Origin of the sequence: uncultured Plantibacter sp., from assembly GCF_963518075.1 — a bacterium.
Classification (GTDB): Bacteria; Actinomycetota; Actinomycetes; order Actinomycetales; family Microbacteriaceae; genus Plantibacter; species Plantibacter flavus_A.
The window spans coordinates 57,672-114,033 of the sequence record NZ_CAUQHZ010000006.1 but is presented as its reverse complement, the minus strand read 5'-3'; the positions used below and the strand labels follow the sequence as shown (position 1 = coordinate 114,033).

53 protein-coding genes, 7 tRNA genes and 1 pseudogene (2 of these 61 only partly in view) are annotated in these 56,362 nt (G+C 69.0%); 13 read left to right on the top strand and 48 right to left on the bottom strand.

Going from position 1 to position 56,362, the window contains the following annotated elements; genetic code table 11:
- The 19 genes and pseudogenes from metK to mltG all read right to left on the bottom strand — a co-directional run.
- On the bottom strand, positions 1-438 hold the 5' portion of the coding sequence (metK, locus tag RWN05_RS09400) for a methionine adenosyltransferase (RefSeq protein WP_064293843.1). The gene continues 756 nt to the left of window position 1, outside the view; 438 of the gene's 1,194 nt are visible here — the first part of the coding sequence; the start codon lies at positions 436-438; the stop codon falls past the left edge of the window.
- A gap of 201 nt (positions 439-639) precedes the next feature.
- Complete coding sequence (gene rpoZ, locus RWN05_RS09395) at positions 640-897, bottom strand: DNA-directed RNA polymerase subunit omega (protein ID WP_056005756.1); 258 nt, start codon at positions 895-897, stop codon at positions 640-642.
- 68 nt (positions 898-965) lie between these two features.
- Positions 966-1,844: a guanylate kinase gene (gmk, locus tag RWN05_RS09390; protein WP_064293842.1), complete on the bottom strand. Its 879-nt coding sequence runs from the start codon at positions 1,842-1,844 to the stop codon at positions 966-968.
- Positions 1,845-1,872: 28 nt separating this feature from the next.
- On the bottom strand, positions 1,873-2,718 hold the full coding sequence (pyrF, locus tag RWN05_RS09385) for an orotidine-5'-phosphate decarboxylase (protein ID WP_314139357.1): 846 nt from the start codon (positions 2,716-2,718) through the stop codon (positions 1,873-1,875).
- Entirely contained in the window at positions 2,715-6,005 is a 3,291-nt protein-coding gene (gene carB, locus RWN05_RS09380) for a carbamoyl-phosphate synthase large subunit (RefSeq protein ID WP_175115845.1), read from the bottom strand. Before carB ends, pyrF begins: the two co-directional genes overlap by 4 nt.
- Entirely contained in the window at positions 6,005-7,171 is a 1,167-nt protein-coding gene (gene carA / locus RWN05_RS09375; RefSeq protein ID WP_064293840.1) for a glutamine-hydrolyzing carbamoyl-phosphate synthase small subunit, read from the bottom strand. The genes carB and carA overlap by 1 nt, the downstream gene beginning before the upstream one ends.
- 2 nt (positions 7,172-7,173) lie before the next feature.
- On the bottom strand, positions 7,174-7,761 hold the full coding sequence (locus RWN05_RS09370) for a hypothetical protein (RefSeq protein WP_314139356.1): 588 nt from the start codon (positions 7,759-7,761) through the stop codon (positions 7,174-7,176).
- Entirely contained in the window at positions 7,761-9,128 is a 1,368-nt protein-coding gene (locus RWN05_RS09365) for a dihydroorotase (RefSeq protein ID WP_399542908.1), read from the bottom strand. Before RWN05_RS09365 ends, RWN05_RS09370 begins: the two co-directional genes overlap by 1 nt.
- The gene (locus RWN05_RS09360; protein WP_071260160.1) at positions 9,121-10,080 is read right to left on the bottom strand and encodes an aspartate carbamoyltransferase catalytic subunit; all 960 of its coding nucleotides are present in this window, start codon (positions 10,078-10,080) and stop codon (positions 9,121-9,123) included. Before RWN05_RS09360 ends, RWN05_RS09365 begins: the two co-directional genes overlap by 8 nt.
- Positions 10,077-10,622 (bottom strand): annotated as a pseudogene (gene pyrR / locus RWN05_RS09355) (bifunctional pyr operon transcriptional regulator/uracil phosphoribosyltransferase PyrR); the annotation flags it as partial. The pseudogene pyrR and the gene RWN05_RS09360, both read right to left, overlap by 4 nt.
- Positions 10,623-10,690: 68 nt before the next feature.
- Complete coding sequence (locus RWN05_RS09350; RefSeq protein WP_314139402.1) at positions 10,691-11,101, bottom strand: VOC family protein; 411 nt, start codon at positions 11,099-11,101, stop codon at positions 10,691-10,693.
- Between the two features lie 2 nt (positions 11,102-11,103).
- Positions 11,104-11,520 carry a transcription antitermination factor NusB gene (nusB, locus tag RWN05_RS09345; protein WP_064293834.1) on the bottom strand — a complete coding sequence of 139 codons (417 nt, stop codon included), beginning with the start codon at positions 11,518-11,520 and terminating at the stop codon, positions 11,104-11,106.
- Positions 11,517-12,080: an elongation factor P gene (gene efp / locus RWN05_RS09340; protein WP_056005785.1), complete on the bottom strand. Its 564-nt coding sequence runs from the start codon at positions 12,078-12,080 to the stop codon at positions 11,517-11,519. Before efp ends, nusB begins: the two co-directional genes overlap by 4 nt.
- 116 nt (positions 12,081-12,196) lie before the next feature.
- Complete coding sequence (locus RWN05_RS09335) at positions 12,197-12,640, bottom strand: type II 3-dehydroquinate dehydratase (RefSeq protein ID WP_314139354.1); 444 nt, start codon at positions 12,638-12,640, stop codon at positions 12,197-12,199.
- A 52-nt stretch (positions 12,641-12,692) separates the two neighbouring features.
- Positions 12,693-13,790: a 3-dehydroquinate synthase gene (gene aroB, locus RWN05_RS09330; protein WP_079002502.1), complete on the bottom strand. Its 1,098-nt coding sequence runs from the start codon at positions 13,788-13,790 to the stop codon at positions 12,693-12,695.
- Positions 13,787-14,305: a shikimate kinase gene (locus RWN05_RS09325; RefSeq protein WP_064293831.1), complete on the bottom strand. Its 519-nt coding sequence runs from the start codon at positions 14,303-14,305 to the stop codon at positions 13,787-13,789. Before RWN05_RS09325 ends, aroB begins: the two co-directional genes overlap by 4 nt.
- Positions 14,298-15,512 carry a chorismate synthase gene (gene aroC / locus RWN05_RS09320; protein WP_064293830.1) on the bottom strand — a complete coding sequence of 405 codons (1,215 nt, stop codon included), beginning with the start codon at positions 15,510-15,512 and terminating at the stop codon, positions 14,298-14,300. The genes RWN05_RS09325 and aroC overlap by 8 nt, the downstream gene beginning before the upstream one ends.
- Positions 15,513-15,606: 94 nt before the next feature.
- A complete protein-coding gene (locus tag RWN05_RS09315; protein WP_314139353.1) occupies positions 15,607-16,506 on the bottom strand; it encodes a shikimate dehydrogenase in 900 nt (299 codons plus the stop codon).
- Between the two features lie 16 nt (positions 16,507-16,522).
- Positions 16,523-17,719 (bottom strand): endolytic transglycosylase MltG, encoded by a 1,197-nt coding sequence (mltG, locus tag RWN05_RS09310; RefSeq protein WP_314139352.1) that lies wholly within the window; start codon positions 17,717-17,719, stop codon positions 16,523-16,525.
- Between mltG and RWN05_RS09305 the strand changes: the two genes are divergently transcribed.
- The gene (locus tag RWN05_RS09305; RefSeq protein ID WP_314139350.1) at positions 17,712-17,978 is read left to right on the top strand and encodes a hypothetical protein; all 267 of its coding nucleotides are present in this window, start codon (positions 17,712-17,714) and stop codon (positions 17,976-17,978) included. The genes mltG and RWN05_RS09305 overlap by 8 nt on opposite strands.
- A gap of 129 nt (positions 17,979-18,107) precedes the next feature.
- On the opposite strand, the gene ruvX is transcribed toward RWN05_RS09305, so the two are convergent.
- From ruvX to RWN05_RS09280, 5 genes are all read right to left on the bottom strand, one after another.
- Positions 18,108-18,578: a Holliday junction resolvase RuvX gene (ruvX, locus tag RWN05_RS09300; protein ID WP_314139349.1), complete on the bottom strand. Its 471-nt coding sequence runs from the start codon at positions 18,576-18,578 to the stop codon at positions 18,108-18,110.
- Position 18,579: 1 nt separating this feature from the next.
- Positions 18,580-21,234, bottom strand: a complete 2,655-nt coding sequence (gene alaS / locus RWN05_RS09295; RefSeq protein WP_314139348.1) for an alanine--tRNA ligase — start codon at positions 21,232-21,234, stop codon at positions 18,580-18,582.
- A gap of 69 nt (positions 21,235-21,303) precedes the next feature.
- Complete coding sequence (locus RWN05_RS09290) at positions 21,304-21,537, bottom strand: hypothetical protein (RefSeq protein WP_064293826.1); 234 nt, start codon at positions 21,535-21,537, stop codon at positions 21,304-21,306.
- Between the two features lie 160 nt (positions 21,538-21,697).
- Positions 21,698-22,327, bottom strand: coding sequence for a 30S ribosomal protein S4 (gene rpsD / locus RWN05_RS09285; protein ID WP_064293825.1), 630 nt, complete (start codon positions 22,325-22,327; stop codon positions 21,698-21,700).
- 222 nt (positions 22,328-22,549) lie between these two features.
- A complete protein-coding gene (locus RWN05_RS09280) occupies positions 22,550-24,001 on the bottom strand; it encodes a replication-associated recombination protein A (RefSeq protein ID WP_314139346.1) in 1,452 nt (483 codons plus the stop codon).
- 184 nt (positions 24,002-24,185) lie between these two features.
- Between RWN05_RS09280 and RWN05_RS09275 the strand changes: the two genes are divergently transcribed.
- From RWN05_RS09275 to RWN05_RS09265, 3 genes are all read left to right on the top strand, one after another.
- Positions 24,186-24,992: a peptidylprolyl isomerase gene (locus tag RWN05_RS09275; protein WP_064293824.1), complete on the top strand. Its 807-nt coding sequence runs from the start codon at positions 24,186-24,188 to the stop codon at positions 24,990-24,992.
- A gap of 133 nt (positions 24,993-25,125) precedes the next feature.
- On the top strand, positions 25,126-26,355 hold the full coding sequence (locus RWN05_RS09270) for a DUF349 domain-containing protein (protein WP_399542907.1): 1,230 nt from the start codon (positions 25,126-25,128) through the stop codon (positions 26,353-26,355).
- A gap of 94 nt (positions 26,356-26,449) precedes the next feature.
- Positions 26,450-27,127, top strand: coding sequence for a hypothetical protein (locus RWN05_RS09265; RefSeq protein ID WP_314139343.1), 678 nt, complete (start codon positions 26,450-26,452; stop codon positions 27,125-27,127).
- Here the strand turns inward: RWN05_RS09265 and RWN05_RS09260 are convergent.
- From RWN05_RS09260 to thrS, 12 genes are all read right to left on the bottom strand, one after another.
- Positions 27,114-29,369 (bottom strand): bifunctional (p)ppGpp synthetase/guanosine-3',5'-bis(diphosphate) 3'-pyrophosphohydrolase, encoded by a 2,256-nt coding sequence (locus RWN05_RS09260; RefSeq protein WP_314139342.1) that lies wholly within the window; start codon positions 29,367-29,369, stop codon positions 27,114-27,116. The two genes, RWN05_RS09265 and RWN05_RS09260, sit on opposite strands and share 14 nt — an antisense overlap.
- 48 nt (positions 29,370-29,417) lie before the next feature.
- Positions 29,418-30,458: a protein translocase subunit SecF gene (gene secF, locus RWN05_RS09255; RefSeq protein WP_064293820.1), complete on the bottom strand. Its 1,041-nt coding sequence runs from the start codon at positions 30,456-30,458 to the stop codon at positions 29,418-29,420.
- Complete coding sequence (secD, locus tag RWN05_RS09250; RefSeq protein ID WP_064293819.1) at positions 30,458-32,209, bottom strand: protein translocase subunit SecD; 1,752 nt, start codon at positions 32,207-32,209, stop codon at positions 30,458-30,460. Before secD ends, secF begins: the two co-directional genes overlap by 1 nt.
- Positions 32,210-32,273: 64 nt before the next feature.
- On the bottom strand, positions 32,274-32,657 hold the full coding sequence (gene yajC, locus RWN05_RS09245; protein ID WP_064293818.1) for a preprotein translocase subunit YajC: 384 nt from the start codon (positions 32,655-32,657) through the stop codon (positions 32,274-32,276).
- Positions 32,658-32,729: 72 nt separating this feature from the next.
- Complete coding sequence (gene ruvB / locus RWN05_RS09240) at positions 32,730-33,761, bottom strand: Holliday junction branch migration DNA helicase RuvB (protein WP_071260128.1); 1,032 nt, start codon at positions 33,759-33,761, stop codon at positions 32,730-32,732.
- Positions 33,758-34,384, bottom strand: a complete 627-nt coding sequence (gene ruvA / locus RWN05_RS09235) for a Holliday junction branch migration protein RuvA (RefSeq protein ID WP_064293816.1) — start codon at positions 34,382-34,384, stop codon at positions 33,758-33,760. The genes ruvB and ruvA overlap by 4 nt, the downstream gene beginning before the upstream one ends.
- Positions 34,381-35,013 carry a crossover junction endodeoxyribonuclease RuvC gene (gene ruvC / locus RWN05_RS09230; RefSeq protein ID WP_064293815.1) on the bottom strand — a complete coding sequence of 211 codons (633 nt, stop codon included), beginning with the start codon at positions 35,011-35,013 and terminating at the stop codon, positions 34,381-34,383. Before ruvC ends, ruvA begins: the two co-directional genes overlap by 4 nt.
- A gap of 96 nt (positions 35,014-35,109) precedes the next feature.
- A complete protein-coding gene (locus RWN05_RS09225) occupies positions 35,110-35,871 on the bottom strand; it encodes a YebC/PmpR family DNA-binding transcriptional regulator (protein WP_064293814.1) in 762 nt (253 codons plus the stop codon).
- A 99-nt stretch (positions 35,872-35,970) separates the two neighbouring features.
- On the bottom strand, positions 35,971-36,567 hold the full coding sequence (gene pdxT / locus RWN05_RS09220) for a pyridoxal 5'-phosphate synthase glutaminase subunit PdxT (RefSeq protein ID WP_314139340.1): 597 nt from the start codon (positions 36,565-36,567) through the stop codon (positions 35,971-35,973).
- Positions 36,568-36,597: 30 nt separating this feature from the next.
- Positions 36,598-37,503, bottom strand: a complete 906-nt coding sequence (gene pdxS, locus RWN05_RS09215; RefSeq protein WP_064293812.1) for a pyridoxal 5'-phosphate synthase lyase subunit PdxS — start codon at positions 37,501-37,503, stop codon at positions 36,598-36,600.
- A 98-nt stretch (positions 37,504-37,601) separates the two neighbouring features.
- Positions 37,602-38,162: an HIT domain-containing protein gene (locus tag RWN05_RS09210; protein WP_079705911.1), complete on the bottom strand. Its 561-nt coding sequence runs from the start codon at positions 38,160-38,162 to the stop codon at positions 37,602-37,604.
- Positions 38,159-40,081, bottom strand: a complete 1,923-nt coding sequence (gene thrS / locus RWN05_RS09205; RefSeq protein WP_314139401.1) for a threonine--tRNA ligase — start codon at positions 40,079-40,081, stop codon at positions 38,159-38,161. Before thrS ends, RWN05_RS09210 begins: the two co-directional genes overlap by 4 nt.
- Positions 40,082-40,274: 193 nt before the next feature.
- Between thrS and RWN05_RS09200 the strand changes: the two genes are divergently transcribed.
- Positions 40,275-40,958: a lysoplasmalogenase gene (locus RWN05_RS09200; protein ID WP_314139339.1), complete on the top strand. Its 684-nt coding sequence runs from the start codon at positions 40,275-40,277 to the stop codon at positions 40,956-40,958.
- A 96-nt stretch (positions 40,959-41,054) separates the two neighbouring features.
- On the opposite strand, the gene RWN05_RS09195 is transcribed toward RWN05_RS09200, so the two are convergent.
- The 7 genes from RWN05_RS09195 to RWN05_RS09165 all read right to left on the bottom strand — a co-directional run bounded on the left by RWN05_RS09195 (position 41,055) and on the right by RWN05_RS09165 (position 43,690).
- Positions 41,055-41,126 (bottom strand) — tRNA-Val (locus RWN05_RS09195).
- Between the two features lie 21 nt (positions 41,127-41,147).
- Positions 41,148-41,218: transfer RNA gene (locus tag RWN05_RS09190), tRNA-Cys, on the bottom strand.
- 56 nt (positions 41,219-41,274) lie between these two features.
- Positions 41,275-41,346 (bottom strand) — tRNA-Gly (locus tag RWN05_RS09185).
- A 351-nt stretch (positions 41,347-41,697) separates the two neighbouring features.
- Positions 41,698-42,969 carry a DUF222 domain-containing protein gene (locus RWN05_RS09180; RefSeq protein ID WP_314139338.1) on the bottom strand — a complete coding sequence of 424 codons (1,272 nt, stop codon included), beginning with the start codon at positions 42,967-42,969 and terminating at the stop codon, positions 41,698-41,700.
- 388 nt (positions 42,970-43,357) lie between these two features.
- A tRNA-Val gene (locus RWN05_RS09175) sits at positions 43,358-43,432 on the bottom strand.
- A 59-nt stretch (positions 43,433-43,491) separates the two neighbouring features.
- Positions 43,492-43,562 (bottom strand) — tRNA-Cys (locus tag RWN05_RS09170).
- Between the two features lie 56 nt (positions 43,563-43,618).
- A tRNA-Gly gene (locus tag RWN05_RS09165) sits at positions 43,619-43,690 on the bottom strand.
- A 168-nt stretch (positions 43,691-43,858) separates the two neighbouring features.
- Between RWN05_RS09165 and RWN05_RS09160 the strand changes: the two genes are divergently transcribed.
- Positions 43,859-43,931: transfer RNA gene (locus RWN05_RS09160), tRNA-Val, on the top strand.
- 46 nt (positions 43,932-43,977) lie between these two features.
- Here RWN05_RS09160 and RWN05_RS09155 read toward each other — a convergent pair.
- Entirely contained in the window at positions 43,978-44,235 is a 258-nt protein-coding gene (locus tag RWN05_RS09155) for an MFS transporter (RefSeq protein WP_064293808.1), read from the bottom strand.
- Positions 44,236-44,659: 424 nt separating this feature from the next.
- On the opposite strand from RWN05_RS09155, the gene RWN05_RS09150 reads away from it, so the two are divergent.
- Both RWN05_RS09150 and RWN05_RS09145 read left to right on the top strand, forming a co-directional pair.
- The gene (locus tag RWN05_RS09150) at positions 44,660-45,400 is read left to right on the top strand and encodes a histidine phosphatase family protein (RefSeq protein ID WP_314139337.1); all 741 of its coding nucleotides are present in this window, start codon (positions 44,660-44,662) and stop codon (positions 45,398-45,400) included.
- Positions 45,401-45,407: 7 nt separating this feature from the next.
- Positions 45,408-46,268 carry an ADP/ATP-dependent (S)-NAD(P)H-hydrate dehydratase gene (locus RWN05_RS09145; protein WP_314139335.1) on the top strand — a complete coding sequence of 287 codons (861 nt, stop codon included), beginning with the start codon at positions 45,408-45,410 and terminating at the stop codon, positions 46,266-46,268.
- Here the strand turns inward: RWN05_RS09145 and RWN05_RS09140 are convergent.
- Both RWN05_RS09140 and RWN05_RS09135 read right to left on the bottom strand, forming a co-directional pair.
- Positions 46,265-48,691 carry a phosphoketolase family protein gene (locus tag RWN05_RS09140; protein WP_314139334.1) on the bottom strand — a complete coding sequence of 809 codons (2,427 nt, stop codon included), beginning with the start codon at positions 48,689-48,691 and terminating at the stop codon, positions 46,265-46,267. The two genes, RWN05_RS09145 and RWN05_RS09140, sit on opposite strands and share 4 nt — an antisense overlap.
- A gap of 62 nt (positions 48,692-48,753) precedes the next feature.
- Entirely contained in the window at positions 48,754-49,836 is a 1,083-nt protein-coding gene (locus RWN05_RS09135; RefSeq protein WP_314139333.1) for a hypothetical protein, read from the bottom strand.
- A gap of 142 nt (positions 49,837-49,978) precedes the next feature.
- On the opposite strand from RWN05_RS09135, the gene RWN05_RS09130 reads away from it, so the two are divergent.
- From RWN05_RS09130 to RWN05_RS09115, 4 genes are read left to right on the top strand one after another with little or no spacing between them, the layout of a single operon-like run.
- Complete coding sequence (locus tag RWN05_RS09130) at positions 49,979-51,112, top strand: hypothetical protein (protein ID WP_314139331.1); 1,134 nt, start codon at positions 49,979-49,981, stop codon at positions 51,110-51,112.
- On the top strand, positions 51,109-52,251 hold the full coding sequence (locus RWN05_RS09125; protein WP_079002481.1) for a glycosyltransferase: 1,143 nt from the start codon (positions 51,109-51,111) through the stop codon (positions 52,249-52,251). Before RWN05_RS09130 ends, RWN05_RS09125 begins: the two co-directional genes overlap by 4 nt.
- Entirely contained in the window at positions 52,248-53,282 is a 1,035-nt protein-coding gene (locus RWN05_RS09120; RefSeq protein WP_314139329.1) for a glycosyltransferase, read from the top strand. Before RWN05_RS09125 ends, RWN05_RS09120 begins: the two co-directional genes overlap by 4 nt.
- Entirely contained in the window at positions 53,279-54,139 is an 861-nt protein-coding gene (locus tag RWN05_RS09115; protein WP_314139328.1) for a galactosyltransferase-related protein, read from the top strand. Before RWN05_RS09120 ends, RWN05_RS09115 begins: the two co-directional genes overlap by 4 nt.
- Positions 54,140-54,189: 50 nt before the next feature.
- Here the strand turns inward: RWN05_RS09115 and RWN05_RS09110 are convergent, their stop codons facing one another.
- Complete coding sequence (locus RWN05_RS09110) at positions 54,190-54,990, bottom strand: glycosyltransferase family 2 protein (RefSeq protein WP_314139327.1); 801 nt, start codon at positions 54,988-54,990, stop codon at positions 54,190-54,192.
- On the bottom strand, positions 54,987-55,667 hold the full coding sequence (locus RWN05_RS09105; protein WP_121291083.1) for an alpha/beta hydrolase: 681 nt from the start codon (positions 55,665-55,667) through the stop codon (positions 54,987-54,989). Before RWN05_RS09105 ends, RWN05_RS09110 begins: the two co-directional genes overlap by 4 nt.
- Positions 55,668-55,915: 248 nt before the next feature.
- Between RWN05_RS09105 and RWN05_RS09100 the strand changes: the two genes are divergently transcribed.
- Positions 55,916-56,362: the start of a DUF3375 domain-containing protein gene (locus RWN05_RS09100; protein WP_167620465.1), read on the top strand. 1,101 nt of this gene lie beyond the right edge of the window; the window shows 447 of its 1,548 coding nt (coding positions 1-447); it begins with the start codon at positions 55,916-55,918; its stop codon lies beyond the right edge, outside the window.

Here is a 56,362-nt window from a genome sequence, read left to right as displayed (position 1 = left end):
CATGTACTGCGGCGTCTCGGTGGTCGCGAACCCGAACATGATGCCCTGGTCGCCGGCGCCCTGGAGGTCGTAGGCGTCGACGCTGGACTGCTCGCGGGACTCGAAGGCGTGGTCGACTCCGGCGGCGATGTCGGCGGACTGCGAGCCGATCGACACGCTCACGCCGCAGGAGTCGCCGTCGAATCCGATGTCGGACGAGGTGTAGCCGATGGACCGGATGCGCTCGCGGACGATCGTCGGGATGTCGACGTAGCCGCTCGTGGAGACCTCACCGGCGACATGGACGAGCCCGGTGGTGACGAGCGTCTCGACGGCGACTCGACTGCGCGGATCCACCTCGAGGAGCGCGTCGAGGATGCTGTCCGAGATCTGGTCGCAGATCTTGTCGGGATGCCCCTCGGTCACGGATTCGGAGGTGAACAGGCGCAGCTCGGTCATGCGGTCTCCCGTCGGAAGTGGTGATGCGATGGTGGAGGGATCGGCCGTCGTGGTGTTCCGGGGCCCGACCGTTGATCACTCTAGTCGAGGCCTCGGACACGTCGTCCGCCTGTGACGCAGGGCGTCGCGGTGGTGGGAACGGGCCCGACACGACGAATCCGCCGGTCGTCTGGCGCCCGGCGGATTCGTCGTGGTGAAGCGTTATTCGGCGATCGGCTTGATCTGGAGCTTGTCCTCGTTGATCTCGTGCATCGCGATCGAGAGCGGCTTGTCCTCGACGGACGAGTCGACCAGCGGCCCGACGTTGTCGAACAGGCTGCCCTCGTGGAGGTCGGCGTAGTAGTCGTTGATCTGGCGCGCGCGCTTGGACGCGAAGATCACGAGTGCGTACTTGGACTCGACCTTGGTGAGCAGGGAGTCGATGGGCGGGTCGATGATGCCCTTGAGCTTGTCAGCCATGCAGGTTCACACTCCTCGTGTGGTTGTGTTCGGGGAAGATCGGATCGATGCGGGGTGCGCGTCGGACGTCAATCCCCGTGAATCTTCATCAAGTCTACGACCTCTTGGGCCGCGCGGGCCACGTCGTCGTTGACGACACGGTGGTCGAACTCGTCCGCGGCGGCCAGTTCGACCTTCGCAGTACGCAGTCGGCGCTCCCGTTCCTCCTCGTCCTCGGTGCCCCGTCCGACGAGTCGACGGACCAGTTCGTCCCAGCTGGGCGGCAGCAGGAACACCAGGGTCGCCTCCGGCATCGCCTCCCGGACCTGCCTGGCGCCCTGGATGTCGATCTCGAGCAGCGCGCTGTCGCCGGCTGCGAGCGCACGCTCGATCGGCTCGCGTGGCGTGCCGTAGCGGTACGCGTTGTGGACCGTGGCGTGCTCGAGCAGGCGGTCGCCCTCGATGAGGCCGTCGAACTCGTCGTCGGTCACGAAGTAGTAGTTCACCTCGTGCTGCTCCCCAGGCCGCGGCTTGCGCGTCGTGGCCGAGACGGAGAGGTGCACCTCCGGGTAGTGGTCGCGGATGTACGCGGCGACCGTCCCCTTGCCGACGGCCGTCGGACCGGCGAGCACGACGAGTCGGCTGCGCGCCGTGCCCGGGTAGCGCTCTGCGATGAAGGCGCGGAGGCGATCCCGCTGCAGTCGACCGAGACCGCCGAGGCGCTTGACCGAGGAGATACCGAGCGATTCGAGGATCCGCCCGAGTTTGGTGACGCCGACACTCGGGATGCTGAGGAGGTACTCGGTGATGCGGATGCCGCCCTCGATGCCGTCCGGATCGGCGGTCGCGGCGTCGAGCACCTCCAACGGGGTGCGGGCGCCGGAGGCGATGGAGGCCTTGACGGTCGCGCGGGCGCGACGTTTGCGAACGGCCTCACGTGACGCGGCGGCCCGGTCGACCTCCGGCATGTTCCTGCTGGGCTGGTCCTGCTCCTGGTCAACCACGGGCGCTCCTCACGGCTGCGACGGAACGTTCGACGGCGTCCGCGATCCCCGAGGGTCCGGCGGCGAGGATGCTCCGGGACTCGGACACGATGACGCCCGGCGCGAGGTCGCCGTAGATGGATCCGAGGTCGGCGACCGCGGCTCCCTGGTGGCCGAAGCCGGGTGCCAGGATCGGGAGCGTGGTCGTCGGCGGTACCGCCGTCAGGCCGAACTCCTCGAGACGGAGCGTGGCACCGATGACCGCGCCGATCGAACCGGTCGACCCGGGGTGGTGCCGTGCGTTCCAGTGGTCGATCTCGTCGACCATCGACGCCGCGACGGTGAGGCCGGCGCTGTCCTCGGCGAGCTGGACGTCGCGACCCTCCGGGTTCGAGGTCGCCGTCAGCACGAACAGGCCCTTGCCGTGCTGCTCGGCGAGCTCGAGTGCCGGGTGCAGTGAGCCGAAGCCGAGATAGGGGTTCACGGTGAGGGCGTCGACCTCCAGCGGTGAACCGGGGGTCAGCCACGCCTCGGCATAGCCCTCCATGCTCGTCCCGATCTCGCCGCGCTTGGCGTCGCCGATCACGAGGAGCCCGGCGTCGCGTGCCGCTGCGATGACCCCTTCGAGGGCGATGTACCCGGCCGACCCGAACCGTTCGAAGAACGCCACCTGCGGCTTGACGATACCGGCGCGACCGGCTGCGGCTTCGACGACGGCGAGGCCGAAGGCCCCCGCGCCGGCGGCGGTGTCGGGCAGTCCCCACGCCTCGAGCAGGAAGCGGTGCGGATCGATGCCGACGCAGAGTCGGCCCGACCGGACGAAGACCTCGTCCAGTCGGGTTCCGAAGGAAGCCGTCACGAGCGCGCAGCCCGATCGAGTGCGTACTCCTGGAGGGAGCGGACCTCGAAGCCACCGCCGAGCGCCTCGAAGGAGCCGACCGCGGCGGTGAGCTGCGCGATCGTCGTGAAGAGCGGCTTGTCGGCCGCGACGGCGGCCGCGCGGATCTCGTAGCCGTCCGCGCGAGCCGACCGGCCACTCGGGGTGTTGATGACCATGTCGACCTCGTCGCGGTTGATCAGGTCGACGATCGAGTCGTCCTCGCCCGCGGCCGTGGTCTCGCTGTACTTGCGTACCGTCCGGGCACTGATGCCGTTCCGGTTCAGTACTTCGGCCGTGCCGTCGGTCGCGAGGATGTCGAACCCGAGCTGCTGGAGGCGCAGCACCGGCAGGATGATCGAGCGCTTGTCGCGGTCGGAGACCGAGACGAACACCGTTCCGCTCGACGGCAGGCCGCCGTAGGCCGCCTCCTGGCTCTTCGCGAACGCGCGCGGGAAGTCCTTGTCGATGCCCATCACCTCGCCGGTGGAGCGCATCTCCGGACCGAGCACGCTGTCGACGATCTGGCCGTCCTTCGTGCGGAAGCGCTTGAAGGGCAGCACGGCCTCCTTGACCGACACCGGGGAGTCGATCGGGACGCGGGATCCGTCGACCGGGGGCAGGAGCCCCGAGTCCTTGAGCTCGGCTACCGTCGCGCCGGTCATGATGAGCGAAGCGGCCTTGGCCAGCGGGATGCCGAGCGCCTTCGACACGAACGGCACCGTGCGGGACGCACGCGGGTTCGCCTCGATGACGTAGAGGATGCCGGCGCCGATCGCGAACTGGACGTTCAGGAGACCACGCACGCCGATCCCCTGGGCGATCGCGAGCGTCGCGTTCCGCACGCGGTCGATCTCGGCGCGACCGAGCGAGACGGGCGGCAGGGTGCAGCTCGAGTCGCCCGAGTGGATACCGGCCTCCTCGATGTGCTCCATGACGCCGCCGATGTAGAGCTCCTCGCCGTCGAACAGGGCGTCGACGTCGATCTCGATCGCGTCGTCGAGGAAGTGGTCGACGAGCAGCGGCTGGGCCGGGCCCACGATGCCCTGGTCCTCGATGCGCACGAAGTAGTCCGTGAGCGATGCGCTGTCGTAGATGATCTCCATGCCGCGTCCGCCGAGCACGAAGCTCGGGCGGACGAGGACCGGGTAGCCGATCTCCTCGGCGACGCGCAGCGCACCCTCGATCTCCACCGCGGTGCCGTTCTTCGGTGCGACGAGGCCGGCGGCGTCCAGGATCTCCTGGAACTGGCCGCGCTCCTCGGCGAGGTCGATGGCGGTCGGCGTGGTGCCGAGGATCGGGACGCCTGCGGCCTCGAGACCCTTCGCGAGCCCGAGCGCCGTCTGGCCGCCGAGCTGGACGACGACACCGACGAGTTCGCCCGACTCGCTCTCGGCGTGGATGACCTCGAGGACGTCCTCGAGCGTGAGCGGCTCGAAGTAGAGCCGGTCGCTCGTGTCGTAGTCCGTCGAGACGGTCTCCGGGTTGCAGTTGATCATGATCGTCTCGAAACCGGCGGCCTGCAGCGCGAAGGACGCGTGCACGCAGGAGTAGTCGAACTCGATGCCCTGACCGATGCGGTTCGGGCCGGACCCGAGGATGACCACCTTGCGGCGGTCGCTCGCGACCACCTCGGTCTCCGTGTCGTAGCTCGAGTAGTGGTACGGGGTGAGGGCCGGGAACTCGCCGGCGCACGTGTCGACCGTCTTGTAGACCGGGCGGACACCCAGGATGTGGCGGACCTCACGCACCTCCTGCTCGCCGAACCCGCGCAGCTGACCGATCTGCGCGTCCGAGAAGCCGTGGTTCTTCGCGGTCCGGAGCACCTCGGTGTCGAGGCGGTCCGCCGCGGCGATCCAGTCGGCGACGTCGTTGATGAGGACGATCTGGTCGATGAACCACGGGTCGATCTTGGTGGCCTCGAAGACCTGCTCGGCGGTGGCACCCTTGCGGAGCGCCTGCTGCACGACGACGATGCGGCCGTCGGTCGGGGTCTTCATGACCTCGAGCAGCTCTTCGACGCTGCGGGACTCATCGCTCCAGTGGAAGCTGGAACCGCGCTTCTCGAGCGACCGCAGCGCCTTCTGCAGGGCGGTGGCGTAGTTGCGTCCGATCGCCATCGCCTCACCCACCGACTTCATGGTGGTCGTGAGCGTCGGGTCGGCGGCGGGGAACTTCTCGAACGCGAAGCGCGGGACCTTCACGACGACGTAGTCGAGCGTGGGCTCGAAGCTCGCGGGCGTGACCTTCGTGATGTCGTTCGGGATCTCGTCGAGTCGGTACCCGATGGCCAGCTTCGCCGCGATCTTCGCGATCGGGAAGCCGGTCGCCTTCGAGGCGAGGGCACTCGAGCGCGAGACGCGCGGGTTCATCTCGATGACGATGATGCGGCCGTCGGCCGGGTCGACCGCGAACTGGATGTTGCAGCCGCCGGTGTCGACGCCGACCGCGCGGATGATGTCGATGCCGATGTCGCGGAGCTTCTGGTACTCGCGGTCCGTCAGCGTCAGGGCGGGCGCCACCGTGATGGAGTCGCCGGTGTGCACGCCGACCGGGTCGACGTTCTCGATCGAGCAGACGACGACGGTGTTGTCGGCCGTGTCGCGCATGAGCTCGAGCTCGTACTCCTTCCAGCCGAGGATCGACTCCTCGAGGAGCACCTCGGTGGTCGGGCTCTGGTGGAGGCCGTCACCGACGATCCGGCGCAGTTCCGCCTCGGTGTACGCGAAGCCTGAGCCGAGACCGCCCATGGTGAACGAGGGGCGGACGACCAGCGGGTAGCCGAGGTCCTCGGCGTAGCCGACGGCCTCCTCGACCGTGTGGGCGATGTACGAGCGGGCCACGTCCGCGCCCGCGTCGAGCACGAGCTGCTTGAAGATCTGGCGGTCCTCGCCCTTGTTGATCGCCTCGAAGTTCGCGCCGATGAGCTCGACGTCGTACTTCTCGAGGATGCCGTGCTCGTGCAGCTGGATCGCGGCGTTCAACGCCGTCTGGCCGCCGAGGGTCGGCAGGATCGCGTCGGGCTTCTCCTTCGCGATGATCGTCTCGATGACCTGCCAGGTGATCGGCTCCACGTAGGTCGCGTCGGCGAAGTCGGGGTCGGTCATGATGGTCGCCGGGTTCGAGTTGACGAGGATGACGCGGACGCCCTCCTCGCGCAGCACGCGGCATGCCTGGGTGCCCGAGTAGTCGAACTCGGCGGCCTGCCCGATGACGATCGGCCCGGAGCCGATGACGAGGACGCTGTTGATGTCGTCGCGCTTGGGCACTAGTTGTTCTCCTTGGTGCTGGAAGTGGTGGCGTGGCCGGTCACAAGGTCGCGGAACCGGTCGAACAGGTAGACCGCGTCGTGCGGACCCGAGGCGGACTCGGGGTGGTACTGGACCGAGAACGCGGGGATGTCGATGCAGTTGATGCCCTCGACGACCTCGTCGTTCAGGCTGTAGTGGCTGACCTCCGCGAGGCCGAACCCGGCGGGCGTCTCGTGGCGGCCCTCGATCGGCAGGTCCACCGCGAAGCCGTGGTTCTGCGAGGTGATCTCCACCCGACCGGTCGCCTTGTCGAGGACCGGCTGGTTGATCCCGCGGTGGCCGAACGGCAGCTTGTAGGTGTCGAATCCGAGCGCGCGGCCGAGCAGCTGGTTGCCGAAGCAGATGCCGAAGTACGGGACGCCCGCGCGGAGCACGTCCTGCAGGAGGGCGACGTGCGCGTCGCTCGCAGCCGGGTCGCCGGGTCCGTTGGAGAAGAACAGGGCGGACGGTTCGAGCGCGAGGACTTCGGCCGAGGTCACCGACTGCGGCAGCACCACGACGTCGAAGCCGCGAGCGGCGAGGTGGTTGAGCGTCGACGTCTTGACGCCGAGGTCGAGGACCGCGACGGAACCGACGCGCTCCCCCACCGCCGGCACGGTGTACTGCTCGGTCGTGGAGACCTGGCTCGACAGGTTCAGACCGGCCATCTGCGCGCCGGCGCGGACGAGACTGAGCTGTTCGGCGCCGGACAGTTCGAAGTCCTCACCGGAGAACACGCCGCCGCGCATGGAACCGGCGGAACGGATGTGCCTCGTCACCGCGCGGGTGTCGATGCCGCTGATGCCCACGACGCCGTCCTGGACGAGTTCGTCGTCGAGCGAGCGGTCCGCTCGGAAGTTGGAGACGACGCGCGACGCGTCGCGCACCACGTATCCGGCGACCCAGACACGGGCGGACTCCATGTCCTCGCGGTTGACGCCGGTGTTGCCGATGTGGGGCGCGGTCATCAGGACGATCTGTCCGGCGTAGGACGGGTCGGTCAGCGTCTCCTGGTAGCCGGTCATGCCGGTGGCGAAGACGACCTCGCCGAGCGTGCGGCCGGTCGCGCCGTAGGCGTGCCCGACGTAGCGGTTGCCGTCCTCGAGGACGAGTACCGCTGGACTGGGTGGGGTGAAGGAGGTCATGGTCAAGCCCTCTCGTGAGGCGGTGGGGTGGAGTCGTCGGCCGAGGTGACGTCGGCGACGGTGTCTGAGGTGCCGGTCGGCCGGAGTCCGGCGTCCGCGGCGGGGATGATGCTCGTGACGATGTCGATGATGCGGGCGCGGTCCGCCTGCTCGAGGACGCGGAAGGTGCTGTCCGCGATCACCGTCGGGACGGGACGCCAGCTCAGGCGGATGAGCCCGCCCCGCTCGACGACCCGGTCGATCGTGAGGTTGGTCTGGTCGACGCCGACGATGCTCGTCGCCGGGATGAACGTCGGCCGCTCCCCCGGGACGTCGACGACGACTCCGGCGGCTCCCAGTTCGAGCGTGACCCGGGATCGGTAGCGCAGTCCCTGCAACGCCAGCCGTTCGAGCGGCTGGTCGTGCTTCGACGTCGCGACGTAGAGGACCTCGACCGTCAGTGACGGGACCGGCCGCGGGTCGGGGAGCTCTGCGAGGGGACCGACCTGGGCGTCGCGCGCGACGCGGCGTCGCCAGGCGAAGCCCATGAGGGCGAGGATGCCGAGGAGGACGAGGGCGACGAGGACGGCCGCGAGGATCCGCCCGTCCATCAGTGCTCGACCTCCGCGGATCGCGCGGCGCGGCGTGCTGCGGCCGCGACCTGCTCCGTCGGGAGCACGGCGCCCTCCAGGACGGTCGCGTAGCCACGGTGGAAGGTGGCGACGACGCGGCCGGGCAGCTCCAGGCCGAGGTAGGGCGAGTTCACGCCCTTGCCGGCAAGGTCGGCCGTGCCGAACGGACGGGTGGCGGCGGTGTCGTAGAGCACGACCTCCGCCGGAGCTCCGGCCTCGATCGAAGCCCCCTGCCCGGTGATCCGTCCGATCCTCGCCGGCGTCGCCGAGAGCACCCGGGCGACGTCGTTCCAGTCCAGGAGCCCGGTCGCGACCATCGACGCATGCACGACGGAGAGGGCGGACTCGAGGCCCACCATGCCGTTCGCGGCGGCGTCCCACTCGCAGTCCTTGGCCTCGACCGGGTGCGGTGCGTGGTCCGTCGCGACGATGTCGATCGTGCCGTCCGCGAGTGCCTCGCGCAGCGCCTGGACGTCCTCCGCCCGTCGCAGGGGCGGGTTCACCTTGTACCGGGCGTCGTAGCTCGCCACCAGCTCCTCCGTGAGCAGCAGGTGGTGCGGCGTGACCTCGGCCGTGACGTGGATGCCTCGGGCCTTCGCCCAGCGGATGACGTCGACGGACCCTGCCGTCGAGACGTGGCAGATGTGGAGGCGGGAACCCACATGCTCGGCGAGGAGGACGTCGCGGGCGATGATCGACTCCTCGGCGACCGCCGGCCACCCGGTGAGCCCGAGTTCGCCGGAGAGGGCGCCCTCGTTCATCTGCGCACCGACGGTGAGCCGGGGTTCCTGCGCGTGCTGGGCGATCACGCCGTCGAAGGCCTTCACGTACTCCAGCGCGCGGCGCATGAGCAGCGGGTCGGACACGCAGAGACCGTCGTCCGAGAAGACCCGGACCTCGGCACGTGAGGAGGCCATGGCGCCGAGTTCGGCGAGCCGCTCTCCGGCGAGGCCGACCGTCACGGCACCGATCGGCTGCACCGTCGCGTACCCGGCGCGTTCACCGAGCGACTGTTCCTGCTCGACGACCCCGGCCGTGTCGGCCACCGGCGAGGTGTTGGCCATCGCGAACACCGCGGTGAAGCCGCCGGCGGCTGCGGCACGCGTACCGGTGAGCACCGTCTCGCTCTGCTCGAACCCGGGTTCCCGGAGATGCGTGTGGAGGTCGACGAGCCCGGGGAGAGCGAGGAGGCCGTCTGCATCGACGACGGTCGCGCCGACGGCGCTCAGCCCGGAGCCGCGTTCCGCGATCCGTCCGTCGCGCAGGAGGAGGTCGGTGCGTGTCCCGTCGGCGAGCGTCGCTCCGGTGATCAGCGTGACGTCGTGGTTCGAAGTGGGCTCAGACACGGGTGGATTCCTCTCGATCGCCGGACAGCAGCAGGTACAACGCGGCCATCCGGACCGACACCCCGTTGGCGACCTGTTCGAGGACGGTCGACCGGGGTGAGTCGGCTGCCCCGGACGAGATCTCCAGACCGCGGTTCATCGGCCCGGGGTGCATGACAATGCTAGCCGGATCGAGGCGGGCGAGACGCTCGTCGTCGAGCCCCCAGCGCCTGGAATACTCCCGGCTGTTCGGGAAAAAGGCGGCGTGCATGCGTTCGGACTGGATCCGGAGCATCATCAGCACGTCGGGACGTTGGGCGATCGCGTCGTCCAGGTCGTAGCGGACGGTGGCCGGCCAGGGGCCGAGGTCCACCGGAAGCAGTGTCGGCGGGGCGACGAGGGTGACCTCGGCGCCGAGCGTGTCGAGCAGCCAGACGTTCGAGCGGGCGACCCGGGAATGCAGGATGTCGCCGACGATCGTCACCGCCACCCCGTCGAGCGCGCGACCGCGGGAACGCTCGCCGTGGAGGCGCTTGCGCATCGTGAACGCGTCCAGGAGGGCCTGCGTCGGGTGCTCGTGCGTCCCGTCCCCCGCGTTCAGGATGCCGGCGTCGATCCACCCGCTGTCGGCGAGGGTCTGCGGCGCACCGGAGGCGGAGTGTCGGATCACGACGGCGTCGGCGTGCATCGCGGCGAGGGTCTGTGCGGTGTCCTTCAGGCTCTCGCCCTTCGAGACGCTCGACCCCTTCGCGCTGAAGGTGATGACGTCTGCGGACAGCCGTTTTGCGGCAGCCTCGAACGAGATGCGCGTGCGGGTCGAGTCCTCGAAGAAGAGGTTGACGACCGTCTTCCCACGGAGGGTCGGGAGCTTGCGGACCTCACGGAACTGCGTCTCGGCCATGTCCTCCGCGACGTCGAGGATCTCGATCGCCTCGTCGCGGGTGAGGGTCTTCGTCGACAGCAGGTGCCTCATTCGCCGCTCCCCTCGATCGTCACGGAGTCGTCGCCGTCGAACTCGGTGAGCCGGACGAAGATGCGCTCCGCCTGCGAGGAGGGCAGGTTCTTCCCCACGAAGTCGGGCCGGATCGGGAGCTCGCGGTGCCCGCGGTCGACGAGCGCGGCGAGCCGCACGACGCGCGGGCGGCCCAGGTCGGTCAACGCGTCGAGTGCGGCGCGGATCGTGCGTCCCGAGTACAGGACGTCGTCGACGAGGACGACCGTGCGCCCGTCGATCCCCTGCGGCGGCAGTGTCGTGGGCTGCGGTGCACGGGTCGGGTGCTTCGCCAGGTCGTCGCGGTACATCGTGACGTCGAGTGCACCCGAGACGATGGTCGCGCCCGAGATCGAGGAGATCGTGGCGGCGATCCGCTTCGCGAGGATGACCCCGCGCGTCGGGATGCCGAGGATCACGAGGTCGTCTGCTCCGCGGTTGGACTCGAGGATCTCGTGGGAGATCCGAGTCAACGCCCGCGCGATGTCAGCTTCGTGCAGCACGGTACGTGCGCTCATCGCCGACTCCCTTCTCCGCCTCTCTGGACGGTCTTAAAGGTTGTCTTGGTCAACACCCGAGCCTAGCAGTCGGATCAGGCCTCGTAGAGCTCCAACGGGAGGCCGTCGGGATCGAAGAAGAACAGCATCTTGCGCGAGGTGTGCGGGTCGATCCGGACGTCCTCGACGCGGACACCCAGCTCGACCAGCCGCGCGTGGCCGGCGTCGACGTCGTCGACGGCGAAGGCGAGGTGCCGCAGCCCGAGCGCTTCGGGCCCGGATGCGCGCGCCGGCGCCTCAGGTAAGGAGAACAGCTCGATGAGGTACTGACCGTTCAGGGCGAGGTCGCCCATCCAGGAGTCGCGCTCGGCCCGGTACACCTCGGTGAGCAGCTCGCAGCCGAGCACCGAGGTGTAGAAGCGCTTGGAGCGCTCGTAGTCGCTGGCGATGATCGCGATGTGGTGCACGCGCTTCAGCGGCAGGGCCGCACCGGTCTCGTCGCTCATCGTCACCGCGGGTTGATCTGCGAGATCTTGCCGAGCAGGCCGTTGATGAAGCCGGCCGAGTCGTCGGTCGACAGCGTCTTGGCCGCCTCGACCGCTTCGTCGATGGCGACGCCGTGCGGCACCTCGTCGTTGAACAGGATCTCCCAGATCGCGATCCGGAGGATGGCCCGGTCGACCGTGGGCATCCGCGCGAGCGTCCAGCCCTGCGCGTACGTCTCGATCTGCTCGTCGATCTCCTCGGCGTGGTCACCGACGCCGTCGACGATCTCCCTCGCATACAACCACGAGGCCTGGCGGTCGGGCTCGCTGACGGCGCGAGACGCTTCCGCGGACAGGACTTCAGCGAGGGTCTGCTGACGGACGTCGGCCTGGTACAGCAGATCGAGGGCGCGCTTGCGCGCCTTGGTACGAGCGCTCACTCGTTGACGCGACCGAGGTAGTCACCCGTACGGGTGTCGACCTTGACCTTGGTGCCGGTCTCGAGGAAGAGCGGGACCTGGATCTCGTAGCCGGTCTCGACGGTCGCCGGCTTCGTGCCGCCGGTCGAGCGGTCGCCCTGGAGCCCGGGTTCCGTGTAGGTGACCTCGAGGATGACCGACGCGGGGAGCTCGACGTAGAGCGGGTTGCCGTTGTTGAGTGCGACCGTGACGTCCTGGTTCTCGAGGAGGAAGTTCTTGGTGTCGCCGACGACGACGGCGGGGATGGTGATCTGGTCGTAGTCGCTCTTGTCCATGAAGACGAAGGAGTCGCCGTCCGCGTACAGGTAGGTGAAGTCGCGGCGGTCGACGTTCTCGACGTCGATCTTCGTGCCGGCGTTGTACGTCTTGTCGACGACCTTGCCGGTCATGATGTTCTTCATCTTGGTGCGGACGAACGCGCCACCCTTGCCCGGCTTGACATGCTGGAACTCGATCACCGTCCAGAGCTGCCCGTCGATGTTCAGGACGATGCCGTTCTTGATGTCAGCGGTAGAAGCCATGCGCGAGAATGTCCGTTCGTGGAAAGTGTGCGGCCGGATACGACCCAACGAACGAGTGTAACCGCTGCGAGGACCCGTGACCAACGCGCCCGTGGTGGATCATGGCGCCGCGCACCTCACTCGGCGCTGCGGCGCACCACGAGGTCGAGGGCGAGGCGGTACGAGTCGAAGCCGAAACCGGCGATCACACCGGTCGCGACACCGGAGATGACGCTCGTGTGACGGAACGCCTCCCGGGCGTGTGGATTCGAGAGGTGCACCTCGACGAGCAGGAGGCCAGCCTTCGTGACCATGGCCGCCGCGTCACGGAGTCCGTAGCTGTAGTGGGTGAACGCCGCGGGGTTGAGGATCACGGACGTGCCGGAGTCGACGGCCTCGTGGAGCCAGCCGATCAGCTCGCCCTCGTCGTCCGTCTGGCGCAGGTCGATCCGCGTCCCGTCGCCTGCGTCGGCCTCGAGCGCCGTGCGCAGCGCAACGAGGTCGGCCGAGCCGTAGACGTCGGGTTCACGGCTGCCGAGGCGTCCGAGGTTCGGTCCGTTGAGGACGAGCACGGTGGTCATGAGTCGAGGGTATCCGTTCGGGACGAGCGCTCGTGGAGCGCGCCGGCGTCGGTCAGGAGCCGATCTCCTGGTAGGCGGCGAAGAGCAGCGAGGTCTCGGGCCCTTGGAGGACGGTCGGCTTGGCGAGGTCGTCGAGCACGATGAACCGCAACATCGAACCGCGCGTCTTCTTGTCGCGTTGCATCGTCGCGAGCAGGGTGTTCCAGCGGCCCACCGGATAGGCGATCGGCAGGCTGAGGAGCTCCAGGACGCGACGGTGGCGGTCGACGACCTCGTCCGACAGTCGGCCGGCGAGGCGGGACAGCTCGGCGACGTACATCATGCCGATCGCCACCGCGGCACCGTGTCGCCACTGGTACCGCTCGGCGTGCTCGATGGCGTGCCCGAGCGTGTGCCCGTAGTTGAGGATCTCGCGGAGGCCCTGCTCGGTGAAGTCCTCGCTGACGACGTCGGCCTTCATCCGGATCGCGAGCTCGATGCAGCGGCGGAAGGCGGGTGTCTCGGGGTCGGTCGCGGCGTCGACGTCGGCCTCGATGAGGTCGAGGATCTCCGGGTAGCGGATGAAGCCGGCCTTGGCCACCTCGGCGAATCCGGCGAGGATCTCGTTCTTCGGGAGGGTGTCGAGCGTGTCGAGATCGCAGACGACGGCTGCCGGGGCGTAGAAGGCGCCGACGAGGTTCTTGCCTTCCGCGGTGTTGATGCCCGTCTTGCCGCCCACGGCCGCGTCGACCATGCCGAGGACCGTCGTGGGGACCTGCACGAGTCGGACGCCGCGCAGCCAGGTGGCGGCGACGAAGCCTGCGAGGTCGGTGACGGCGCCACCGCCGAACCCGATGACCGCGTCGGAGCGCGTGAAGTCTGCCTGCCCGAGGACTCCCCAGCAGAACGCGGCGACCTCGACCCGTTTCCCGGCCTCGGCGTCCGGCACCTCGGCGAGCAGCACCTGGTACCGGTCGCTCAGGGTCTCGCGCAGTTTGGCCGCCTTCTCGCCCAGCGTCGCCGGGTGGACGATGAGGACCCGCTGCACGCCGGTCCCGAGGGCGTCGACGAGCACGTCCTCCAGCCCTCTCCCGATCGTGATGGGGTACGGGGAGGATCCCGTCACCTCGATGACGGTCCGCTCGGTCGGGGTGGTCGGTTCGGTGCTCATGCAGGCTCCTTCACCCAGGCGACGAGCTCGTCGACGATGCCTGAGATGGGTCGGTGCGAGGTGTCGAAGGTGACATCCGCGAGTCGTTCGTACACGGGACGCCGGGCGGCGGCGATGCGCGACCACGCGCCGGGGTCGTCACGGAGGAGTGGACGCTTGTCGAGGTTGGCTCGTGCCAGCACGGCCTCTTCGGTCACCGTCAACAGCACGACGCGTGCATCGGCGAGCTGACGCTGCGTGTCCTCGTCGAGCACCGCTCCCCCGCCGAGCGACACGATCGCCGGCTGCTCGAGTGCGGCGGCGACCGCCGCCCGCTCCAGGGCGCGGAAGTGTGCCTCGCCGTGTCGCTCGAAGATGCGCGCGATCGCTCCGTGCTCGCCGGAGACGACGTTGTCGGTGTCGACGAACGGCAGGCCCAGGCGCTTCGCCAGCTGCTTGCCGACGCGGCTCTTCCCCGACCCCATCGGTCCGATGAGGACGACGGGGAGTCGGAGATCGGCGGCCTGCTCAGGCATCGGCGCTGGAGGCGTGGTCGCCTCGCGTGCGCAGGTTCGACGGGATCGCTGCCAGGTATCCGTCGAGGTTGCGCTTCGTCTCGGGGACGGAGTCGCCACCGAACTTCTCGAGCACCGCTTCGGCGAGGACCAGGGCCACCATCGCCTCGGCCACGACACCGGAGGCCGGGACCGCGCAGACGTCCGAGCGCTGGTGGTGCGCGGTGGCGGCCTCGCTCGTCGCGACGTCGACCGTGCGGAGCGAGTGCGGGACGGTCGCGATCGGCTTCATGCCGGCGCGCACGCGGAGGACGGTACCGGTGGTCATGCCACCCTCGGTGCCGCCGGCGCGATCGCTCTGTCGGGCGATGCCGTCGCTCTCCTGGACGAGCTCGTCGTGGGCCGCGGAGCCGCGACGCGTCGTCGTGAGGAAGCCGTCGCCGACCTCCACACCCTTGATGGCCTGGATGCCCATGAGCGCTGCCGCGAGGCGTGCGTCGAGTCGGCGGTCCCAGTGGACGTAGGAGCCGAGTCCCGGTGGGAGTCCGTAGGCCAGGACCTCGACGATGCCGCCGAGGGTGTCACCGTCCTTCTTGGCCGCGTCGACCTCGGCGACCATGCGCTCCGAGGTCGCCTTGTCGAAGCAGCGCAGCGGATCGGCGTCGAGCGCGTCGACGTCGGCCGGGACCGGCAGCGGGCTGTCTTCGGGAACGCGCACCGGGCCGATCGACAGCGTGTGGCTGACGAGGGTGATGCCCAGCTCGCCGAGGAAGGAGCGCGCGACGGCGCCGAGGGCGACGCGCGCAGCGGTCTCGCGTGCGCTGGCGCGTTCGAGCACGGGACGCGCCTCGTCGAAGCCGTACTTCTGCATGCCCGTCAGGTCGGCGTGGCCGGGACGCGGACGGGTGAGCGCGGCGCTGCGGCCACGCGACTTGTCGGAGATCTCGGTCGGCTCGGGGCTCATGACCTCGGCCCACTTCGGCCACTCGGTGTTGCCGATGCGGATCGCGATCGGGCTGCCCATGGAGAAGCCGTGGCGGACGCCGCCGGACAGGTTGAGCTCGTCCTCCTCGAACTTCATTCGGGATCCTCGGCCGTAGCCGAGCTTCCGTCGGGCGAGGTCGGCGCGGACGCCGTCCATGGAGATGGGGACGCCGGACGGGAGTCCCTCGAGGACGGCGATGAGTTCCGGGCCGTGAGACTCTCCGGCAGTGAGCCAACGAAGCATGGTCCTATCCTTCCATAGAGCCGGGACGCGACCGTGCGCCTTCGGTCGACGGCCCGGCGGGTGTGCAGATGGGCGACGGATGCGTCCGGAGCGGTCAGTGCGAGGCGACCGGCGCCCCGGTGTGATCGAGGTGGACCGTTCCGAGCATCGCCCCGAGCACCGTCGTCTCGTCGTCGAGCGGCAGGAGCGGATCGCCGAGGACGAAGATCCGGACCTGGAGCAACGCCTGGTGCACGAGCATCGACAGCCCGCTGAGGACCGACCCGCCGGCCTGCGACCACGCCTCCGCGAGCACACTCGGCCACGGGTCGTACGCGACGTCGAGGAGGAGCGCGCCTGGAGCATGGGACAGGACCGGACCCGGTTCAGTGAGGGCGCCGCCCGGAAGGGTGCTGATCACGAGTGGTGCGTCAGGCGTCTCACCGTCGAACGGCCCTGAGGCGAACCGCAGCCCCAGCCTGCCGGCGAGGTCCTCGAGTGGTCGCGCCTGGGCCGGTCGTCTGAGCGCCACGTGGACGTGCTCGGCACCGAGGTCCGCCGCCGCCATGATCGCCGAGGAAGCCGTCGCTCCCCCGCCCAGGACGACCGCGGACGCGATCGTGTCGACACCGGCCGCCCCGATCGCGCGGACGATGCCGCCGACGTCGGTGTTGAACCCCTCGATCCGACGGGACCCGTCCTCGGCTCGTCGGAGACGCAGCGTGTTGACCGCCCCGGTCTCGGTTGCGGCGCGGTCGGCCACGTCGGCCAGCTCGAGCGCGCGATGCTTCAGTGGCATGGTCAGCGAGAGCCCCCGCCAGTCCGAGCCGAGGTCGTCGAGGAAGGCCGAGAGCTCAGCCGCCTCGAGTTCGTGGCGACCGTAGTCCCAGTCGAGCCCCAGCACCCGGTAAGCGGCCTCATGCAGTGCCGGCGACTTGGAGTGGGCGATGGGCGCGCCGAGCACGGCGAGCCGCGGCTGCCCGTCCTGGCCGTGACCTGGCCCCGTTTCACGCATGTGCGCCACGCTCCCGCTACTGGTACTCGGGGTGCTCGTCCATCCAGGACAGCCACTTGTCGACCGCGGCCTCGTGCTCCTCCTGGGTGGTGGAGAAGATCGTCTCACCGGAATCGAGGTTCCAGGTGACGAAGTAGAGCCAGGGGCCGTCGGCCGGGTGCAGCGCGGCATCGATCGCGAGGTCGCCCGGGTTCGAGATCGGTCGCACAACCATGCCCGGATGGACGTAGGTGTTGTACGGGTTCGAAGCGTCGGCGCGCTCGGCGTCCGTGGTCGACACCCGGTGGGTGTTGCCCGTCCCGTACGCGACCGTCGCGTCGGACTGCAGCAGACCGCTCTCCCACTGGGCCGGGTCCAGCCGGTTGAGGAAGACCCGCGACACCTTGTAGTAGTCGTCGCGGAGGCCCGCCTCCTTCTGGATGAGCGAGGCCAGGACGATGGTCTTCCAGCGGTCCTCGGGCTTCACCCCGGCGTCGTCGAGCGCCTGGAACGACCGGTTCACGAGGGTCTGGAGGACCGCGTGCGCATCGCCGCCGTCGGGGAGGCTGTAGGTCGCCGGGAAGAGGAACCCCTCGAGCGAGGTCGCCTCGGCGGGGAGACCGAAGGACGCGACGTCGGCGGCCGCCGCCTGGAGTTCCTCCAGCGGGATGCCGGTGCCCTCCGCGATCGACGGCAGGGCGTCCTGCTCAGCAGTGCCCTCGGGGATGACGAAGGTGTCCTCCATGCGGTTCGCCTCATCGGTCAGGGCCGCAAGGGCGGACTTGGCGCTCATCTTGAGCTTCAGCTTGTAGGCACCAGGGAAGAACTCCGGCTGGGTGGGCTGTGCGAGGAGGAGGTCGTAGAAGGCGTCGAACGACTTCGTGACCCCCGCGTCGTGCAGGCTCGTCGCGATGTCCTCGCCGATGTCGCCCTCGTTGACCATGACGACGGCCTCGCCGCTGCCGGCACCCTCGTAGTCGTTCGGTTCCTCCCAGCCGAGGACCTTGCGGATCTGCGGCTCGTAACTCGTCCACACGACCGCGGCGCACGCGACGAGACCCCCGACGACCACGATGGACACGATGAGCGCGATGAGCCCGCGATGACCACGACGGCGCTTCGGCGGTTCCCCACCGGCCAGCGCACGACGGCGCCCCCGATGGATCGGCTGCGGCCCGCTGTCGTTCGCCGTGTCGTCCTCAGCGAGCAGGTCCTCGAACGCGGGGATGGTCATGGTCCTGGCCCGGGATGCCGAAGATTCGGAGTCGTCGGACTCGGGTGCACCTGAGATCGGTCCGCTCAAGGGTGTGGCGCTCGCGGCCGGCTCGCCGACGCTGGAGTCACCGGACGACGCGGCGGTCGAGGGGGCGTCGACGGACGTGGCGTCGACCGATCTGGAGCCGGCCGGGGCCGGTTCGGCCGTGTCGCTCGCGGCGTCTTCATCGACGGGCTCGGGCGGCGTCGAGGCGGCTTCGGCGGCCTCCCGCCGCTGACGTGCCTCGCGTCGGGACAATGGCACCGGCTGGTCCCCCGCGGCGTTCCGTTCGGACGTGAAGAGGTCGGCGAGCGGATCGTCTGCTGGGTTGTTCTGAGGTGTCAGATTCGACACAGGCACGTCCTGTTCACGGGTCGACGGGGCTTCCGGGGGGTCGCCCCGAACCGCGTTCGGCGTCGAGGGCGTACTGCAAGAGTATGACGGCCGCCACCTGATCGACAATCGAGCGCGTCTGCTTCTGTCGTTTCCCAGCGGAGCGCAAGGCGCCGTGGGCGGTCACCGTCGTCAGCCGCTCGTCGACGAGACGGGCCGGGACACCGGTGATCGACCTGAGCCGGGCGGCGAACTCCCGGGCGTCCCGTGTGGACGCCGTGTCCTTCCCCGACAGGGCGATCGGGAGACCGACGACGAGCTCCACGGCGCCGAGTTCTTCGGCGATGACCGCGATCGCCCGGATGTCGGCGTCGCCGCCCAGGTCCCGTGGGACCGTCTCCATCGGCGTGGCCAACAGGCCGTCGGGATCGCTTCTCGCGACCCCGACCCTGGCCTTCCCGACGTCGATCCCGAGTCGGACACCGCGACGGAACCCGTCCGTCATGTCAGGCGATCTCGCGGGCGATCGCCGCGAGGGCGTCGCCGAGCGCGGTGGCGTCGACGCCGCCACCCTGTGCGAGGTCGTCCTTCCCACCGCCGTTGCCGCCGAGGACGCCGGCCGCGACCCGGACGAGGACGCCTGCCTTGAGTCCGGCGTCGCGGGCACCCTGGTTCGTCGCGACGACGATCGCGGGCTTCCCACCGACGACCGCGCCCAGGGCGACGACCGCCGGGCTCGCGCCGAGCTGCTCGCGGAGCTGCGTGACGAGCGTCCTGACGTCGTTCGGTGACCCGAGCTCGCCCAGGTGCTCGGCGACGAGCGACACCGGGCCGACGCGGTGAGCGGTCTGCGCCAGTGCCGGGAGACGTTCGCTCAGCCCACGGGCTTCGAACGCGGCGATCTTCTTCTCAGCCGCCTTGAGGTTCGCGACGAGTTCGGCGATGCGGTCGGGCAGCTGTTCCTTCGGCGTCTTGAGGCTGCCGGAGAGCTGTGACACGAGCGCGCGCTCGGCGGCGAGGTCGCGGAAGGCCTCGAGTCCGACGAGCGACTCCACCCGACGGTTCGTCGAGCCGACGGACGATTCGCTGACGAGGTTGATCAACCCGATCTCGGCGCTGGAGGTGACGTGGGTGCCCGCACACAGCTCACGCGACCACGGCCCGCCGATGTCGACGACGCGGACGGTCTCGCCGTACTTCTCGCCGAACAGTGCCATGGCGCCGAGTGCCTTCGCGTCGTCGAGCGCCATCTCGCGGGTGGTCACCTGCAGGTTGTCGCGGATGGCGTTGTTGGAGATCTCCTCGATCTCCGACTTCGTCGCCGGCGACAGCGGCTGGTTCCAGGTGAAGTCGAGCCGCAGGTACCCGGCCTTGTTCGACGAACCGGACTGGTGGGCGCTGTCGCCCAGCACCTGCCGCAGGGCGGCGTGGATGATGTGCGTACCGGAGTGCGCCTGCTGGGCGCCGCGGCGGTAGCTCGCGTCGACGATGGTCGTCGCCGGTGCGTCAACGCCCACCTCGCCCTGGCTCACCTGCACCTTGTGCGCGATGAGACCCTTCACCGGCTTCTGGACGTCGAGCACCTCGAGCTCGTATCCGGGTCCGACGATGACGCCCTGGTCGGCCTCCTGCCCGCCGGACTCGGCGTACAGCGAGGTCTCCGCCAGGATCACCTCGGCGATGTCACCGGCGACCGCGCGCTGCACCGGGTGGCCGCCGACGATGATGCCGAGGATACGGCTCTCGGTCTCGAGCTCGGTGTAGCCGGTGAACACGGTCTCCCCCTTGGCGCGGATGTCCCTGTAGACCGAGAGGTCGGCGAGGACGCTCTTCTTCGCCTTCGCGTCGGCCTTCGCGCGCTGGCGCTGCGCGGTCATGAGCGAATCGAACGCGTCGCGGTCGACGGAGAGGCCGGCCTCCTCCGCGATCTCGAGGGTCAGGTCGATGGGGAACCCGTAGGTGTCGTGCAGGAGGAACGCGGAATCCCCGGCGAGGGCCGTCCGGCCCGTGCCCTTGGTCTGCTCGAGCGCGAGGTCGAGGATGGTCGTGCCGCTGGCCAGCGTCCGGAGGAAGGTCTCCTCCTCGGCGTAGGCGCTCTGCGAGATCCGGCCGAAGTCGGTCTCGACCTCGGGGTAGGCGGCCTTCATGGCGTCGCGCGACGCGGAGAACAGCTCGGGGAACGTCGCGGTGTCGACGCCGAGGAGACGCATCGCACGGACCGTCCGTCGCATGAGGCGGCGGAGGATGTACCCGCGTCCCTCGTTCGACGGCGTGATGCCGTCGCTCATGAGCATGAGCGAGGAACGCACGTGGTCGGCGATGACGCGCATCCGGACGTCGTCGTCGTGGTCGGCGCCGTAGCGACGTCCGCTCAACTCGGCGGCGCGATCGAGGACCGGGCGCACCTGGTCGATCTCGTACATGTTCTCGACGCCCTGCTTGAGGAAGGCCACCCGCTCGAGCCCCATGCCGGTGTCGATGTTCTTCTTCGGGAGTTCGCCGACGATGTCGAAGTCGACCTTGCCGCGGACGTTCTCGATCAGGTACTGCATGAACACGAGGTTCCAGATCTCGACGTACCGGTCGTCGTCGGTCGCCGGGCCGCCGTCGGCGCCGTACGCGGGACCGCGGTCGAAGAAGATCTCCGAGCACGGGCCGGCCGGTCCCGGCTGACCCGTCGACCAGTAGTTCGTGTCCTTGTCGAGCCGCTGGATGCGGTGCTCGGGGAGCCCTGCGACGCGCTTCCAGAGGTCGATCGCCTCGTCGTCGTCCTTGTACACGGTGACCCAGAGGTCCTTCTCGTCGAAGGCGAGGCCGCCGCTCGACTCACTGCCGGTCAGGAGCTCCCACGCGTAGGTGATCGCCCCCTCCTTGAAGTAGTCGCCGAAGGAGAAGTTGCCGTTCATCTGGAAGAAGGTGCCGTGCCGTGGCGTCTTGCCCACCTCTTCGATGTCGTTGGTGCGGATGCACTTCTGGACGCTCGTGGCGCGGTCGAACGGCGCGGGGACGACACCGGTGAGGTACGGCACGAACGGCACCATGCCGGCGACCGTGAAGAGGAGCGAGGGGTCGTCGCTGACGAGCGAGGCTGAGGGGACGACGGTGTGCCCCCGATCGCCGAAGAAGGTGAGCCAGCGGGAGCGGATGTCAGCGGTGTCCATGGTGTCCGTACGTCAGGGGTGTGCGTGTCGATGTTCGTGCGCTGCGGCGATGCCCGTCCGGGCGTGCCGCTACGGCTTGGTGAGGTCTTCTGCGGCGTCCTCGACGCGCGCGACGACGGTCTCCGCCGTGTCGCGCAGCTGCGCCTCGCGCTCCTTGTAGGCGTCGCCGACGGTGTCGGTGAACTCCCTGACGCGTGAGTCCAGCTCGGAGAAGAACCGCTTGCCGGACTGTGTCTTGTTGATCTCGTGGGCGACGACGAAGCCGGCGCCGATGCCGACGATCAGCCAGAACACGTTCTTCATGGGGAACTCCTCATCTGCGGTGCGACCACCCGGGCGTCGCCGGGCGTACCAAGCATCCATCGTAGTCGAGCGCGGTGGACCGATGGCGTCGTACGACGACGAAGAGGCACCGGCCGGAGCCGATGCCTCTTCGTGTGGTGCCCGGAGCCGGGCCGCAGTCCTAGCGGGCTGCGTAGTACTCGACGACGAGCTGCACTTCACAGGTCACGGGGACCTCGGCGCGCTTCGGGCGACGCTCGAGACGTGCCTGGAGCTTGTCGAGCTCGACCGAGAGGTACGCGGGCACCTTCGGCAGGACGTCGACGTGACCGCCGGCAGCGGCGACCTGGAAGGGCTCGGTGCCCTCGGAGCGCGGCTTGACGTGGATGAGCTGACCCGGCTTCACGCGGAAGGACGGGCGGTCGACGAGCTGGCCGTCGACCATGATGTGGCGGTGCACGACCATCTGGCGGGCCTGAGCCGTGGTGCGGGCGAAGCCGGCACGGAGGACGAGCGCGTCGAGACGGGTCTCGAGGATCTCGACGAGGTTCTCACCCGTCAGGCCCTGGGTGCGACGTGCCTCCTGGAAGGCGATCTTGAGCTGAGCCTCGCGGATGCCGTACTGGGCACGCAGACGCTGCTTCTCGCGCAGACGGACGGCGTAGTCGCTGTCGGCCTTGCGCTTGGTGCGGCCGTGCTCACCGGGAGCGTAGGGACGCTTCTCGAGGTACTTGGCGGCCTTCGGGGTGAGGGCGATGCCGAGTGCCCGCGAGAGGCGGGTCTTGCTGCGGGTACGTGACTTGGTAGACACGGTTTCCTTTCGATGAAGTCTCAAACGATGAATGACCGGCGCGAAGACGCGTCGGTGATCCGGAATCACACCGGACAAAGTCAGAGGGGTCTGCCGGGGCTGTTCGGCTACAGAACACGCCCGTCGAACACGGTGATCGAGCAGCCGCGCAGTCACACCGGTTCTAGGCGGATCAATACTAGCACGATGTGCCCCGGTCGCCGGGCCGCCGTTACCAGACGATCACTCGCCCCGGACGATCTTCCGGAGTTTGTCCAACCGCGCCGAGATGTCGCGTTCGTGGCCGTGATCGGTGGGCTGGTAGTACCGGACGTCGCGCAGCTCGTCGGGCAGGTACTGCTGGGCGACGACGCCGATCGGGTGGTCGTGCGGGTAGCGGTAGCCCTTGCCGTGTCCGAGGCGCTTGGCGCCCGCGTAGTGGGCGTCGCGCATCGGCTTCGGCACGCGTCCGAAGGCTCCGGCCCTGACATCGGCGATGGCCTGGTCGATGGCGACGTAGGCCGCGTTCGACTTGGCGGCCGTGGCCAGGTACACCACGGCCTCGGCGAGCGGGATGCGACCCTCGGGCATGCCGATGAACTGGACGGCGTCGGCGGCCGCCACGGCGATGGGCAGCGCCTGCGGGTCGGCGATGCCGATGTCCTCGGCCGCGGAGATGATGATGCGGCGGGCGATGAAGCGCGGGTCCTCCCCCGCCTCGATCATCCGAGCGAGGTAGTGCAGCGCGGCGTCGACGTCGGATCCGCGGATGCTCTTGATGAACGCGCTGATGACGTCGTAGTGCTCGTCGCCGTTGCGGTCGTATCGGAGCAGGGCTCGGTCGACCGCCTGCGAGACGAGCTCGTCGGTGATGACGGGGCCGCGGGGCGCCCGCGTCGCGGTGTCGGAGTCGTCCTCTACCCCGTCCTCGTCGTCTTCGTCGTCCTCATCGCCGACGTCGAGGAGGCCCGCGTCGTCGAGATCGAGCTCGTCGGGGTCGACCGGAGCGCCGAGATCGGAGTCGGCGGCGATCGCGGCCGCCTCCAACGCCGTCAGAGCTCGTCGGGCATCGCCGGATGACAACTGGATGATCGCGGCGCGGGCCTCAGGCGTCACGGTGAAGCGACCGGCCAGGCCACGCGGGTCGGTCACGGCGCGGTCGATGAGGATGCCGAGGTCGTCGTCGCTCAGCTGTTCGAGCGTGAGGAGCAGCGAACGCGACAGCAGCGGGGAGATGACGGAGAAGGACGGGTTCTCGGTCGTCGCGGCGACCAGGATGACCCAGCCGTTCTCTACGCCGGGGAGCAGGGCGTCCTGCTGCGCCTTCGTGAACCGGTGGATCTCGTCGAGGAAGAGGACGGTCGAGCTGCCGTAGAGGTCGCGGCTCGACATCGCCTCCTCCATGACCTGCCGGACGTCCTTGACGCCCGCAGTCACGGCCGAGAGCTCGACGAACCGGCGGCCGGAGCTGTGCGCGATGGCCTGCGCCAGCGTCGTCTTCCCGGTGCCCGGAGGACCCCAGAGGATGACGGACACGGCCGCCTGCGTCCCCTCGTTGTCGCTCGCCAGGCGGACGAGCGGCGAGCCGGGACGGAGCAGGTGCTGCTGGCCGGCGACCTCCTCGAGGCTGCGGGGCCGCATGCGCACGGCGAGCGGGACCGGTGCGCCGGCGATGCCGGGTCCTCGACTGAACATTCCACCAGGCTAGCCGCAGCCTGCGACACGCGGACCCGCTGCAGAACGGGGTCGCCGCCGTCGTGTGCCGTTTGGTCCGCGCGGAGCGCTCCCCGTAAGGTTCTCCTGGGCAGTCCGCCGCGGGCGTGGTGCCAGATGACAGCGCGATGCCGCCGCTCGGCCGACGGCACCTGGAGGGAACGACGTGGCAACGAGCAAGGGTCCGGACAAAGAGGCACGCGCAGCGCGCGCACGGCTGCGCGCCTACAACGCCCGGCGCACCGTGCACGAGCACCGCTCCAAGCGCCGCGTCCGCGACAACGTGATCGCCGCTGCGGCGCTCGTCGTCGTCCTCGCCGGTGCCACGGCTGCGCAGGTGTTCTTCTTCGCCGGCGGTCCGGGCACCCCGGTCGCGACGCCCACCGCCTCCGCCGAGGCTGGGGCCTGCGGTGTCACCGGGGCCACCGACGGCTCGAACACCGGCGAAGTCCCCGCGAGCACGATCGCCGAGGACCGCGACTGGAGCGGTGAGATGACGATCAACGACGTCGTCATGAACCTCACCCTCGACGGAGCCTGCGCGCCGCAGGGCGTCTCCTCCTTCATCTCCCTCGCCCAGTCCGGCTTCTACGACGGCGTCACCTGCCACCGCCTCACGACGAGCGGCATCTACGTCCTCCAGTGCGGCGACCCCGACGGCACCGGCACCGGCGGCCCCGGGTACAGCTACGGCCCGGTCGAGAACGCACCGACGGACGACGTCTACCCGGCCGGCACCATCGCCATGGCGCGCCAGGGAGGGAACGGCTACAGCAACGGCTCGCAGTTCTTCCTCGTGTACCAGGACTCGACCATCCCGTCCGACGCTGCCGGCGGCTACACCGTGCTGGGCCAGATCACGAGCGGTCTCGACCAGCTCGTCTCGGGTGTCGTGTCCGGCGGTGTCGCAGACGGCAGCGGTGACGGTGCTCCGGCGGTCCCCGCCACCATCACCTCGGTGACGGTCCAGTAGCGCGTGCAGTAACCTGCACCAGACGGAACCGACCGGCGCAAGCGGTCGCCCCGAGCAGGACTCGGGGTAATAGGCTTGTGGATCGATCACGATCGCCACGAACGGCGGTCAACACACAGCAAGGGTGATGCGCGTGACCAGTCCAGAGATCGAACCGTGGGGTCGTGTCGACGACGACGGCACCGTCTACGTCCGTGAGGCCGACGGCGAACGAGCGGTCGGACAGTACCCCGACGGTTCCAAGGAGGAGGCGCTCGCGTACTTCGAGCGCAAGTTCACGGACCTCGCCGGACAGGTGACGCTCCTCGAGCAGCGCGCGAAGCGCGGTGCTCCGGCGACGGACGTCGCGAAGGCCGTGAAGTCGATCACCAAGCAGGTCGAGTCCGCCAACGCGGTCGGCAACCTCCAGGCGCTCCTGACCCGCCTTGCGGCGCTCGACGGCACCGTGAGCGAGCTGACCGAGGCGCAGAGCCAGGAGACCAAGGCAGCCCTCGAGGAAGCGGCACGTGCGCGTCTCGCGATCGTCGAGGAGGCCGAGCAGCTCGCGCAGCAGGATCCGGCACGGGTGCAGTGGAAGCAGACCTCGGCGCGGCTCGACGAACTCTTCGCCGAGTGGCAGCGCCAGCAGCACGACGGACCTCGTCTCGCGAAGAACGACGCCAACGACCTCTGGAAGCGGTTCCGGACGGCACGCGCGACGATCGAGCAGCACCGTCGTGCGTTCTACACGGAGCTCGACTCTGTCCACAAGGAGGCACGCGCGATCAAGCAGAAGCTCGTCGAGCGCGCCGAGGCCCTCATCGCCAAGGGCGCCGAGGGCATCCCCGCCTACCGCAGCCTGCTCGACGAGTGGAAGGCCTCCCCGCGTGCCGGGAAGCGCCAGGACGATGCGCTCTGGGCGAAGTTCAAGTCCGCGGGAGATGCGATCTACGGCGCGAAGGCCGAGATCGACGCGCGCGACAACGAGGAGTTCCAGGGCAACCTGGATCTGAAGCTCGCGGTGTTGGCGGATGCCGAGCCGATCCTCGCCGACACGAACCGGGACTCGGCGCGCAAGGCGCTCACCGACATCCAGCGTCGGTGGGACGAGATCGGAAAGGTCCCGCGCGAGCAGGTCCGCGTCGTCGAAGACCGTCTCCGCAAGATCGAGACCCACGTCAAGCAGCTCGAGGACGAGCACTGGAAGCGCAACAACCCCGAGACGAAGGCGCGCACCGAGGGGCTCGCGAGCCAGCTCGCCGACGCCATCGCCAAGCTCGAGGACGAGGTCGAGGCGGCACGAGCCTCCGGTGACGCCGACCGGCTCACCGCGGCCATCGAGGCGCTGGATGCACGCAAGGCGTGGCTCGGGGCGATCCGCTAGGCGGATCCGCTCCACCAACCGCGTGACGGTCGCGGTTGTCCACAGATCCGTCGACGATCCTCCTGCTGCCGGACGGCTGCAGGAGGATCGTCGTATGTCCACGGCACTCCAGACGTCCTCCCCCATCGAGCCAGGTTGCGCGACGGATCCATCGCCCTCCACGAGCCGCCTCCCCGCCTACCTCCAGCCACCCGAGCTCTCCGTCGCCGAGCTCGCCGCCGCGCGGCTCGACGGCGAGATCTTCGCCTTCGAAGACGGCTACTGCAGTGTCGACGAACCCGACACCGTCCGGCTGCGCGCGGCGGTCCTTGAACAGCTGCCCGGGCTGGCCGGCGCGGTCATCGCTGAGACGAGTGCCGCCTGGCTGCACGGCGCGGCGCTCATCGCACCGAGGGTCCACACGGGCTTCGTGTCGATGGAACGGCGAAGCGCGCGTTCGCCCCGGTTGCGTCTGCGTCAGGTGTCACTCCGCGCCGACGACAGCGAGCGGTGCGGCGCACTGCGGGTCACGACCCCCACGCGCACGGTCGCGGATCTGGCACGGCGCACCGGGGCCGACGCGGAGGAGGCCATGACGACGATCCGCAACTACTTCCTGCTCGGGCTCACCACCCCTGAGGAGGTCGTCGCATGGGTCCGCTCCGTCCCGCGGGTCCTCGGCGGCACACGGATCGTCCGTGTCGTGTCGAGTGCCACCGAGGTGATGCTCCCCGGCCTCGAGCCGACTCGGAGCGAACTGGCGTCCTGGTCGCTCCCGCTCAGCCGCCGTTGACCCGGTAGACGTCGTAGACGGTGTCGATCCGCCGGACCGCGTTCAGCACTCGGTCGAGGTGGGTGGTGTCGCCCATCTCGAACACGAAGCGGCTGATGGCCAGGCGGTCGCTCGAGGTGTTCACCGTCGCCGACAGGATGTTGACGTGATACTCGGACAGCACCCGCGTCACATCCGACAACAGTCCAGCTCGATCGAGTGCCTCGACCTGGATCTGGACGAGGAACACGCTCTTCGACGACGGCGCCCACTCCACATCGATCATGCGCTCGGGCTCCTGCAGGAGGCCTTGGACGTTGTGGCAGTCCGAACGGTGGACGGAGACGCCGGAGCCCCGCGTGACGAACCCGACGATCTCGTCACCAGGCACCGGGGTGCAGCACTTCGCGAGCTTGACCAGGATGTCGGGAGCACCGAGCACGAGGACCCCGGAGTCGCTGTTCTGCAGCCGCTCACGGCGGCTCCCGCGCACCGGGACGGTGTACTCGGCGTGCTCGCTGTCGGCGTCCTTCTGCAGGAGCGCGACCACCTTCTCGAGCACGGACTGCGTCGAGACGTGGCCCTCGCCGACGGCCGCATAGAGTGCCGTGACGTCCTCGTAGCGCAGCTGCGCCGCGACCTCGGCGAACGAGTCCTGGTTCATGAGCTTCTGGAGCGGCAGGTTCTGCTTGCGCATCGCCCGTGCGATCGCGTCGCGCCCCTGCTCGATCGCCTCGTCGCGACGCTCCTTCGTGAACCACTGGCGGATCTTGTTCCGCGCCCGAGGGCTCTTGACGAAGTTCAACCAGTCCTGGCTCGGACCGGAGTCGGGGTTCTTCGAGGTGAAGACCTCCACCACGTCGCCGGTGTTGAGTGAACTCTCCAGCGGCACGAGCCGCCCGTTGACCCGGGCGCCCATCGTCCGGTGGCCGACCTCCGTGTGGACGGCGTAGGCGAAGTCGACCGGCGTCGCGCCGGCGGGCAGGCCGACGACACGCCCCTTCGGGGTGAAGACGTAGACCTCCTTCGCACCGATCTCGAACCGCAACGAGTCGAGGAACTCCCCGGGGTCCGCCGTCTCCGCCTGCCAGTCGGAGATGTGGGCGAGCCAGGCCATCGAGCTGTCGGGTTCAGCGGAGGACGCGGCCTTCCCGCTGTTCATCCGCTCCTTGTACTTCCAGTGCGCGGCGACGCCGAACTCGGCCCGCTGGTGCATCTCGTTCGTGCGGATCTGGATCTCGACGGGCTTCCCGCCCGGTCCGACGACGGTGGTGTGCAGCGATTGGTACAGGTTGAACTTCGGCGTGGCGATGTAGTCCTTGAAACGCCCTGGGACGGGCGTCCACCGTGCGTGGATCGACCCGAGGACCGCGTAGCAGTCGCGCAGCGAGTTCACGAGGACACGGATGCCGACGAGGTCGTAGATGTCGTCGAACTCGCGGCCGCGGACGACCATCTTCTGGTAGATCGAGTAGTACTGCTTCGGGCGACCGGCGACCTTGCCGCGGATCTTCTGCGACTTGAGGTCCTCGTTCACCGCGTCGATGACGTGCTGCACGTATTCCTCGCGCTGCGGTGTGCGCTGCTTGACGAGCGATTCGATCTCGGCGTAGAGCTTCGGGTACAACACGGCGAAGGACAGGTCTTCGAGCTCCCACTTGATCGCCTGGATCCCGAGGCGGTGTGCGAGCGGTGCGTAGATCTCGAGGGTCTCCGTGGCCTTCTTCGCCGCCTTCTCGGCCGGGACGAATCCCCAGGTCCGGGCGTTGTGCAACCGGTCGGCGAGCTTGATGATGAGGACGCGGATGTCCTTCGACATCGCGACGATCATCTTCCGGACCGTCTCGGCCTGTGCGCTGTCGCCGTACTTGACCTTGTCGAGCTTCGTGACGCCGTCGACGAGCATGGCGACCTCGTCACCGAAGTCGGCGTGGAGTTGGTCGAGCGAGTAGTCGGTGTCCTCGACGGTGTCGTGGAGGAGGGCGGCGACGATCGTCTTCGGTCCGATGCCGAGGTCGGCGAGGATCTGGGACACGGCGACCGGGTGCGTGATGTACGGCTCGCCGCTCTGGCGTTTCTGGCCGGAGTGGGCCCGCTCGGCGACCGTGTAGGCACGCTCGATGAGCGCCAGGTCGGCCTTCGGATGGTGCTGCCGCACCGTCCGCATCAGGGTGTCGACGGCGCCGGCCGGCTGCGCCTTCGAGAAGATCCGTGGGACGAGACGGCGCAGGGAGGCCGTCGAGGATGTCGTGGTGTCCGCCATCTCAGGCCTCCCTGCGCTCGTGCACGCGGTTGTCGGTCGCTGTCAGGGTCAACGCGCCAGCGGCGCGTCTGCTTCCGTGCGTTCGCCCTCGGCGTCATCCGAGGTCTGAGCGCGATCGCGCGCCTGCAGCACGCGCTTGTCGTGCTTGGCGATGCGGGGCTCGTTGTGCCGGAAGTTCGCGTAGAGCGGTGCGGCGACGAAGATCGTCGAGTACGTGCCGACAAGGATACCGACGAGCAGGGCGAGCGAGATGTCGCGCAGCGTGTCGGCACCGAGGACGAAGGCACCGAAGAACAGGATCGCCGCGACCGGGAGCGCGGCCACGACGCCGGTGTTGATCGAGCGCACCAGGGTCTGGTTGACCGCGAGGTTGACCGACTCCCCGAACGTCCGGGCCGCGCCGTCGGCGTCGAGCGTCGTGTTCTCGCGGATCTTGTCGAACACCACGACGGTGTCGTACAGCGAGAAGCCGAGGATGGTGAGGAAGCCGATCATGGCGGCCGGCGTGATCTCCCAGCCCGTCGCGGCGTAGACACCGGCCGTGATGATGAGGTCGTGCATGAGGGAGAGCAGCGCGGCCGCGGACATCTTCCAGGTGCGGAAGTACAGGGCCATGAGGATCGCCGCGAGCACGAGGAACACGATGAGGCCGACGATCGCCTGCTTGGAGACGTCCTGACCCCATGACGGGCCGATGAACGAACTCGTGATGTCGGACTGTTCGACGCCGTAGGCCTCGGCCAAGGCTGCCGACACCTGCTGGGTGACCTTGTCGTTCTTCAGCTGGTCGGTCTGCACGCGGACCGAGTTGCCGCCCACGACGGTCACGTGGGTGGTCGCGCCGCTGACGACGGACGCGACGGCGTCTTCGGCCAACGTCTGATCGGTGCTCTTGACGTCGGCGATCTGGAACTGGGAACCACCGCGGAACTCGATGCCGAAGTTGAATCCGCCCTTGACGACCGGGATCAACACCGAGAGGACGACCGCGACGATGGCGATCGTGTACCAGATCTTGCGCTTGCCGACGAAGTCGTAGGAGCGCTTCCCGGTGTAGAGCTCGTTTCCGAACCGTGCGAACGCACCCATCAGGAGTCCTTCCCATCGGTCGGCAGATCGTCTGCTCTGGTGTCGGAGCCGCCTCCGACGAGGGCCGCCTGCTTGCGCTCGGCGATCGTCTGGCGCTTGGCCGCCTCGCGGCTGCTGGATGCGGCCTTGGCGCCGGGCACCGAGACGGGCTTCCGGAACTCCGCGCGACCACGGTAGATGGCGCCGAGCGCCGACGGGTCGAGACCGGTGAACGGCTTGCCGCTGTTGAAGAGCTTCGTCTGGCCGAGGAGCTGCATCATCGGGTGCGTGAACAGGAGCACGACGATGACGTCGATGATCGTGGTCACGCCGAGGGTGAGGGCGAAGCCGCGGACGTTGCCGATCGCGAGGACGTACAGCACCACGGCGGACAGGAGGTTGACACCCTTCGCCGCGTAGATGGTGCGCTTGGCGCGCTTCCAGCCGGCTTCGACGGCGGACTCCAGACCCCGGCCGTCGCGGAGTTCGTCCTTGATGCGTTCGAAGTACACGATGAACGAGTCCGCGGTGAAACCGATGGCGACGATGAGGCCCGCTATGCCGGCGAGAGAGAGCCGGAAGCCCTGACGCCAGGACATGAGCAGGATCACCACATAGGTGAGCACCGCGGCCGCGACGAGCGAGGCGATGGTCACGGTGCCGAGGAGCCGGTACTGGAACAGCGTGTAGATGACGACCAGGATGAGCCCGATGAGACCGGCGATGAGGCCGCTCTCCAGCTGCGTCGAGCCGAGGGTCGCCGAGATGGTGTCCTGGCTCTGCACGACGAAGCTGATCGGCAGTGCGCCGAATTTGAGCTGATCGGCGAGGGTCTTGGCGGACTCCTCGGTGAAGGAGCCGCTGATCTCCGGCTTGCCGTCGGAGATGACGGCGAGCGACTGGGGTGCGGAGATGACGTTGCCGTCGAGCACGATCGCGAACTGGTTCTGCGGGCTCTGCAGCGAGGTCAGACGACCGGTGACGTCGGCGAAGAGCGCAGTGCCCTTCTCGTTGAAGACCGGGTACACCGCCCACTCGCCCGTGCTCGCACCCGACGACGTCGTCTTGATGCCGGCGCTCGCGTCGGACAGGTCTTCTCCGGACACCTCGACCGGGCCGAGCACGTACTTGAAGGTGCCGTCGACGTCGCACGTGATGAGTGGGTCGGCAGCGGGCGCTGCGGTGGCGTCGAGCGAATCCGCGTTCGCGGCGCAGTCGTAGGCCTGGAAGGCGGCGTACAGCGCGGGCGTCACCTGCGACAGGTCGCTCGCGTTGGTCGGCGACGCGGTCGGCGTGCTCTCGAGGCCCGGATCCGGCGTCGGATACGGGGTCGAGGCGCCGTCTTCACCGATGAAGGTGTTGGACGGCTGACCGGGAGTCAGCTGCTGCGAGGTGAGGACCGGACGGAACTCGAGCTTCGCGGAGCTCTCGATGCGGTTCAGCGTCGCTTCGTCGGGGGTTCCCGGGATCGAGACGACGACGTTCTGACCCTGCGTCGTGATCTCCGCCTCCGAGACGCCGGACGCATCGACGCGCTGGCGGATGATCGCCACGGCCTGGTTCAGCTGCTCGTTGGAGACCGTCTGGCCGGACTCCAGCTTCGGCGCGAGGATGATCTGGGTGCCACCCTCGAGGTCGAGGGCCAGCTTGGGCGCCCATGAGCTGTTCCCCCAGAGGACCCCGGCCGCGTTGATCGCGAACAAACCGATGAGGATTACGCCAAGCCAGGTGAGCGAACGCCACGCTTTCTTGACCGGAGTCGACTTTGCCAAACTCGGAACTCAGCTTTCTCTGCCGGCGGTGGCACGACGGCCACCGCCCGGGAAGGGGTTGGGACTAGTCGTCGCTCTTCTGCGGCTTCGAGGTGTCCTCGACGCGCTGGCCGAATTCGGGCTTGGAGAGGTCGAGCGATGAGGCGTCGTCGGGGATCGACTCGACGACCGGAGCCTCTTCCGCGGTCTCGGCCACCGTCGGGGCGACGACCGCACCCGCGTAGCGGGGGTCGATGGTGACGATGACGCCGGGGGCGATCTCGACATCGGCCTTGCGGGAGTCGCGGTCCATCGAGATGAGGGTGCCGTAGACACCGAAGCCGGTGAGCACCTCGGCACCGGGGACGAGCTTCTGCTCCGTCTCCGCGGCTTGCTTCTTCCGCTTGTTGTTGCTCACCATCATGAACACGATCATGACGCCGGCGAGGCCGAACAGGACGAGGGTCATTGCATCCACGATGGGAACCTTCCAGAGGAGATTGAGGGCGGGAGACGTTGGGAACGCACCGCCAAAGGGAAATTATAGGCCATCGAGGGTCGAGCCATGCTGAGAAGGTGTTCTGCCGAAGTGCCGCCACGCGGCCGGGGTCGCCACGCGGCCTCGTGGCGTGCGCGTGATGAGGCCGATCCTGACGAGGAACGGCTCGACGACGGACTCGATCGTCTCCGCTTCCTCGCCGACCGAGACCGCGAGCGTGCTGAGCCCGACCGGACCTCCGGCGAAGCGGTCGAGCATGCCTTCCATGACCGATCGGTCGAGTCGGTCGAGACCCAGGGCGTCGACGTCGTAGAGCTCGAGGGCGGCACGCACGGTCTCCAGATCGGCGCGGCCACCGTGCACGAGTGCGTAGTCCCGCACCCGGCGGAGCAGGCGGTTGGCGATGCGCGGCGTACCCCGACAGCGTCCGGCGATCTCGGCGACGGCCCGACCGTCGATGTCGAGCCCCAGCATGTCGGCCGTGCGGTGCAACACCTGCTGCAGTTCCGGCTCGTCGTAGAACTCGAGGTGCGCGGTGAAACCGAAGCGGTCGCGGAGCGGGTTCGGCAGCAGGCCGGAGCGGGTGGTCGCTCCGACCAGGGTGAACGGTGCCAGCTCGAGCGGGATGCTCGTCGCGCCGGCACCCTTGCCCACCATGATGTCGATGCGGAAGTCCTCCATGGCGAGGTACAACATCTCCTCCGCGGGGCGGGCCATGCGGTGGATCTCGTCGATGAAGAGGACCTCGCCCGGGGTCAGCGACGACAGGACTGCGGCGAGGTCGCCGGCGTGCTGGATGGCCGGACCGCTCGTGAGTCGGAGAGGTTTTCCCGTCTCGTGCGCGACGATCATCGCGAGGGTCGTCTTGCCGAGTCCAGGAGGGCCGGCCAGCAGGATGTGGTCGGGGGTGCGGTTCTGCATCCCGGCGGCCGTGATCAGGAGTTGCAACTGACCTCGCGCCTTGGACTGACCGACGAACTCGGAGAGCGACCGGGGACGGAGCGCCCCCTCGAACGCCAGTTCCGCGTCGGACTCGGCGGCTGGATTGGTGAGGTCTTCTGGAGCGTCCGTCACGAGGTACGGCCTCCGGCGTGCGCCGGGCCGAGTCTGCCGAGGGCCAGGCGGATGAGCGACGGCACGGTCGAGAGGTCGTCCGCACTCGCGGAGGCGGAGGCCTCCACGACCGCCTGCGTCGCCGTCTTCTCCGGCCAACCGAGCCCGATGAGCGCCGTGACGACCTGATCGGCGATCGCGGCGGCGTTCACGGTGGTCGCCGGGGCTTCAGGCGTCGTCCTGGTGACGCGGAGCTTGCCGGCGAGCGACACGGTGATGAGCTTCGCCGTCTTCGGCCCGATCCCGGAGACCTTGCGGAACGGGGCGTCGTCGTCCGCGGAGATGGCTGCGGCGATCTGCTCCGGCGTCAGCGCCTCCAGGACCCCGAGCGCCGACTTCGGCCCGACCCCGGTGACGCTCACCAGGAGCTCGAACACGGACAGCTCCTCAGCGGATCGGAACCCGAACAGGGAGAGCGAGTCCTCCCGCACGATCAGTGTCGTCGAGAGGAGCGCTTCGGTGCCGACCCGGAGTGAGAGTGCATGGGCCGGCGTGACCTGGACGGCGAATCCGACGCCGCCCACCTCGATCACGACGAGGTTGCCGACCGCGCTCAGGACGGTGCCGCGGAGGGAGGAGATCATGCTTCCAGCCTAGGGCTCCGCGCTGCCCGGGCCCGGACGGCCGCCTCGCGCGGAGCGCCGCCGCGCTCCGCCGCCGCCCACGCACGCTGGGCAGGAGTGAGTGCTCCACTCCCCTGCGGCGGAGCGCCGACGGGTGTCGCTGCCGTCGACACGACGGGTCGCCAGGCGTGGCAGATCGCAAGTGCGAGCGCATCGGCGGCGTCAGCGGGCTTCGGGAGTTCGTCGAGACCGAGGATCCGGGCGACCATGGTCTGCACCTGGAGCTTGTCCGCCCGGCCGTATCCGGTCACCGCGGCCTTGACCTCACTCGGGGTGTGCAGGCCGACGGGGATCCCGTTCGCGGCCGCAGCGTGCAGTGCGAGCCCACTCGCCTGGGCGGTGCCCATGACCGTCCGGACGTTGTGTTGTGCGAACACCCGCTCGACGGCCATCGCGGTCGGCGAAGTTCGCTCGATCGCCTCGGCGATACCCTGCGCGATCATGAGGAGTCGCTGCTCGAGTGGGGCGTGCGCGTCCGTCCGGATGACGCCGTACTCGACCATCGTGGCCTGCCGTCCCGGCAGGACGTCGACGACCCCCACCCCGCATCGGGTCAGGCCGGGGTCGATGCCGAGGACGCGCAGAGTCATATTCCGACCCTAAGCGCGGGCGATGCGCCGGACGCTCCGCGAGGGCGGAGTGTCGTACATCCGTTCGAACGGGCTTCGCACGGCACGGGTGCCGGACTACTCGTCGTCGGCCTCCAGCTCGGCCTGCACCTCGGGGGTGAGGTCGAAGTTGCTGTAGATGTTCTGGACGTCGTCGTTGTCCTCGAGCGCGTCGATCAGCTTGAAGATCTTGCGCGCCGTGTCGGCGTCGATCTCGACCTTGAGGTTCGGGACGAAGGCGACGTCGGCGGAGTCGTAATCGATACCGGCCTCTTGCAGGGCGGTCCGGGTCGCGACCATGTCGCTCGGCTCGGTGACGACCTCGAAGGTCTCGCCCTCGGTGTTCACCTCTTCTGCGCCCGCATCGAGGACGGCGCCGAGGACGTCGTCCTCCGTGGTCCCCTCGGCCTGGACGACGATAAGGCCCTTGCGCTGGAAGTTGTAGGCGACGGAGCCCGGATCGGCCATGGTGCCGCCGTTGCGGGACATCAGCGTCCGGACATCGGCTGCTGCACGGTTCTTGTTGTCGGTGAGGCACTCGACGAGCAGGGCGACGCCGTTCGGACCGTAGCCCTCGTACATGATCGTGGTGTAGTCGACGACCTCACCGGTGAGGCCGGCACCGCGCTTGACGGCGCGGTCGATGTTGTCGTTCGGGACCGAGGTCTTCTTCGCCTTCTGGATGGCGTCCTGCAGCGTCGGGTTGCCCGCGAGGTCTGCGCCGCCCATCTTGGCCGCGACCTCGATGTTCTTGATGAGCTTGGCGAACGACTTCGCGCGACGGCCGTCGATGACCGCCTTCTTGTGCTTGGTCGTCGCCCACTTGGAGTGTCCGGACATGTGCTCCCTAACTGCGTGAAAAGAACCTGACCAGTCTAGGCCAGCGACCCGGAACTCGCGATCACGCCGCGACGGGCCACGGGATCGGGCGCCAACGCCTCAGCGGGATCGCTCGACCTTGTCGAGGAAGTAGGCGTGGAAACGGGTGTCGCCCGTGACCTCGGGATGGAAGGACGTGCCGAGGAGGTTCCCCTGCTCGACGGCGACCATCCGACCGTCGGGCAGCGAGGCGAGGGGTGTCACCGACGGACCGGCGGCTTCGACCACCGGCGCGCGGATGAACACGGCGTGCACGGGCGGGTCGCCGAGGACCGGGATCGACAGGTCCGTCTCGAAGGAGTCGAGCTGCGACCCGAAGGCGTTGCGCCGGACCGAGACGTCGAGCCCGCCGAGACTCTGCTGGCCGGCGATCCCGTCGAGGATTTGGTCGGCCAGGAGGATGAGCCCGGCGCAGGTGCCGTACACGGGCAACCCGGCGGTGATCGCTTCGCGCAACGGTCCGGCGAGGTCGAAGGAGCGAGCGAGCTTGTCCATCACGCTCGACTCGCCGCCGGGCAGGACGAGTCCGTCGATGCCGGTCAGTTCCGAGGGACGCCTGATGAGGCTGACGTCCGCCCCGAGGCCGGTGAGGACGGCCGCATGCTCGCGGAAGTCCCCTTGCAGGGCGAGGACGCCGACGCGTGCCGCCCCGGTCACGACGTCACCTGGTTCAGGGCGGACGCGGGGCTACCAGCCACGCTCGGCGAGGCGGTGCGGTGCGGCGAGGTCGGCGACGTTGATGCCGACCATCGCCTCACCGAGACCGCGGGACACCTCGGCGATGACCTGAGGGTCGTCGAAGAAGGTCGTCGCCTTGACGACGGCCGCCGCCCGCTGAGCCGGATTGCCGGACTTGAAGATGCCGGATCCGACGAACACGCCGTCGGCACCCAGCTGCATCATCATCGCGGCGTCGGCCGGCGTCGCCACACCCCCGGCGGTGAACAACACGACCGGGAGCTTGCCGGTCTCGGCGATCTCGACGACGAGGTCGTATGGGGCCTGGAGGTCCTTCGCCGCGACGTACAGCTCGTCCTTCGACATCGACGACAGGTGCGCGATCTCGGAGCGGATCTTGCGGATGTGCTTCGTCGCCTCGGACACGTCGCCGGTGCCGGCCTCGCCCTTCGAGCGGATCATGGCGGCACCCTCGTTGATGCGCCGCAGTGCTTCTCCGAGGTTGGTGGCGCCGCACACGAACGGGACGTCGAAGCCCCACTTGTCGATGTGGTTCACGTAGTCGGCCGGGCTCAGGACCTCGGACTCGTCGATGTAGTCGACGTCGAGCGCCTGGAGGACCTGCGCTTCGACGAAGTGGCCGATGCGAGCCTTCGCCATGACGGGGATGGACACCTCGGCGATGATCGATTCGATGAGGTCGGGATCGCTCATCCGAGCCACGCCGCCCTGGGACCGGATGTCCGCCGGGACGCGCTCGAGGGCCATCACGGCGACGGCTCCGGCGTCCTCCGCGATACGGGCCTGCTCAGCGGTGACGACGTCCATGATGACGCCGCCCTTCAGCATCTCCGCGAGTCCGCGCTTCACGCGGTTCGAGCCGTGCTGTCCAGTGGTCGTGCTGCTCTCGGTCATGACGGCGAGCGTACCGCCGGGTGGCCTGACGGTGCTCCGTCCACAGGCCGGAAATTGGACTTGGCTGGGCCGGTCCACCTGGACCGGCCCACGCCGGATCAGGCCGAGGTCGGCCAGGCGTCCGCGATCGCCTGTCGGACATCGCCGAGCAGCTGCGGGAGCGCCTTGGTCTGGGCGATGATCGGGAAGAAGTTGGCGTCCGTCGCCCAGCGCGGCACGATGTGCTGGTGCAGGTGCGCCGCGATCCCGGCGCCGGCCACGGCACCCTGGTTCATGCCGAGGTTGAAACCGTCGTTCCTCGAGACGGACCGGACGACCCGCATCGCCGTCTGCGTCAGAGCGCCGATCTCGGCGACCTCCTCCGTCGTCGCGTCGTCGTACATCGCGACGTGGCGGTACGGGCAGACGAGCAGATGCCCGGAGTTGTACGGGAAGAGGTTCAGCAGCACGAAGGCGTGCTCGCCCCGATGCACGATGAGCGCTGACTCGTCGTCGAGCGTCGGCGCGATGCAGAACGGACAACCGTCGTCGGATGGTTGGCCCTGCTTGATGTAGACCATCCGGTGGGGCGTCCAGAGACGCTGGAACGCGTCCGGGACGCCCACCAGGTGGGAGGTGTCGATCGATTCGAACGACTCCGGCTCGGTGCCCGGGGTCATGCCGGCAGATCCGCTGCGGTGTTCACCTGCAGTTTCGCGGCGATGGCGGCGCGGATTCGGCGCACGGCGTCGGCGACCGGGACACCGTTCTCCTGGGTGCCGTCGCGGAATCGGAAGCTCACCGCGCCGTTGGCCTGGTCCTCCTCGCCGACGATCAGCTGCAGCGGGGTCTTCGCCTTGGTGTGGTTCCGGATCTTCTTCTGCATCCGATCGTCGGAGGCGTCGAGTTCCGCACGGACCCCGGACGAGCGCAGCTCGGCGACGACTCCGCCGAGGAACTCCTCGTACTGCTCGGAGACGGGGATACCGACGACCTGCACGGGGGCGAGCCACACCGGGAAGGCACCCGCGTAGTGCTCGAGCAGGATCGCGAAGAAGCGCTCGATCGAGCCGAGGAGTGCGCGGTGGATCATCGCCGGACGCTTGCGCGTGCCGTCGGCAGCCGTGTACTCCAGCTCGAACAACTCGGGGAGGTTGAAGTCGAGCTGAACGGTGGACAGCTGCCAGGTCCGGCCGATCGCGTCGCGCGCCTGCACCGAGATCTTCGGACCGTAGAAGGCTGCGCCGGCGGGGTCGAGGACGAGTTCGAGACCGGACTCGACCGCCACCTGGCGGAGGGTCTCGGTCGCTTCGTCCCAGACCTCGTCGGTGCCGACGTACTTGTCGGGGTCCTTCGTCGAGAGCTCCAGGTAGAAGTCGTCGAGACCGTATCCGCGGAGGGTCTCCAGGACGAACTGCAGCTGGCGGCCGACCTCGTCCTTGACCTGGTCGTCGGTCACGTAGATGTGGGCGTCGTCCTGCGTGAGGCCACGGACGCGCGTGAGCCCGGAGAGCGTGCCGCTCTTCTCGTACCGGTAGACCGTGCCGAACTCGGCGAGTCGGAGCGGCAGTTCGCGGTAGCTGCGCCCTCGGGCCCGGTAGATCAGGTTGTGCATCGGGCAGTTCATGGGCTTCAGGTAGTAGTCCTGGCCCTGACGGGTGACGTGGCCGTCGGCGTCGACCTCCTGGTCGAGGTGCATCGCCGGGAACATGCCGTCCTTGTACCAGGCCAGGTGCTGGCTGACCTCGAACAGGTGCCCCTTCGTGATGTGCGGGGTGTTCACCAGCTCGTAGCCGGACGCGAGCAGGCGCTCGCGCATGTAGTTCTCGATCTCGTTGCGGATGATGCCGCCCTTGGGGTGGAACACCGCGAGACCCGAGCCAATCTCCTCGGGGAAGCTGAAGAGGTCGAGCTCGGCACCGAGCTTGCGGTGGTCGCGCTTGGCCGCCTCCTCGATCCGAGTCTGATACGCGCGCAGCTCGTCCTTGGTCGCCCAAGCGGTGCCGTAGATCCGCTGCAGCTGCGGGTTCTTCTCGCTCCCGCGCCAGTATGCCGCGGCGAGACGCGTCAAGGCCCAGCCGTTGCCGATCATGCGCGTGTTCGGCAGGTGTGGACCGCGGCAGAGGTCCTTCCAGACCGTCTCCCCCGTCTTCGGGTCGACGTTGTCGTAGATGGTCAGCTCCGCGCCGCCCACCTCGACGTTCTCGTCGTCGGCTGCGGATCCACCCTTGAGGCCGATCAGCTCGAGCTTGTAGGGCTCCGCCGCGAGTTCCGCACGAGCCTCGTCTTCGGTGACGACTCGTCGCACGAAGCGCTGGCCCTGGCGGATGATGCGGTCCATCGTCTTCTGCAGCACCTTGAGCGCCTCAGGCGTGAACGGTGCGGCGACGTCGAAGTCGTAGTAGAAGCCGTCGGTGACCGGCGGGCCGATGCCGAGGTTCGCGTGCGGGTCGACCTGCTGCACGGCCTGCGCGAGCACGTGGGCTGCGGAGTGGCGGAGGATGTTGAGACCGTCGGGCGAGTCGAGGTGCACCGGCTCGACGGTGTCCGTCTCCGTCACCGTGGCGGCGAGGTCCTTCAGTTCGCCGTTGACGCGCATGGCGACCACGGATCGGTCGGTGAACAGTGCGAACCCGTCACTCACGGATGATCTCTCTTTCTCAGGTGAAACCTTGGCCGTGCAAGCCTATCGTCGTCCACGACGAGGAGACGCTGCCGGCGGTCGGCGGCCATGGTTCGTGCTCGGTCGCATCGCTAGAGTGAAGGCCTACGACGTGACGGGGGTGGCGCTGATGACGGTTGTGCAGAGAAGCGGGGCTGCGACGGCGCTGTTCGCCGCGCTGCCCGTGGTCGCACTCGTGCACATCATCGCCCTCGCCTCCGGTCAGGAGTGGCTGTCGCTCCTCACCAAGCCGTTCATCATGCTGGTCCTCGCGCTGGCGCTCGTGTGGTCGGTCCGACGGCTGTCTGCCGCTGCGGTCACCGCGCTCGTCGCGATCATGTGCAGCTGGCTGGGCGACGTCGCCCTCATGGTTCCGGGCGAACTCGCGTTCGGCGTGGGGATCCTGTTCTTCATGCTCGCTCAGGCCGGTTATGTCTTACTCTTCGTGCGGCATCTGCGCACCAGGAACCGCCCGCCGGTCTGGGCGCTCGTGTTCCTGGTGTGGCTCGTCGCCGGTATCGCGCTCCTCAGTCAGCAGGACATGGGGGCGCTGTATCCGGCGGTCGTCCTGTATGCCGTCGTGATCGGGGCCATGGCGGCGTCTTCCACGATGACGACCCCGACGATCGCCGTGGGCGGTGCGCTGTTCCTGGTCTCCGACTCGTTGATCGGGCTCGACCGCTTCGTGCCTGCAGTGACGATCTGGGCGGCAGACGAGATCATCATGGCGACATACGCCGCGGGCCAATGCATCATCGTGTGGGGCGTCGCGGAGGTCCTGCGTCGCCGGGAGCGGGCGGTCCTCGCCGTCTGAACGGACGTCCGGGCGTGCGACGGGTGGTCTGCGCAAGAGGTGGCCTGTGCAACGACGAAGGGCCCGAGCTGTTCGCTCGGGCCCTTCGTGTTCCTGTGGGCGATACTGGGATCGAACCAGTGACCTCTTCCGTGTCAGGGAAGCGCGCTACCGCTGCGCCAATCGCCCAGGTGAGTGGTGTTGCCAGCGAGGTGGCGACGGGATTCGAACCCGTGTGGACGGCTTTGCAGGCCGCTGCCTAGCCTCTCGGCCACGCCACCACGTGTGATGAAACACACTGTCGAGTGGAACGCTTGCACGTTCTCACTGACACTCGAGCGGATGACGAGATTCGAACTCGCGACCCTCACCTTGGCAAGGTGATGCGCTACCACTGCGCCACATCCGCATTGCATCCCGTTTCCGGGTGCTTGGAAACTCTAGCCGATGTTGACGGCGCTCGTTGACACCTCGGTGCGGGCGAGTCGGCGCAACCCTTGATGTTCCGCGGAAAATCGGGCTGAAAATCGATGTCGCCCGGCGCGTCGGCGTCCAGGGTCGAACCACCCTTCGACAGGCTCAGGGACCGGAGCAGCACGGTGGCCCTCCCCCGGTCACTGAGCTTGTTCCTGGTCACTGAGCTCGCCGAAGTGCCCACAAGCAACCCTTCGACAGGCTCAGCGACCGAGACGGATCGGGCACACCTCTCCCGGTCACTGAGCCTGTCGAAGTGCCCACGAAGGAGCCTTCGTCGGCGGGGTCAGAATGGTGCGGGATCTGGCTCGGTCCGATACTGCTTGCCGTCGGGTGTCGTCCACTCGAGGACCCCGCCCGGCTGATGGTCGAGGTTCCATCCGGGGAGGTGCTTCATGCGGTGGTGATGTCGACACAGGCAGGCGAGATTGCCGATATCCGTTGTGCCGCCGTCCTCCCACGCGACGGAATGGTCGAGATTGCAGGCCCGGGCTCGTCTGCCGCAGCCTGGTGCGCGACAGGTGCCGTCTCGAAGCCGCACCGCACGTTGGAGATCGGCCGGCACCCGGTACCGGTTCCGGCCGACGGAGAGGACCGCACCGGTTTCCGGCTGGACGAGGATCCGGGTGAAGCTCGGCGCGTTCACCGCGATGCGCGCCGCGGTCTCCGGGTCGATTGGCCCGTACCCGTCCAGGGTTGCCGGGGCGTCAGAGACGCCGGCCATGCTGAGCGCGGGGACGGTTATGTGGACGGTCGGTGTGATGTGTTCCTGCACTTCGATCGGGTGCGGCAGCACCGGGCTCGACATGACATCCTCCGGCGTCACACCGGTGAGCGCGAGGGCCGCGAGGGCATCGGCCTGGAGTTGTGCGCAGGTCCGGGTGTCGCCCGCTTGGCGCGACTCGGCGGCCGCTACTTCAACCCGCTCGATGATGCCCTGGGCGATCGGTGCCGTCGTGAAGAGGTGCACCCACGCCATGCCGTCGGCGGCGGGTTCGAACTCGACCCGACGGTCTGCCTCGGACCGCCGGGCGCGCGCGGTGATGGACTCGGGGTGGAGGCGCTCACGCAGGACGCGGGCGCGCTTCCGGAGGTTCGCGTTGGTCGACTCTTCCGCAACCGGCAGGACCTCAGCGAGGAACACCGCCCGCCCCGCGACCGGCACATCACTGAGTTGATCGAGGATCGTCTGCGCGTGCCGCGCCGAGATACGGCCCGCCTCGAGCGACGCCAGCACCGCCGGTGCGTCGTTCACGAGACGTTCGGCGTCGTTCGTCGCACGCTGGATCGTCCGCTCCGGGATCCGGGTCGCCATCGCGAGAGCCGCACACGTCGACCGACGGGACAGGGCCTGGCGCTCGGCCGGCGGGAAGATCGCCGGGACGGTGGCGTCGGCGAAAGCGTCCGCGTAGGCAGCTGAGCGGGCGAGGAGGCGAGCTTTCCGTGCGTCCAGGACGGCCTGCTGCCGGTGGAGGTCCGCCCACTCATCCGAGAACTCCGCGAGGCGCGCGGCATATTCGTCGCTCGCGCGGATCGCGGTGAGGGTGGTCTCGGTCATGGAACAAGTCCACCATGGACCACTGACATTCCAGATGCTGAGTGGGGGCGACTGTGGGAGTTGATCGTGTGGCCTTCGACGGGCTCAGGGACCGGAGGGCGGGCGCTGGATTCGTGAGGTCGCGCGGGTGCCCTTCGACAGGCTCAGGGACCGGGAGGAGGAGCGCTGGATTCGTGAGGTTCTCCGTGTGCCCTTCGACAGGCTCAGGGACCGGAGGGAGGGTGCCGGATTCGTGGGTTTCTCCATGTGCCCTTCGCCAGGCTCAGGGACCCGAGGGGTGCTCGCGGGCGTTTCGACAGGCGGAGATACGACGTCACCGGGCTGCGTGGCGCGGGGCGGCCAAGGTGCGCGCGAACGACGAAAGCCCCCGGTGTCCGGGGGCTTTCTGTGGTGGGCGATACTGGGATCGAACCAGTGACCTCTTCCGTGTCAGGGAAGCGCGCTACCGCTGCGCCAATCGCCCGGGTGGCGTGTGTGGACACGACGCCGGGATGTTGCTGGTGGAACTGTGTTGCTGAGGTGAGGTGGCGACGGGATTCGAACCCGTGTGGACGGCTTTGCAGGCCGCTGCCTAGCCTCTCGGCCACGCCACCACGTGTGATGAAACACACTGTCGAGTGGAACGCTTGCACGTTCTCACTGACACTCGAGCGGATGACGAGATTCGAACTCGCGACCCTCACCTTGGCAAGGTGATGCGCTACCACTGCGCCACATCCGCATTGCCCGCATCACTGCGTGCTCGAACGACTCTAGCCGAAACCGGGACCGATGTTCAAACCGGCACGCGTACTGGGTCGACAGCGTTGCGGATGTGCGTTCATCCCCCGCCATCGGCTAGTATCGTGACTCGCGGCTGTTCGGCACCTCTCCGGTGCGGACGACCTGCGGGCGATTGGCGCAGTTGGTAGCGCGCTTCCTTCACACGGAAGAGGTCATCGGTTCGAGTCCGGTATCGCCCACATCCTCCACCATCGCCCGGGGTGTACCACCCTCCACTGCGGCGACTCACTCCGCGAGATCAAGACGTTCCGCCCTGGCAGCCCCTGTCCGGCGGGGATCGCTCGGGAAGCAGTGTCTGCACGCGAGCGGCGTGCCGAGTCCCTGCGCAGCCACGCCCCAGCCGATCGAGCCGGTGGCCATCGCGCGCATGAAGATGAGGATGCAGATCGAGGCTCCGCGGGACCGCACCCACTGCGGCAGGGTGAGCTGCAGCGCGAAGAGCGCGGAACGCAGCAGGATCCGGCGGACGAGGTGCGCGGACACGACGTACCGGACCCCGCTCGCAACGCTGCCCCGAACTCTCGTGGTCGTCGAGACCCGTCTGCGAGGGTCGCTTCCACCAGACGAGGGCGATCACGGCCACGACGAAGCTCAGCGCGTTGACACCGAACACGACGGGGGCGCCGAAGGCCGTGCCGATATTGCTCCCCAGCTGGGCGAACCAGAGCACCCTGAAAGCGGTGATGGCGATCGGCGCCCATGCCGACGGTTGCGACGATGGGGTTGCCGAGGGCGAAGACATGGTTGAACGACAGGACGCCGTCGCGGCCCGGGCATCGTCGGTTTGTCGCAATCATCGAGCGGTGTCATCACCGTCGAGGGCCGGCTGGCGGCGACGCCCTATGGAGGATCATCGCCGGATCGTCAAGCTCCCCGTGCACCGAATCGTGCTGGCTACCGTGGACGCATGGCCATCACGGAACTGATCCTCGTCCGCCACGGTGAAAGCACCGGGAACCTGGCCGCGTTGGAAGCCGATCGTGCCGGATCCCACCGCATCGCCGTCCCCGATCGTGACGCCGACGTACCCCTCTCGGCCCTCGGTGTCGAGCAGGCAGCCGCGGTGGGCGCTCGACTCGCCACCCTCGCTCCCGCCGACCGCCCTGACATCGTGTTCAGCTCGCCCTATCGGCGAGCGCACGAGACGGCCGTCGTCGCGCTCCGGACCGCCGCGTTCGACGCCGATGAGCTTCGGCCGGTCGTCGACGAACGGCTGCGCGATCGCGAACTCGGGATTCTCGACACCTTCACCTCGGTCGGCGTCGATGCGGAGTTCCCGGAGGAGGCCGCTCGACGACGGTCCCTCGGCAAGTTCTACTACCGACCGCCTGGAGGTGAGGCGTGGACGGATGTGGCCCTCCGCCTCCGCTCGTTCATCGGCGACCTGGACCGGCACGCCGACCGCACGCGGGCCCTGGTGGTCTGTCACGACGCCGTCATCTCGCTCTTCCGCTACATCTGCGAGGGGTGGGATGAGCGTCGCGTCCTGGAGGAGGCCGCACTCCGTCCGACACCGAACGCCTCCTTCACCCACCTCGTCCACGACGGACGGGCCTGGAGAGCACGCGCGGCGAATGCGACCGCACACCTCCAGCAGGCGCAGGTGGCGGTCACCGAGCACTCGGGGGCGACCGATGTCCAGAGCTGACCCCACTATGCTCACGCCTGAGGTCCTCGCCGACTGGCCGCTCCCCGATCCCGGATCGTCGAAGGACGATCGTGGGTCGACGCTCGTCGTCGGTGGCGCGCGGATGACGCCAGGGGCGGTCGCCTTGGCGGGCCTGGCCGTCCTCAGGGTCGGCGCGGGTCGGATCACGCTCGCGGTCGGTGCGTCAGCATCGTCGCCACTCGCGATCGCCTTCCCTGAGGCAGGCGTCATCGGGTTGGCCGAAACCAGCGCCGGAGCCGTCCGGGGTGACGAGGTCGGCCGCCTCGAGGACGTCCTGGACGCCGACTGTCTGCTGCTCGGTCCTGGTCTCGACGACGCGGACGAAGCCGTGGCACTCCTCCACAGCCTGCGCCCGCTCCTGGGCGCCGACACCGTCGTGGTGCTCGACGCCTTCGCGCTCGGTGCCCTGTCACACGCTCCCGACTTCTCGAAGGGGCTGGAAGGTCGCCTCGTGTTCACCCCGAACGTGGCCGAGGCCGCGATCCTCCTCGACGTGGACGAGGCCGACCCGGACACGGCGGCGCTCGAACTGGCGCGACGGTACGGCGCCGTCGTCACCTGTCAGGGCAGGGTCTCCGACGGTGAGCGGGACTTCATCGCGCCCGGCGGGAGTCCGGCCCTCGGGACGGCGGGGAGCGGTGACGTCCTGGCCGGAGCGATCGCCGGGCTCGCGGCACGCGGACTCTCCCCGCTCGCGGCGAGCTGCTGGGGTACCGTGCTGCACGCCGCCTCCGGCGATCGGCTCGCAGACCGGATCGGCCCTCTCGGAGCCCTCGCCCGCGAGTTCGCGGACGAGTTCCCGACGCTCCTCCGAGAGCTCGGGCGACCCGTCACGGGGCGGTCCTAACCGACAGCGGGCCAGCGCCAGCCGGTGATCTCGGGTGCGTCCTCGCCGAACTCCCTGGTGTGCGCTCGGGCCCGGAGCCGGGCGTCCTGCATCTCCTGCCGGAGACCCGCGAACCGCTCGCCGAGCACCGGCGTCCGGTCGATCGCGTCGCACACGAGCGAGAACCGGTCGATCTCGTTGAGCATCACCATGTCGAACGGTGTCGTGGTGGTCCCGTTCTCGAGGTACCCGCGGACATGCAGCTGATCGTGCCCGTGGCGCTTGTACGTCAGCCGATGGATGAGCCACGGGTACCCGTGGTAGGCGAAGACGACTGGACGGTCCGTCGTGAACACGCTGTCGTACTCGGCGTCGGAGAGGCCGTGCGGATGCTGATCCTCACCCATGAGTCGCATGAGGTCGACCACGTTCACGACTCGGACCGACAGCTCCGGGATGCGTTCGCGCAGGATACTCACGGCGGCCAGCGTCTCGAGCGTGGGGACATCCCCGGCACAGGCCATGACGAGGTCCGGGCGCTCCCCCGCACGCTCTGAACCGGCGAAGGGCAGGATGCCGAGCCCGCGGGCGCAGTGCGCGCGGGCCTCGTCGACGCCGAGCCACACGGGTTCCTGGTCCTTGCCCGCGACGATGACGTTGATCTCGTCCGTGCTCTGCAGGCAGTGCTCCGAGACGGCCAGGAGGGTGTTCGCATCGAACGGCAGATACACCCGGATGACATCGGGCTTCTTGTTCACGACGTGGTCGATGAACCCGGGGTCCTGGTGGCTGAAGCCGTTGTGGTCCTGACGCCAGACGTGACTCGTGAGGAGGTAGTTGAGGCTCGCCACCGGGCGCCGCCACGGCAACTCACGTGAACCGTTCAGCCACTTCGCATGCTGGTTGAACATGGAGTCGACGATGTGGATGAAGGCTTCGTAGCAGGTGAACAGGCCGTGCCGACCGGTGAGCAGGTAGCCCTCCAACCAGCCCTGACACTGGTGCTCGCTGAGCATCTCCATGACCCGGCCGGCGCGGGCGAGATGCTCGTCGTCCGGGACGGTCTCGGCGTTCCACTGCCGTTCGGTCACCTCGAAGACCGCCTGGAGTCGGTTACTGGCGAGTTCGTCGGGAGCGAAGATCCGGAAGGTGGTCGGGTTACGCCGGATCACCTCCGTGAGCCACGACCCAAGGACTCCCGTCGCCCCGGCGTCGCGACCACCCGGGGCGTCCACCACGACGGCGGCGTCGTCGATCGCGGGGAGGTCGAGTTCCGTGCGCAGCAGACCTCCGTTGGCGTGCGGGGTCGCGCTCATCCGGGCCTCCCCGCGCGGAGCGAGTTCCCGCACGAGCGGAACCACCGCGCCATGTTCGTCGAAGAGCTCCTCAGGCCGGTAGCTCCGCATCCAGGACTCCAGGATCCGGGTGTGCTCCTCGGTGTCCCGAGCGTCGGCGAGCGGAACCTGATGCGCGTGGAACGTCCCCTCGACCCGGACGCCGTCGATCACCTCGGGGCAGGTCCAGCCCTTCGGTGTGCGCAGCACGATCATGGGCCATACCGGCCGTCCGGTGTCTCCGGTGGCGGCCCGGGACTTGATGGCCGCGATGCGGTCGAACACGACGTCGAGGACCTCGGCGAACCTGCGGTGTACCTCCATCGGATCCTCGCCGTCGAACCCGCCCTCGACGAAGAACGGTTCGTGTCCGTATCCACGCAGGAGACTCTCGAGTTCGGAGCGTGGGATGCGAGCCAGGACCGTCGGGTTCGCGATCTTGTAGCCGTTCAGGTGCAGGATGGGCAGGACGACGCCATCCTGGACCGGGTCGATGAACTTGTTGGAATGCCAGCTGGTCGCGAGCGGTCCGGTCTCCGCTTCACCGTCGCCGACGACCGCCGCGACGAGGAGATCGGGGTTGTCGAAGGCTGCGCCGTACGCGTGGCTCAGGACGTACCCCAGCTCGCCACCCTCATGGATGCTGCCTGGCGTCTCGGGAGCCGCGTGACTCGGTACCCCGCCGGGGAAGCTGAACTGACGGAAGAACCGGGTCAACCCTGCTTCGGTCTCGGCGACGTCAGGGTAGATCTCGCTGTAGGTGCCGTCCAGGTAGGCGCTCGCCAGGATCGCCGGCCCGCCATGCCCGGGCCCGGCGATGAACATCGCCGACTGGGGGCGCTCCGTGATCACGCGGTTGAGATGCGCATAGGTCAGATTCAACCCCGGAGCGGTCCCCCAGTGGCCGAGGAGTCGGCGCTTCACATGAGCGGCTTCGAGCGGGCGGCGGAGGAGCGGGTTGTCGAGCAGGTAGATCTGCCCGACGGACAGGTAGTTCGCGGCGCGCCACCAGGCGTCGACCTGTTCGATGCTCCGCTCGGACACCGGCTCGCTCGTGTCGCGAGGCCGCCAGCTGTCCGTCGTCGACCCGTCCCGTGCGTTGTGCGTCATCGTCCCAAGATCCCAGGTCGAGCGACCGGAGGCCAGGGTGGTGCGTCGCTCCTGCGAGCGTGCTAGAGCGTCGGCGGGCGGTGCCGACCGGTACCGGCCGTCGCGCCCCACCAGTCGAGGTACGCGCTCGCGGTGTCCGGCAGCGCGGGGCGGAGGCTACGACCGGCGGGCAGGCGCGTCCGGGAGGGATCCAGCCAGGCCGCGGCCAACTCGGTGTGCAGCGTCGACGGGTCGTAGCGGACCATCGTCTCCGGCCGCAACTGCTCCATCTCCGCCGCGTAGCGCGAGTCGACGACGAGCGGCCGGCGGCCTGCCTCGACCCAGTCGAGCATCGAGCGCGACGCAGAGACATGGCCGTGCGCGGCGAGCGGTATGCCAGGAAGCGAGATCTGCGCGGCGAACGCCGCATCGTCGAGGTATCCGGTCACCTCGAACGAGACCTCGGCGGCGCGTGCTTCCGCCTCGAGGTCGAGCACGTCGTCCTCATGGCCGGCCGAGGGGGCGCCGATGGCACGGACGACGACGTCGGCGATCGGGTGACCGGTGGCACGGAGATCCTCCGCCGCTCTCGATGCCGCCTGGATCGCCGCTGCGTGGCCCTTTCCCGGGTAGATGAACCCGGCGATGAGGACAGTGAGCGGACGGGACACTCCGCGCTGCGACGCATCGTCCACGGTGGCCGGAGCGGATGCGATCCGGGAGCCGAGCGGGATGGCGTATGGAACGACCGAGGCACTGACACCGAGGAACTCCTCGGCGAGCGCCTGCTCGTGCCTGCTGTTGACGGCCGTCGCGTGGGCGGCTGCGATGAACCGTGCGTAGGCGGCGATGCGGCGGTCCAGCATCCTGCCGTCCGAGGTCTGCGGGACGTCGTGGAGGGTGACCGTCAACTCGGTGGCGTCTGCGAGGCGCTCGACGGCGTCCGCCGCCTCCTCGGGCGACCGGCCGAACAGGCGGTCGGTGACGTGGACGTGTGCTCGGCCCACGCCGTCGAGCAGGTGCACGGCGTGGGACGGGGTCGGGGCGTCCAAGCGTTCCGCGCGAGGGTCCGTGGTGATTACGGCGTCGGCGACGTCGATCGCGTACTGGACGACGCCGTGGTGCTGTGGGCCGATCATGAGGAGACGGGGTGGGGCTGCGATCACCTGCGTCATGGTGGTGCAGTGGGGGGCCTGCGTCAAGGGTCGCGGGCACTCTCGTCATCGGACCTATGTTCGGAGGACGGCGCGCGCATCGCGCCGACCCGTCCGCGCGTCTCGCGCCCGCATCCGTACAGGGGATCCCGCCATGCAGCCGACCGCGACGCACCCCACCGCTCGAGTCGCCGACCCGACGTCTCGCCCGATCCGTGTCGTCTCGATCCCGGCCGCGCACCCCTACGTCGGCCGGGTCTCCGCCTCACCCGAGATCGACGTCCTGGACGATCCGCCGGTCGAGGGAGCGCCATCGGGCGTCTGGTGGCCCCCCGTGGCCCTCGATCCGAGCTGGATCCGCGACCACGCCGGCGATGCCGATCTCCTGCACATCCACTTCGGCACGGAGTCGTTCCCACCCGGACACGTGACCGCGTGCCTCGAGGCCGCGCACGAGGTCGGCTGGTCGGTCGTCTACACGGTGCACGACCTCGAGCACCCGCAGCTCGAGCACCAGGGGGCGTACGGGGCGCAGCTCGACGAGCTCGTCCGCGGCGCCGACGCGCTGGTCACGCTGACCCCCGGCGCCGCCGAGGGGATCCGGGAACGCTGGGGTCGCGAGGCGATGGTCATCGCTCATCCGTCGCTCCTCTCGGACGACGTCGACGTCCCGCTCGTGCTGCCGTCGGCCGGGTTTCGGGTCGGCGTGCATCTGAAGGACCTGCGCCCCAATGTGGACGCGGTCGGTGTCGTCACCACCCTCATCGACGCGGTCGAACGCCTGCGTCGCCGTGGAGCGGACGTCGTCGCAGAGATCCGGATGCACCACGTGGTCCGCGATCCGGAGGCCCGCGACACCGTCCGACGGCTTGTCGGCAGATCGGAAGCGGCGCTCCTCATCGAGCACGAGCGTCTCGACGACCTCGGACTCGCCATCGCGCTCAGCCGCCTGGACGTCTGCCTGCTCCCCTACCGGCACGGCACGCATTCCGGCTGGCTCGAACTCTGCTGGGATCTCGGCGTGTCCGTCGCCGTCCCGTCCGGGATCGGAGCGTACCTCGAGCAGCATCCCGACGACACGGTCTCCGCGTACGACCTCGGGGACGGAGCATCACTCGAGCGTGCCGTCGGCGAGCTCCTCGAAGCGGATGGCGCGACCCGAGCCGGTTCCGCCGGTCGGAGCGCCACCGTCGCCGAGCGCCGCGCCCGTCGCGTCGTCGACGACGCCGTCGGCGCAGCAGCGCACGCCGGGCTGTACCGCCGAGTCATCTCCGAGCACGCCTCGTGACGGCCGGTCCACGACTGCGCGTCGTCGTCATCGCCCCGCTGCGCTTCCCCATCCGTCGTCCACACGCCGGCGGGCTCGAATCCGCCGTGTGGTCGGAGGTCACCGCGCTCCGCGCACGAGGCCACGAGGTGACGTTCATCGGCGTCCGCGGGTCCGACTTCGTCGAGCGCGGCAGCGTCTTCGAACTACCGGAACTACGGTGGCCGCGCTGGTCCTCCCCCGACGACGAGCGGTATCCCCCGGGCCACATGACCCGATCCGTCCCGGCATTGCGCCGTGCGCTCGAGGCGATCGCCGCTCGGCCAGGGCGATACGACGTAGTCTCCAACCACTGCCTGGACGCGCTGCCGGTGGAACTGGCGCCCGAGCTGGGCGTCCCCATGATCACCACCCTGCACACACCGGTCGACGAGGCCGTAGCCGCTGCCGCGAGCCTGGCCGGTTCCGACGGCAGCCGGTTCCTGGCGGTGAGCGAGTTCACGAAGCGCACCTGGGCGGCGGCCGGTGTCGAATCCGAGGTGCTCCTGAACGGCATCGATCCGGATGCCTGGCGGGCCGGCCGAGGCGGCGAGGACCTCGTGTGGTTCGGACGGGTCGTCGCGGAGAAGGCCCCGCACCTCGCGGTCGACGTCGCCCGCCGACTCGGTCGCCGGCTCGTCATCGCCGGTCGCGTGGGTGATCCGGTGTACGCCGAGCGCGTGCTGTCGCCGCTGCTGGGACGCGACGTCCGACATGTCGGGCCGCTCGACCCGGCGCGACTCGCCACGCTCGTCGGACGGAGCGCGGCAGCGGTCTCGACGCCGGCGTGGGCCGAGCCGTTCGGTCTCGTCGCGCCGGAGGCGCTGATGACCGGGACACCGGTGGTCAGTTTCGCCGTCGGAGGTGTGCCCGAAATCGCCCAGGCCAGCGTCGGGATGCAGGTCGTCGAGCCAGGAGACCTGGCCGCCATGGCGGACCGCGTGGACGGGTTGATCCGGCAGTCGGAGCTGGACCGAGGGTTCCGCGCCTCGATCCGGGCATCCGCCCTCGCCCGGTTCTCGCTCGACGCCAGGGTGGGCCGGCTCGAGGAGCACTTCGCGGCGCTCCTCGGCGACTCGCCCGTGCTCGGTTCCGGTCGCGTGGACGAGTTCAGCTCGTGAGGCCGCGCATCGGTTGGTACGTGCACCACCACGGACGGGGGCACGTGACGCGTCTGCTCGCCGTCGCACCCCACCTCGACGCCGACATCGTCTGCTTCAGCTCGTTCCCGGCTCCGGTGGGACTCCCCTCGAACTGTTCCTGGGTGGTGCTCGACCGGGATGACGACGTGCCGGACGGCGCGTCTCCCCCGGACGACTGCGATCCGACCGCGGAGGGGCTGCTGCACTGGGCGCCACTCGGCCATGCCGGTCACCGTGCTCGTCTTGCGACCATCGCCGCCGCTCTCGCGCAGCAGCAGATGGACACGATGGTGGTGGACGTCTCCGTCGAGGTGGTGCTCCTCGCACGCCTGCTCGGTGTCCCCACCGTCGTCATGGCACAGCCGGGCCATCGCGACGACGAGCCGCACGCGCTTGCCTTCCGTGCGGCGTCGACGATCATCGCCCCATGGCCTCAGGGTGTGCTGCAGCTGGAGCACCTGCGTCCCGTGCAGGACAAGGTGGTGTACACCGGCGGCATCAGTCGCTTCGAGGGACGGGAGCGGACGTCCGCGGAAGCCGGGCACAGCGGGGTGCTCCTCCTCGCCGGTGCCGGGGGTTCCGCGGTGTCACGGGATGCCGTGGAGGAAGCCGTACGCGCCAGCGGTCGCGATTGGACCTCGCTCGGCACCGGTGCCGGGTCTGTCTGGTCCGACGACCCGTGGGACGCGCTCTGCCGGGCGGAGGTGGTGGTGTCGTGGGCCGGTCAGAACGCGATCGCCGATCTCGCCGCGGCCGGCGTCACGGCCGTCGTGGTCCCACAGGAACGCCCGTTCGACGAGCAGGTGTCCACCGCCCGTGCACTTGAAGCCAACGAGCTGGCGGTCGTGCGGGCGTCCTGGCCCGACGCTGCGGACTGGCCGGCCGTCCTCGACCGGGCTGCGGAGCTCGACCCCGACTGGTCTCGTTGGCAGGTGGCGGGCGCCGCCCGACGGGCAGCTGAGGCGATCGAGGCGGTCGCGGCCGGCGATCCTGTAGGGGGTGGGCGATGAGGACGTCGATCGTGACCCTGTGCTCGCGCCCACGACTCGGGCACCTCGAACGGCAGCTCGAGGCCGTCAGGGCGTTCATACCGACGTCGGGTGACGTGGTGGAGCGACTCGTCGTGTGGATCGGCGACGACGCACCACCGGCTCTCGAGGCGGAGCTGACGGTCCACCTCCCACCGGGGCCCGACGGGCTCCGTCTCGCGGCAGGTCGGAACCTCGGTGCCGCGCTGGCCGTCGAGCGCGGTGCCGACCTCATCGTGTTCCTCGACGCGGACTGCGTCCCCGGGCCCGCACTGCTCGACCGGTACCGCGAAGCGTCAGCTCGCCATCCGGGGGCCATCCTCTGCGGACCGGTGACCTATCTGCAGCCCGGCGTGGACGTCGCCGACCACCACGCGTTGGCGGTGGCGACGGCTCCACATGCCGCGAGACCGAACCCGGAGGACGGCGCGGAGCGTGTCGCCTCCGAGGACGAGTACCCGCTGTTCTGGTCCTTGTCGTTCGCGACGACTGCGTCGACGTGGTCCCGGACCGGAGGGTTCGACGAGGGCTACGAAGGCTATGGCGGTGAGGACACAGACTTCGCGTTCGCCCTGAGCGCGGCGGGGACACCACTCGTGTGGGTCGGAGGCGCGCACGCCTACCACCAACACCACGAGACGCAGCGCCCGCCCTGGCAGCACTTCGACGACATCCTCCGGAACGGCGCGCGGTTCGCCGACCGGTGGGGAACCTGGCCGATGAGCGGTTGGCTGGAGGCGTTCGCTCAGGCCGGCGCCGTGCGGCGGGTGGGTGAGGACTGGGTCCGCGTTCAGCCGACCGCGACCACCAGCGCGATGGCGACGGGCTCCGGCGCATAACGATCGACGGGACAGTGCCGTCTCATCGGCCACTGCCCGGGCGTCACTCGTCAGCGACGAATCGCACCCGGTGGACCGCTGCGCAGTCGTGTGCTGCGCTGGAGCCATCGGACGGCGGGCAGATCCTCCGGCCAGTGCACACGCAGGGTGGTCCAGCCGCGACGCATCCGGAGGGCGAGTGAACCGGCATCGGTGAACGGACGCATCGAGATCCCCATTTTGAGCGACCGGTCGTAGCGCACGCGTCGGTGCAGACCCAGGTGGGCCGACACGTCCAGATCGTCGTGCAGTTCCGCATCCTCGCGGTGCACCGTCTCGGCGATCTGCTCCCACGTCTCGCGTCGGATCGCGCAGTTGGACCCGAAGATCGGGACCTGGGCGAGGGCGGCCCCGACGAAGAGCCGGTACGCCCCGAGGTAGAGGCCGGCGAGCGGTGCTCGGAGCGGGCGGGGACCGTCGATGAAGACGGCGGGGCCGGTGAGCGCCTCCAGCTCCGGGTCCGTCGTGAACGCCTCGGTGATCCGGGTCAACCAGTCCGGCGGCGGCACGCAGTCCGCGTCGAGTCTCGCGACGACCGTCGCCGTCGCGTGGTCGAAGCCGGCTGCGTTCGCCGCGGGTATGCCGGGCATCGGCTCATCGATGAGGACCGCGCTATACCGCTCGGCGATGGCCGCGACCTCGGCGCGATCGCGGCTGCCGTTGTCGACGACGATGATCGATGCGGGTCCGGTGTGCTGCGCGCGCAGGGAGCGCAGACAGCGGCGCAGGAGCGCGGCGTCGTCCTTCACCGGAACGACCACGTCCACGGTCATGGGCGGGTGGACTGCGGTCTCGTGTGCCTCGACCGTCATGCGTCTCGCCCATCCGCCAGCAGTTGTGCCTCCGCGAACACCCGTGGGTGGGCGAGGATCCGGAAGTGACCGCCGGTGTCGAGTTCCACGTTCTTGGCGCCGTCGAGTCGGCTGCCGCCCGGGATGTGCGGATCGAAGCGCCCGTAGACGGAGACGATCCTCGGATTGACGGTCGCCTCGCGGGAGAGCGCGAGGATCGTCGGGTCGTCGGGGGTGAAGATGCGGAGGCTCGGGAGGAGCATGAGCCTCGCGTACCGCGATCCGGCGAACGGCGCCGCGACGGCGAGCATCCCCGAGATCCGGGCTCCGCCGCCGCCGAGCGACATGACGTACTTGCCGACGAGCCCGCCCTTGCTGTGCGCGAGGAGGACGACGTCGCCGAGCCCGTTCGCCTCGAGGTAGTCGGCGACGAGTCGTGCCGCCACCGGAACCGAGCGGTCGTTGCGTCCGAGCGGGTCGATCACGTGCACCGGGTGCCCGTCGTCGTGGAGTCGGCGGATGAGCGGCTCGAGGAACCGCCAGGTCTCGTAGACGCCCGGGAGGACGACGATCGGTGACCGGTCGCCGGACAGGAAGTCGTGCGGGTCGGTTCTGCTGACGAAGGCCCGGGCCTGCCAGACGAGTGCGTAGGCGTAATCGCGCGCCCACCACCCGAGCGTCCGCAGCGCTGAACGGATCACCGGCGGTCACCGTCCGCGTGGCTCAACCGTCTCCCCGCAGGACCCCGGGGCGTCGCTCTCTTCCCATGTCCTCACCGTAACCGGACCATCCGGCCTCACCCTGGACCTTGACAGCGGCCGGACCGGACCCGGGCTGATCGGGACCGACGATGCTCGGCGTGGCTCACCACGGGTGCGGTGCGCTGATAATCTGGCAGCTGCGGTGGCCTCGGGGTGTTCGTGTGCCCGGACGATCGAGGAGTGCAGTGGGAGAGATCGACGGAGAGTTCGGCCGCGTCCGGGACGCGCTGGAGCGTCCCGCGATCCGGCTCCTGAGTCGCCCGACCGCACCGGCGGTGGTCGCGATCTTCCGCACCACGTTCGGCCGCGACGTCCAGTTCGTCGCAGCGGACCGCTTCCATCTGCAGGTCGAGGAGTACCTCGGCGAACTCGCGGCTCGCGGTGCTCGGATCCCGGCCGGCGGCGATGAACGCGGTGGCGGACGGTCCCTCTGCCGGGAGTGGGTGCACGACCAGTGGCTCGTCCGGACAAGCACCGACGACGGCGAGGAACAGTACTCGCTCACCTCGCACGCGCTCGAAGCGGTCTCGCTCGTCGACGGCCTCGCACACGACCGCGCCCTCATCAGCGAGTCGCGCCTGACCATGATCCTCGACTCGGTGCGCCGATGGGCGCTGCAGGCCGACCCGGAC

Bases quoted from the DNA above. Each gene is read 5' to 3' on its own strand.
- rpoZ (WP_056005756.1), bottom strand. From the start codon at position 897: ATGGCTGACAAGCTCAAGGGCATCATCGACCCGCCCATCGACTCCCTG.
- gmk (WP_064293842.1), bottom strand. From the start codon at position 1,844: ATGCCGGAGGTCGACCGGGCCGCCGCGTCACGTGAGGCCGTTCGCAAA.
- carA (WP_064293840.1), bottom strand. From the start codon at position 7,171: ATGACCTCCTTCACCCCACCCAGTCCAGCGGTACTCGTCCTCGAGGAC.
- RWN05_RS09370 (WP_314139356.1), bottom strand. From the start codon at position 7,761: ATGGACGGGCGGATCCTCGCGGCCGTCCTCGTCGCCCTCGTCCTCCTC.
- RWN05_RS09360 (WP_071260160.1), bottom strand. From the start codon at position 10,080: ATGAGGCACCTGCTGTCGACGAAGACCCTCACCCGCGACGAGGCGATC.
- RWN05_RS09350 (WP_314139402.1), bottom strand. From the start codon at position 11,101: ATGAGCGACGAGACCGGTGCGGCCCTGCCGCTGAAGCGCGTGCACCAC.
- efp (WP_056005785.1), bottom strand. From the start codon at position 12,080: ATGGCTTCTACCGCTGACATCAAGAACGGCATCGTCCTGAACATCGAC.
- RWN05_RS09335 (WP_314139354.1), bottom strand. From the start codon at position 12,640: ATGACCACCGTGCTCGTCCTCAACGGACCGAACCTCGGACGCCTCGGC.
- aroB (WP_079002502.1), bottom strand. From the start codon at position 13,790: ATGAGCACCGAACCGACCACCCCGACCGAGCGGACCGTCATCGAGGTG.
- RWN05_RS09325 (WP_064293831.1), bottom strand. From the start codon at position 14,305: ATGCCTGAGCAGGCCGCCGATCTCCGACTCCCCGTCGTCCTCATCGGA.
- aroC (WP_064293830.1), bottom strand. From the start codon at position 15,512: ATGCTTCGTTGGCTCACTGCCGGAGAGTCTCACGGCCCGGAACTCATC.
- RWN05_RS09315 (WP_314139353.1), bottom strand. From the start codon at position 16,506: ATGCGTGAAACGGGGCCAGGTCACGGCCAGGACGGGCAGCCGCGGCTC.
- RWN05_RS09305 (WP_314139350.1), top strand. From the start codon at position 17,712: ATGGTCATGGTCCTGGCCCGGGATGCCGAAGATTCGGAGTCGTCGGAC.
- mltG (WP_314139352.1), bottom strand. From the start codon at position 17,719: ATGACCATCCCCGCGTTCGAGGACCTGCTCGCTGAGGACGACACGGCG.
- ruvX (WP_314139349.1), bottom strand. From the start codon at position 18,578: ATGACGGACGGGTTCCGTCGCGGTGTCCGACTCGGGATCGACGTCGGG.
- alaS (WP_314139348.1), bottom strand. From the start codon at position 21,234: ATGGACACCGCTGACATCCGCTCCCGCTGGCTCACCTTCTTCGGCGAT.
- RWN05_RS09290 (WP_064293826.1), bottom strand. From the start codon at position 21,537: ATGAAGAACGTGTTCTGGCTGATCGTCGGCATCGGCGCCGGCTTCGTC.
- RWN05_RS09280 (WP_314139346.1), bottom strand. From the start codon at position 24,001: ATGTTCAGTCGAGGACCCGGCATCGCCGGCGCACCGGTCCCGCTCGCC.
- RWN05_RS09265 (WP_314139343.1), top strand. From the start codon at position 26,450: ATGTCCACGGCACTCCAGACGTCCTCCCCCATCGAGCCAGGTTGCGCG.
- RWN05_RS09260 (WP_314139342.1), bottom strand. From the start codon at position 29,369: ATGGCGGACACCACGACATCCTCGACGGCCTCCCTGCGCCGTCTCGTC.
- secF (WP_064293820.1), bottom strand. From the start codon at position 30,458: ATGGGTGCGTTCGCACGGTTCGGAAACGAGCTCTACACCGGGAAGCGC.
- yajC (WP_064293818.1), bottom strand. From the start codon at position 32,657: ATGACCCTCGTCCTGTTCGGCCTCGCCGGCGTCATGATCGTGTTCATG.
- ruvA (WP_064293816.1), bottom strand. From the start codon at position 34,384: ATGATCTCCTCCCTCCGCGGCACCGTCCTGAGCGCGGTCGGCAACCTC.
- ruvC (WP_064293815.1), bottom strand. From the start codon at position 35,013: ATGACTCTGCGCGTCCTCGGCATCGACCCCGGCCTGACCCGATGCGGG.
- RWN05_RS09225 (WP_064293814.1), bottom strand. From the start codon at position 35,871: ATGTCCGGACACTCCAAGTGGGCGACGACCAAGCACAAGAAGGCGGTC.
- pdxS (WP_064293812.1), bottom strand. From the start codon at position 37,503: ATGACCGAGAGCAGCACGACCACTGGACAGCACGGCTCGAACCGCGTG.
- RWN05_RS09210 (WP_079705911.1), bottom strand. From the start codon at position 38,162: ATGACCCCGGGCACCGAGCCGGAGTCGTTCGAATCGATCGACACCTCC.
- thrS (WP_314139401.1), bottom strand. From the start codon at position 40,081: ATGCGCGTCAACGGCGAACTGAAGGACCTCGCCGCCACGGTGACGGAG.
- RWN05_RS09200 (WP_314139339.1), top strand. From the start codon at position 40,275: ATGACGGTTGTGCAGAGAAGCGGGGCTGCGACGGCGCTGTTCGCCGCG.
- RWN05_RS09180 (WP_314139338.1), bottom strand. From the start codon at position 42,969: ATGACCGAGACCACCCTCACCGCGATCCGCGCGAGCGACGAATATGCC.
- RWN05_RS09150 (WP_314139337.1), top strand. From the start codon at position 44,660: ATGGCCATCACGGAACTGATCCTCGTCCGCCACGGTGAAAGCACCGGG.
- RWN05_RS09145 (WP_314139335.1), top strand. From the start codon at position 45,408: ATGCTCACGCCTGAGGTCCTCGCCGACTGGCCGCTCCCCGATCCCGGA.
- RWN05_RS09140 (WP_314139334.1), bottom strand. From the start codon at position 48,691: ATGACGCACAACGCACGGGACGGGTCGACGACGGACAGCTGGCGGCCT.
- RWN05_RS09130 (WP_314139331.1), top strand. From the start codon at position 49,979: ATGCAGCCGACCGCGACGCACCCCACCGCTCGAGTCGCCGACCCGACG.
- RWN05_RS09115 (WP_314139328.1), top strand. From the start codon at position 53,279: ATGAGGACGTCGATCGTGACCCTGTGCTCGCGCCCACGACTCGGGCAC.
- RWN05_RS09110 (WP_314139327.1), bottom strand. From the start codon at position 54,990: ATGACGGTCGAGGCACACGAGACCGCAGTCCACCCGCCCATGACCGTG.